This window comes from Vibrio ostreae, from assembly GCF_019226825.1.
Lineage (GTDB): Bacteria > Pseudomonadota > Gammaproteobacteria > Enterobacterales > Vibrionaceae > Vibrio > Vibrio ostreae.
Window position 1 is genome coordinate 1326181 of sequence record NZ_CP076643.1, and the last position, 57671, is coordinate 1383851.

Below are 57671 nucleotides of genomic sequence, written 5' to 3' on the forward strand. Positions count from 1 at the left end.
AATACTTCGCTGGTCACCGGGGTCAGTTCTGATGGTTTGACCATGACCCGATTACCCGCAGCCAATGCGGTCGCTAACGGGATTAAGGTCAGAAGTACAGGATAGTTCCATGGTGCTATAATACCGATCACGCCCAGCGGTTGATACTCGACATACGCTTGACCGGATTTGGATGTCCAGTGGACATGGCGACGCTCGGATTTCATAAATCGCGGTAGACGGCGTGACAGATAATCAATCGACTGCAGCACAACACTGAGCTCAAAAATGTCGGTTTCGTATCGGGAACGATGACCAAAGTCCTGATTAATGGCGTCTTTCAGTTCCGTTTTGAAAGCAAGAATCGCAGCGCGCAACACCGCGAGTTTTTCTCTTCTTTGTCCAACACCCGGTATTTCGCTGGCTAAAAAGGCATCTCTCTGCCTCGTTAACAAATCAGCCATGGTTCTCTTGTGTTCAGCAGTGGTAGAGCTTGTCATAAATTACCTCAATGGTTCACCATCACCCGGCGTGACGTCGAAATATTGCTCGATATGCGCTCGATAAAGATTGACACACCCGTGATGTCGCCTGTTCGAATGCCTGAGACTAAGCTTAAACTTCACTTTAATGTCAATGCCTAAAAACAAATCAAATTTCGCATTGACCTTAAACTAAGCTTTAATCTTACGATGCTGACTAAAGAATGCACATCAGGAGAAATCATCTATGCAAACCATTTTGGGAGCAAACGGGCAGATTGGTCGGGAACTGGCACTCAGCTTAAAACGCGACTACACCAGCCACATCCGCTTAGTCAGCCGACGTCCGCAGAAAGTGAACGAAAGCGATGAACTGGTTCAGGCCGATCTGCTCGATGCACAGCAAACCAGCGATGCGGTTAAAGGCTCAGAGATTGTCTATCTGACTGCCGGGTTACCTATGGATACTCAGTTATGGATAGAGCAATGGCCGGTTCTGATGAGTAATGTTATTGCAGCATGCCAAACTCACAACGCAAAACTGGTTTACTTTGATAATACTTATATGTATCCACAAACCCGTACTCCACAGGCCGAAGATGCACCGTTTGTACCGAATGGCGGTAAAGGCAAAGTACGCGCTCAGATCACGACGATGCTACTGGACGCTATGCAACGTGGGTCGATCAACGCTGTCATTTGCCGCGCCCCCGAGTTTTACGGACCGGGCAAAACGCAGAGTATCACGAACTCAACCGTGATTGATGCGCTGTCAGCGGGCAAGCCGGCCAAAGTATTTGTACGTGACGATGTCAAACGCAGCCTGATTTTCACGCCGGACGCCAGCCGGGCGATGGCGCTGATCGGGAATACGCCTGACGCTTACGGTCAGACCTGGCATTTACCTTGTGACGATAATCGGCTCACCTATCGTCAGTTCGTCGAACTGGCGGCCGGCATTTTCAACGTGCAACCGAAGTACCGGGTGCTGAAACGCTGGCAGTTATGGCTGGCGGGTAAATTCAACCCCACGGTCAGAGACGCGGCAGAACTGCTGCCTCGTTATCAGACGGATAACATTTTTGTGTCGGATAAGTTCAAACGCCGCTTCCCGGACTTTGCAGTCACGACGTTTACCCAGGGGTTAAACATCATCAGGGATGAACGACAATAATCTTAGCCACAAGCCAGCCGTCGGGCTGGCTTATTTGACTCATTCATCATTGCTCGGAAAGTAATACGGACAGTGGCTGCGGCACATAAAGAGCACTTTGAAAATCAGCAACATACTCATATTTGAGCATCGCCCCGAGGTCTAATGACCGGATAAAATCAGACAAATACCCGTCCCCCAGCGTCAGGCGAACGTTGGCTTCATCAGTGGATGTAGCGTAACTCATCAGGCGCGATTTAGCATACCCATAAGTGAGCTCATCGTTATGATTCAGATTGGTAAAACTATTGGTCACGATCTCGCCGTCAGTCGATAAATCGGTCAGCTTATCCGCACTGAAAATCAAATCCGGCTGGCCCGTTTTTTCATCGGCAACCGTGTAGGTGACGGTTGTCTCATCACTGTCAAAGTCTATCGCGGTTAACCATTTAGGTAAGTTGTAACCGACAACACCACGCACTCGGGCCAGCTCGGTATCGACCGGGAGTTTAAGCACATAGCCCCAATAATCGCCTGACATCGCCTGCCCGATAAGGCTTAACGGCCCCCAGTTACCGTTGCCGGGCTGATTGGTGACCACGGATAATGCAATTTCGTTATATTGATCGTTATCACAATAGTGATAGGCATAGGCGGTCAATACCACAAGTCCGCGCCCGGGCCAGATTTTCAGTGGCTGAACCTGAGCGGCGACCTTATCCGGGATAAGCGCGGCTAACTTGTCAGCATCCGCGGTAAATACCACGCTGATACGTTCATTCTTATAGTAGAAATTGGGTGAGTAGGAAGGAAAACCAATATCAACCTGAGTTTTATCTAAGGTTTTAAACCAGCTCAGATCCAGTTCTGGTTTTGATTCAGCAATCACACTTAACGGTGGGTTGGAGCGATAACGGTCATACAGCCCACCCGCTTCCACCGGCACGGAATAACCGGCGATATCAATATCTGTCATCACGGTGTGCTCGTCTGCGTGGGCGACTAATGACAAACTACTGCTGGTAAGTGCGATGGCGCTGGTCAGGTATTTTAATTTCATCTCGATTTCCTTAGTTGCATACTCATAATCGTTCGCCTCCAACGACGACAGAAATGAATACAGTCAGTGGTTATGCAAACTCTAAGGTTGAATCGAGGTTTAAGGTCAATAGCAATAACAGCATTAAAAGGAGAGCACCTCCTGATGATCTCCTTGGTTAGAGAAAGTAACGGAATGGTTTGGTCAATCAGGCAAATTTTTGGCCGGTTTCCTGTTCAAACTCCGTTACCATCATCTCCCACGAGCTGTGGATATTATCAGCGAGGTTAAACAGCCCGCTGCGGCCAATTACGTAGATGTCTGGTTTGGCATCGTGAATCACTTTCCAGTGCTTCTTATTGGTCGACCCATCCATTTCAATCCGATACTGGTAACCATGCTCTTCACGCAGTTGTCGCAGTTCGGTAATTTTATCCAGCATATTGACCAGGAAGCGCTGACCGGCAAAGCCAGGATCGACCGTCATTACCGTTACTTTGTCCAGCAGATCGATGTATGGCAGGATCTCGCTCACCGGCGTTTCCGGGTTCAATACGATACCCGCTTTCAGTCCCGCATCATGGATTTGGTCAATCAGCCTGAAAGCGATGCCATTGACACGTTCTGCCGGCATACAAATGACCTCACATCGAATATCAATCAGTTGCTGCACCCAGAATGACGGATCCGTCACCATCAAATGGGCTGACATTTCTTTGTTGGTCAGCTTGCGGGTTTGTTCAATAAACCACGGCGATAAGCTCAGATTAGGCACAAAATGGCCATCCATAATATCAATATGGAATGAATCGACATGGTCGTTTAAAAAAGTAATCTGCTCTTTGAACTGATCCAGGTCCATCGTCATTAACGATGGCGAAATATTAATATGTTCACTCATGGTTATATAATCCGTTCGTTAGAGAAAAGATAATCTATTTTTTCAGGGTGCAGAGACCCATCAGCCAAAACTTTAATTAAGGCTGTTAAATTAACTGGATTGGAAATTTAAAATATATTTAGCTGATTTTTATATCGTCTAGGTCGATATCTTCCTCTTCATCATCATTATTTATAACAACATCACGAGGAACATCTTTCTTGATTACCGCATAAACCGTGGCGGTAACAAGTATATTGACGACCAGAGCCATAATACCGGCCATTGGATTAGACATAGTCGGAATCATAAAAATGCCGCCGAAAGGTACTGTTGCGTCCGCACCGTAAACCATCGTCACTGCACCACCACAAGCGCCGCCGATGGCCGCCGCAGAGATACCGCGTACAATATCATTCATCACGATCGGTATAGACCCTTCAACAATGTTCACCACCCCCATAGGAACAGCCGATTTTAAAGTTTCGATTTCTTCATTGTTATAAATGTTCTTGCGCAGAAGTTTACTAATGAAGTATGCCAGTCCGAAGCCGATAGGTGTGGCCGTATTGACTAACTGCAGTGCAGTAATCGGCTCGTTGATGCCCTGCGCCTGAAGCGTCAGTACAAAGGCAAAACAGGTTTTATTGATCGGTCCGCCGAAATCCAGGATACACAGAGCACCAATCACTGCGCCCAATACCAGATTGGATGATGTCCCCATGCTTCTCAGGAAACCGGTCAGAGTATCGGTGAAGATGCCAATTGGAGTCCCGACGATATAGACCATAATTAAGCCACTGATCACCGAGGCAAAAAACGGCACAATCAGTGTCGGCATTAATCCTCTGGCCCAGCTCGGCACTTTGACATTTTTAATGATACCCAGCGCGATATAACCGGCAATATAACCACCCAGAATCCCGCCAATAAAACCAGCAGAAATGGTGTTTGCCGCTAGGCCGACCACAAAACCTGGTGCGATGCCGGGTTTACCCGCAATCGAGCCGGCAATACCACAGGCAATCACAACGGGTAACAGTCCGAGCGCTTTGGCCCCCATGGTCGCCATTGACGTCCACAAGTCAAACTCACCCAGTACCAAGGCGTCCTGAGGCTTGCCTCCCATCGCCATGCCGATGGCAATAATAAAGCCGGCACCACAGACAATCGGAATCAAAAACGAGATAGCGGTCAGCAGATGACCTTTAGGGTTAGCTGCTCTCCAGATGTCCTTTATACTCATAGATAAAACCCTCTGTTTGTTATTGTAATTCGTCTGGCTGAAATTACTCCGTCACTAACTGCTGGAGTTTTTCGATAAGCTTGTTAGGCGATTTAATAGCGACTTCTGTGGACACTTTAACGACTTTTTTTCCGGCAAATCGTTCTTCACCGGTGACATTAACATCGGCGGCTAACAGCACAATATCCGCTTGGGCAATATCTTCATCGGTCAATTTATTTTCGATACCGATCGTCCCCTGAGTTTCAATTTTTACGTTATTTCCCGCTTTTTTAGCGGCTAATTCAATTTTCTTTTGCGCAATATACGTGTGAGCAATACCGACAGTGCATGCGGTAATTCCTACAATATTCATCATTAACCTCGACAAGTTTATTTTTGGTTTAAACTACTAACGGATAGTTGAAAATAAATGAAAACCGTTATTCCGTTACCGTTTCCGGATTAAACAGCTCAACGATTTTTTGCGGATCTTGTTCTTGCAGCAACTGCTCGATGATCTCTTCATCTGCCAATGCGCTTGAAACTTGCGATAACAGACGAATATGCGTGGTATTCTGGTCAACCATGCGAACAGCAAACAAGATAATGCAGCGAATGTCACTGCCATCCATGGTTTCCCAAGGGATGTCGTTCTGGGTGCGGCCAATCGCCAACGTAGTCTGGCGTACCGCCTCAGATTTACCATGTGGAATCGCAATGTGGTTTTCAAAACCAGTTGAGCCTTGTTCCTCACGCAGCCATACATCGCGGACAAAATGCTCTTTATCAATCACAGCCCCATCGTCAACCAATAAATCGGTCAGTTCTTCAATCGCTTCTTTTTTAGTTGTAGCCACCATGTTTAATTTGATGTGCTTTACGCTGAGTACTTTTGAAATGTCCATAAATCACCTTCGATATCCTGGGATTAAGATTGAGTAACGTTGTATACATCGCTTGCGAGATGTAGCTTTTCTGTTATGAGTTTTTCTGTAATTCGCTGCAGATCTGCATCGTTGAGAAACGCGGTGACATACACCACCGGAGTGTCAATTTCTGCCACATGAACCGTTGAGATAATCAGATCAGGCGCGAGTTTCTGATTGACGCTTTGTAAGTGGCTCGATGGCACCGTCGCCACGATTTCCCAATCGGGAAATGCCCGTACAATGCGGCTTTTGAGCAGGTGTGACGTCCCTACCCCGGTTGAACACACCAGTAATACGCGCTTGTGCGTGATCTGGCGTTCAATGGCAGCCTGAAAATGGACCGCCAGATAACCGACTTCATCATCAGAAACGGCCGCTGATATATCAGTGGTAAACACATCATTCACCGCAATACGAGTCAAATGATAGACATCCGCCAGCTCATTTTTAATTTCATCTAGCAGTGGATTACGAATAATAATTTGATAATGAAGACGGTTTATCAGCGGACGTATATGCACTTCCATGCCATCCAATAACTGTTTATCTGCAGCCAGATCAATATTAATCAGCTGCGAGAATCGTGTGACCAGTTGTAGGGAAATATCCCGTGCCTGATAACTGCATAATTCAGTATGCAATACACTGTTGTTTTGATTTTCAGACACCAATATTCCTGATGAAATAATGTACTGGTAAATAAACCACACCTCATTTTCCGGTAAAGATAAATCGATGTGCTGCTCGATTTTATCCACCATTTTACCCGCCACCCTGAATGCTGAATCCTTAGGATGCTGGCGCGCTTCATAGCATGGATTTCCCAGCAAATTCCCCTTGATACGCCGGTGCATCATGATCAATATATGGGTGAAAATATTGATGTAGTAAGGTTCACCTAACGGATAGGCAAGATCTTCTTCCATGTCCTGTAGCAGAGCCTGAACAAACCCCACCTCGCCTTCGCCAAAATAGTGAACCAAGGCTTTATAGCTGCCCGGGTCAAGTCTTGAATGGTTCACCAAACCGGGATCCTGATGGTTGATTAGCCCGTTAATCAATGCCGCCATGGCCTGACGCACACTGTTCTCATCACCTTGAATTCGAGTGCCGCTTTGGCTGCGAATCAGTTCAAGCCCAAGTGGTGTGATCCAGTCTTCGATAACCTTTAAATCATTGACGATTGACGCATTGCTGATGTGGTGGCGCTCGGAAAGCTTGTTAATTGACGTTTCTTTAGGGGTTTCACTCAATAACCATGAGGCAATTTTTATCCGCCGCGCATGGCCCAGAACACCGTCGGAATCTTCATTGTCATCACTCAGTTGCAACTCCAGTTGCAACAGGTCGGCGGTACTCTCAGCCACCAGCAAAACACCAGCACCTACTTTTTTATCGATTTGCACGTTCAAATCAGCCAGGTAGGCCGTAATAATATTCAGGTCACGCTGGATAGTTTTTGTCGACACACCAAGTTGTTCTGCCAGATTGAATAAAGTGACGTATTCCCGATGTTGTAGCAGGAATCGTAATAATCGATGTTGTCGAGAGGTAATCATTTTCATTTTTTACCTTGAGTTACAGATCAAATTAGTAAGTGTGACTATTTTTAGTATTTATTTTTATCTGAGTGTTTATGCATCCTATGATGTTCAATCTAATGAGAATGTTCTAACACCACAATACTAAATAGTGTCCATAAGACGGGACAAAGGACAAACACGCAAGCATTGAATCAAGATAACGAATGAGGCGGAAGAAAAAGTATAAAGAGGAGGGAAACTGGCTTAAGAAGCACGTATTTTAAGACAATTCTATTTAACAAGATAAATAGATCACAAATTTAAAAGTTTATTAACTGAGCCATTTAAAACAGATCAGAGGGAAATAGCGGTTATCAACCTGAGCCAGCCCCAGATCGCGGGCAAACTGCTCCGCCCCATCACCGCGCCTTTAACCGCGTTAAACCAGATGCAATCTTCTAACCGGTTAACCGCCGCCTGAACGACATCAAGCGCATCCTTACATCAAAGAGTTTTTTGATACCGCAAAATTGATTTCGCACCTTGATACACTCTCAGCACTCAATGAAATAATCCCGACACTTTACTGCAATAGACTCTCATTAATTTATTCGTTTACTTTCCAGAAAAACCGAGAACCCTATGAATCACAAAGTCATTGTTACCGCCCTTGGTGCCTTGAGCCTGTTCATCCTGCCGGCACACGCCAGCAATGTAAGCGAAGGCAATGTAAGCGAAGGCGATGTCATCAGCGTCACTTTACACCAATTGAAACCCACGCAACCTTCCGTCGGGTACGATCAAATCATGTATAAACTTGGCCGCTACCAGTTTGACCGGGAGAAAATGTTTGATGAGATCTGTGAAGCCAATGGTCAGAAAGGGGTAAAAAGCATTCAAGACAATGCCCAACCGAATGTACCTGCCACGTTCAAGTGCGAGTCAGAAGTCGGAACCCGTAAAAAAGACATGAAGACCATAGTGATTGCCCCAAATGGCGAATACTTTTTAACGGACGGCCACCACACCTTCAACGTCTTTTACCAGATGCCTCAGGGCGGCCCTGATTTCAATATCCATGTCACGGTAGATAAAGATTACCGTGATTTAAAAAACATGGATGAGTTCTGGAAGGCGATGGTAAAGGATGGCAACACCTGGCTATTTGACCAAAACGATCAGGCCATCACTTATCAGCAGCTCCCTACATCCCTTGGACTGAGTAACTTTGCCAATGATCCGTATCGTTCACTGATGTACTTTACCCGGGATATCAGCTGGGATAAGCCACCGCAACCTGTGCCATTTTTGGAGTTTTACTGGTCTAAACAACTACGCAAAGAGGTCAATACCGCCGCCTTCGATTTAAACTCAACGGACGGTTACGCCAAAGCAGTCACCCGTGTGAGCGAACAGATACTGACGATGAAAAGCAGCAATGTGGGTGGATCTAACCGCAGCGTGAAAGAGATGGGACAGTTTGACCAGTTCAGCCAAAAAGGCTTCGATAAACTGTTCAAAAAAGGCGGCAAAATCGACTACATGCTGCGCTATAAAAACGCTTTAGGCTCAAATACCCACAGCAAAGAGTTAGCGGAAACCGCGGCCCATTAGGCTGTAAACGGGCCTGGCTTATAGGCTTGGTTCACTCCCCCCTCAATACCAACCTATGTCTTGGTATTGAGGGGGAACAGCAGAAAAGGCGCACGATGGCAGGTGTTGTGGGTGAACGCTGGGTTAAAGCAGCACATACCATTCAGCTGAGCTGAGATAAATGGTAAAACCGGAGCGGCGATGCGATACAAATTCAATCTCCCCGCTCGGCTGAACCCAGAATCACCGCATAATATAAACACTATCCTCGGCAAATCAGGCAAACGTTTGCTTTTTCTCTGGCGACAGAAAATAGTTCTGGTATGATGCGCTCAGTATTCGATATCTCATCCCGTTTTTACGCTACGGATATCTTCTCTCAACGACGTTTGAAACAAGATAGGAATGTCTAAATGAGCCTTGCTGACCAAGTTCTTGCCGTCAATGACGACCTCCCGATCCGCACCAACCAGCCGGTACACAGTGGTAAAGTCCGCTCTGTTTACTGGTTAACCGAACAAGACAGCCGTCGCCTGATCAAAGAGAAAGGCTACAACGTGGCTGAAGATGCGCCGCTGGCGATCATGGTCATCAGTGATCGTATCTCAGCGTTTGACTGTATCTGGCATGCCGAAGGTGGTGTGCAGGGCGTTCCGGGCAAAGGCGCGGCGCTGAACGCAATCTCTAATCACTGGTTTAAACTGTTTAAAGACAACGGCCTGGCTGACAGCCACATTCTTGATATTCCTCATCCGTTTGTCTGGATCGTACAAAAAGCCAAACCTATCAAGATTGAAGCGATTTGCCGTCAGTACATCACAGGTTCCATGTGGCGTGCTTATTCCAAGGGCGAACGTGAGTTCTGTGGTATTGAACTGCCGGAAGGTCTGGAAAAAGATAAAGCACTGCCAGAACTGCTGATGACTCCGTCGACCAAAGGCATTCTGAAAGGCATTCCGGGCGTGCCGGAAGCGGACGATGTCAACATCACCCGTAAGAACATTGAAGACAACTTTGCGGCATTCAACTTCAGCAAAGCGTCAGACATCGCGCTGTACGAAAAACTGCTGAAAGAAGGTTTCGGCGTGATCAGCAATGCGCTGCAGGCGATCGACCAGATTTTTGTCGATACCAAATTTGAATTTGGTTACGTCAACGATGCCAACGGCGTTGAAAAACTGATCTACATGGACGAAGTGGGCACGCCTGATTCATCACGTATCTGGGATGCGAAAGAGTATCAGGCCGGTAACATCGTCGAAAACTCGAAAGAAGGTTTCCGTCAGTTCCTGCTCAACTATTTCCCGGATCCGGATATCCTGCTGAACAAAGAGCGTATGCCGGAGCGAGAAGCACTGGCGCGTGATAACGCTCTGCCGCTGGAAGCACTGATGGATATCTCACGCACCTACCTTGGTATTGCCGAGAAGATTGTCGGTCATAAGATTGAGCTGAGCAGCAATCCGAAACAGGAAATCATCGACGTACTGAACAAAGAGTACGGCCTTATCGACTGAGTGCTGAGCAGCGTCAGGTGAAAGATAAAAAACGGGGCCGATCATCGGCCCCGTTTTGTTTTACCCGTTGGCACTGAAAGCCTTCATCGTCACTTAAAGCGTAATAATGAACTCTTCCGGTGCGGTGGCTTTGATTTCAGCCTCGCCGCGCGCCTGGATGGCATTAATCTGCTCCGGTTCGAGCGAATAAGGCATCACTAATTTCAGTTCCTGAATCCCTTCCAGCTTGGCCAGTTTGACCAGAGTGACCAGATTGGATTCATCACTGCGACGGCTCGATAAGCGCTGCAGTGCCATTTCCCATAATCGCTCTTCATGGCTTTTGCCATCTCTGACCGTATCGTGCCATACGGTTCCGAATACAGGGGCGAATGAAACCAGGGCATCGGAAAACGTCCATTTTTTCGTGCAGGATGTGCCCAGGAAACTGGTGTAATCAAACACGACAGAGATTCGATTTGTGTTCGCCATTCTGTCCTCCGGCAGCTTTGGTTTCTCTTAACATCATCATATGCCGGATTTCTTATATAGCAATGCGATATATAAAAACGTTCTTTTATGCATCGTCTTCAACACTTAGTGCTATATAAAAATCAAAATGGTAACAATATTTGATCAAAGACAATAAACTCTCACTCCGCTTGGTTAATATTTCAGGCCGCTAACAAAATGGGGCGCTCAGACGATATCCACAATGCGGCTTGCTTTCTTAAACTGTACCTTGTAACCGGGCCACCGTGGCAGTTCCCAGCGTTTGGGCAGGGTTTTACGTAACCCGTTTTTGTATACCACATGGATAAGCTTACGTTTAATGTAATACTCCACGGTGAGATTCAAATCACCCAACTGAAGTTCAAACGGGTACGATTGTGCGAACTCATCCAGCTCCCAGTACGGTATGCCTTCAAACGGCAAATCGTCGGCCTCAAATAGTGCCAAATCGTCCGCGCTTTCCACACCAAGCGTTTCCAGTTGCTGTGCAAACCACTGTTCGAAGGTAAGATCATGATGCTGACTGGTGTTGGGATCCAGGCCGAGTTCGACATAGAGTTTCCACCAGGAAATCTGCTGCTGGCGCAAAGTAGCGAAACCGGGCAGGCACTCACCGGCCACCACCGCATCAACCAGAGGTTTGAGGGCCAGCTCACCGCTCGCTTCGACCATGCGGCTGGCGACCACGCGTCCGGCATAAACCAGGTTGAGCACAGTCTTTAACTGATGCTGTTCCTGCACGGTATCGGCCTGCTGCCACTCCCCCAGCTTAAGCTCTTCAATCACGGTAAAGGAAAGCGGCATCATCACGGTGGCGAGAGTCAGCGTCTGTTTTACCCCACGCCCGGGCAGGCTGTGCTGATCGAGCACCAGAGCCGCCTGTGCGCTGGCAGGCAGGCGACTGTGACGGCCGCACATCACTTCCATCCGGCCATTTGCCAACGCTTCGGTGCGGCGTTCGCGGCGCACAAACAGCAGCTCCGGATGCAAAGCGGCAATCGCACGCGCCAGATCGGGCTGTTGATAGCGGGAAGCGACGTCTAAGTCCGGTAGCTGGTAGATATCGCGCATCTGCTGCGCCAGTCCGCGCGCTTCGCGCAGCGCTTCTGCATCCGGGTTGACGCCGGCAAATGACGCACCACGCACCAATTGGATCAGTAGATGAGCGTCGCAGCCCAGCGGTTCATCCCGCGCCAGTTGCTCTAGCTGCTCTTCACTGCCTGATAGCGTATACAAGCTGGCCGGTACCGCTAATGCCGCCGTCAGGTCAACCATGGCTTCTTTGAGTGCCTTGGGTGCAATACGCGCCACCAGGTCGGCATATAAGGCATCGACCGGCAACGGAGCCAGCTGACGGCCATGTTCGGTAATCTTGCCCTCATCATCAAGCGCTCCCATGCCGGTGAGCCTGTCGCGCGCCTGAAGCAAGGTTTTATCCGGCAGAGTTTCGAGAAACTCAATCTGGTCCAGCTGTACACCACAACTGGCAGCGGCCAGCATCGCTTCGGTCAGGTCTTCGCGCTGCAATTGTGGCGGCGTCACCGCATCCAGAGCCGCGTGCTGGCCGTATAAACGAATCGCCCGCCCCTGCATCACACGTCCGGCACGTCCGGCGCGCTGCTTGGCGCTGGCCTCGGAGATGGATTTGAGCACCAGCGCTGTGCGGCCATTACGTTGTTCATTGCGCCGCTCCAGTCCGCTGTCAATCACACAAGCAATATTGGGGATAGTGAGGGAGGTTTCTGCCACGTTGGTGGCCAGCACCACCTTCTGACGCGATTGCGGATTAAGCGCCAAGTGACGCTCACTATCGCTGACCGAGGCATGCAGAGGCACCACCAGCAGATCATTGTGGCTGCCAAGCAACTGCTGGCACTGCTGAATCTCTTTTCGCCCCGGCAGAAATACCAGAATATCCGCGTCCGTCTGCTGCAAGGCGGCCAGCACTTCCTGTTTAACCCGAATAGCGAGATCCCGGCTGTCCGGCAGTTGGCGGCTCTCTGTAGCGCGGTATTCAATATTGACGTCATACACTCGCCCGCTGGCCTGCAGCCGCTCGGCAGCCAGATAGGATGTAAGACGCTGTGCTTGCAGGGTCGCTGAAGTAATGACCAGGCGATGAGACGCGCTTTGCTTGAGCAGCGCAACCAGTAAGTCCGTATCCCAGCGCCGTTCGTGAAACTCATCCACCATAATGGTCTCAAAGCGGACCAGCCGATCTTGTGCAAACCAACGCAGCGCGACACCCGGCGTTACAAACACGACCGACGAGGCGTCACTAAAACGGTTTTCCAGTTTGATCGCGTAACCAATCGACGCTCCGACTTTCTCCTCGCGTTGCCCGGCGAGAAATTCAGCCAGCGATGTACAGGCGATGCGGCGCGGCTCGATGACCAGTACCCGGCCTTTTTCTGCCGCCCAAACAGGCAAACGGGTTGATTTACCTGAGCCAGTTTCCGCTTCAACCACCAAATCGTGATCGTTGAGCTGAGTCAGAAAAGTGGCTTTTAGCGTATCTATTGGTAATGAGTGCATAGTTAAACAAAAAACGTGAGTGAATAAGGATACTTATCAGATTGAATATGGCCTGCACCACATCAAAGCAGTGTTAACTGGCTATTTCTGACCTGTAATGAAAATATTGCTTATTTTTAGCAGAATAATCGCCTGATGGAGGCCGGTTGTCTATTTACAAGGTGCTGGCTAAGCCGTTATCATTTTTAAGTTTCCCGTTCATCCCTACAAAGGTCGAAAATGAATAACGACAAACGTCCGCTATATATCCCTTATGCCGGCCCAGCTCTTATGGGTACCCCTCTTTTAAACAAAGGCAGTGCATTTTCCGCTGAAGAGCGCGCCTCATTTAACCTTGAAGGGCTTCTGCCTGAAGCCACGGAAACAATACAGGAACAAGTCGTTCGTGCCTACCAGCAATATCGCAGCTTTGAAAGCGATATGGACAAGCACATCTACCTGCGCAACATCCAGGATACAAACGAAACCTTATTCTACCGTCTGGTACAAAACCACATCACAGAGATGATGCCGATCATCTACACACCGACCGTTGGTGCTGCATGTGAAAACTTCTCTAACATTTACCGCCGTGGCCGTGGCCTGTTCATCTCTTACGCCAACCGTGACCGTATCGATGATCTGCTGAACAACGCAGCCAACCACAACGTCAAAGTGATCGTTGTGACCGACGGCGAACGTATTCTTGGTCTGGGTGACCAGGGGATCGGCGGTATGGGTATTCCAATCGGTAAACTGTCGCTGTACACCGCGTGTGGCGGCATCAGCCCGGCTTACACTCTGCCTATCGTGCTCGATGTCGGTACTAACAACCCGCAACGTCTGGCTGACCCTATGTACATGGGCTGGCGTCATCCGCGTATTACCGGCGCTGAATACGATGCGTTCGTGGAAGATTTCATCCAGGCAGTGCAACACCGCTGGCCGGAAGCACTGATCCAGTTCGAAGATTTCGCACAGAAAAACGCGATGCCGCTGCTGGAGCGCTACAAGAACCGCATCTGTTGTTTCAACGATGACATTCAGGGCACTGCGGCCGTCACGGTAGGTTCTCTGCTGGCTGCATGTCGCGCGGCAGGCAGCAAACTGTCTGAGCAGCGTATCACCTTCCTGGGCGCTGGCTCGGCTGGTTGTGGTATTGCTGAAGCGATTATCGCGCAAATGGTCTCAGAAGGTATTTCAGACGAGCAGGCACGCTCTCAGGTTTACATGGTTGATCGTTGGGGTCTGCTGGAAGAGGGCATGATTAACCTGCTCGACTTCCAACAACGTCTGGTACAGAAGAAAGCCAACATCGCCGAGTGGACCACTGAAGGCAGCGGTTACTCACTGCTGGACGTCGTCCGTCAAGCAAAACCAACGGTTCTGATTGGTGTATCCGGTGCGCCTGGCCTGTTCAGTGAAGATGTGATTAAAGAGATGCATCAGCACTGCCCGCGCCCGATTATCTTCCCGCTGTCTAACCCGACCAGCCGTGTTGAAGCGACACCAAGCGACATCATTCGCTGGACCAATGGTGAAGCGCTGGTTGCGACCGGCAGCCCGTTCGATCCTGTGATCAACGAAGGTAAGACTTACCCTATCGCTCAATGTAACAACAGCTACATCTTCCCGGGTATCGGCCTGGGCGTACTGGCGGTTGGCGCAAAGCGTGTTACCGACGAAATGCTGATGGAATCAAGCCGTGCTCTGGCACTGTGTTCTCCGCTGGCGATTAATGGTCACGGCCCGCTGTTGCCGCCTCTGGAATCTATCCATTCGGTATCGAAGAAGATTGCTTTTGCGGTTGCGAAGAAAGCCATTGAGCAAGGTGTTGCGCTGGAAATCACAGATGAAGCACTGGAAGTAGCCATTGACCAGCACTTCTGGCAACCTGTTTACCGTCGCTATAAGCGTACATCGTTCTAATCAGAACGCTGACAGCACCCTAATCTCTCATGCTGACTGAGCATGGTTAAGTCGCGGCACTGTGAATTGCATCCTTTTGCATACCATAGTGCCGCGATTTTGTTCCGTCACAGGGATCATTAAAGACAGATACGGATATGATGAGTTTTTTCGCCCCGGCCGGGCATTACATCGCGCCCTACCTCAGTGAAATTTCTACCGCACTGATCGCCTGCTTGCTGGTGATGTGTGGCGGTGAAATCAACGCCCTGCTGCGCCGTCTGCTGCGCAACCAGCACTTTATCGTGCGTACCGTAATTTTTATTATGATTAACGCGTTTGGTTATGGATTAATCATAATTAAAGCAAGCCCTTACCTGACTCGGACACTTTCTGATTTAGAGCAAGGCATGATGTTTGCCATTATTTTCATCAGCTTTGTTGTAATTGGCCTATGGGCACAAAGAAACCGTCAAATTTAAACCCCAGAGTCATCCTGACTCGCTGCACAACCCTGCTGCGTCGCATGCGGTGGCGTGTGTGGCTGCGCCGCGCCCTGCTCAGCCTGCTGGCCGGTGTTGTATTAATCTTCTCAATTGACCGTTGGGTGAGTTGGCAAGCCAGCGATAAAATCATTAATGATATTACCCAGGTTCCTAAGTTTCAGGTAGCGGTGGTGCTCGGCACCAGCAAGTACCTGGGACGCACGCTTAACGATTACTACACGCACCGCATTAGCGCTGCGATTGAGCTTTACCAGCAGGGCAAAGTGAACGGCTTTCTGCTCAGCGGTGACAATGCTCATCGCTCGTATAATGAGCCGTGGACTATGAAGCGCGATCTGCTCAAAGCCGGCGTACCGGATCAGCAGATTTATCTCGATTACGCCGGGTTCCGTACTCTCGACTCGATCGTACGCGCCAAACGGATTTTCGATACTGATGATTTTCTGATCATCACCCAGCGTTTCCACTGCGAACGGGCACTGTTTATTGCCGAGCACCATGACATTCATGCCAAGTGTCTTGCCGTCGCCGGCCCGTCGAATCACTCTGGCTTCCAGGTGCGTCTGCGCGAAGTGTTTGCCCGCACCAAGGCGTTTTTTGATCTGTATATCTTCGATACCCAGCCAAAATTCCTCGGCCCGAAAGAGCCGATCGAGATACAGGATCCCGCGCAGCCGCCGCAAACCACAGTTTCAGCTGCAGAAACCAGCGCGGACTCCGCCGCGGACGGTGCGGCTCAGTCCGCGACAGATACCGTTCCCTCATCAGCCACAGACAGCGCGCGATAGCAGACACACTGCCGCCTACCCGCTGTTTTCTGATAAACTATCCTAAGAGCTGGGCGCCGCAGGCCGATGCTGACCTTAGCGAGCGCTCAGCCAATAATAAATACATCAACCAAGAGTAATGTCATGTCACTAATCGCAACCGGCGTACTGGATAAAATGCGCGCCGATTTAGATGGAGTTGTCTCGTACCGACTGCCAGTCGGTGATGCCGAAGTCGATCTTAACCCTTTGATCGGCCACACCATCACTTTGCAACACACCGGCAATATCTACTGCTGTTCATGCGGGAAAAAAAACCAAAAAGAGTTACTCGCAGGGTCACTGCTTTGTGTGCATGAAAAAGCTGGCCAGCTGCGACATGTGTATCATGAAGCCTGAAACCTGCCACTTTGACCAGGGCACCTGCCGCGAACCGGACTGGGCACTGAGCCATTGTATGGTTGACCATTACGTCTACCTCTCGAACACCTCAAGCCTGAAGGTCGGCATCACCCGCCATACCCAGATCCCGACGCGCTGGATTGACCAAGGGGCCACACAGGGCCTGCCGCTGTATAAAGTTAAAACCCGTCAGATTTCCGGCTTGTTGGAAGTAGAACTGGCGCAGCACATCGCCGACAAAACCAACTGGCGTACCCTGCTGAAAGGCGATGGTGAACCACTGCCGCTGGAAGAGCGCGCAGCCGAGCTGAAACCTTTGCTGGCAGATAAAATCGCCGAGCTGAAACAGCGCTTTGGTGATGATGCGATTGTCGAAGTGAGTGATGCGCCAACTGAACTGGCTTATCCGGTTGAAGCGCACCCGACCAAGATCACCTCGCACAATTTTGACAAAGAGCCGCTGGTCAGCGGCGTGCTGCAAGGCATCAAAGGACAATACCTGATCCTCGATACCGGCGTGATTAACATTCGCAAATTCACCTCATACGAAGTCGAAGTGAGCAGCGACGTCTGACTGAGCTATTGAGCCAATGACAAGGTGAGCTGTCGAGTAATCAGCAAGGGCCCGCGAACGGGCCCTTGTTATTCGTCCCGATCCCCACAGTTCATGAACGTAGCGCGCATCGCCCCTGCTTTGCCGTCAGCACGAACAAATCCATGTGGCCGCGGTTGTCATTACAGGCTCGAATCGGCTGAGCATTGTGCCACAACTGGTTATCCGCCAGCATCGCAATTTCACCATTGCTCAACACTTTACGGAAGAAAGGCTCTTCATCACAATTCTGGTACAGCAGAATATCTCCGCCCTCGATGTTATGACGATCGATAGCCACAATAGCGATATGATCGAACCCGTCCTGATGGACACCTTCAGGCGCTACTTGCGTTTCCTGGTACACGGTCGCGATGCGAATCTGATGAATCTCAATCTCCTGACCATCCGGTAAACCATTGGCCGCCACAAACAGTGCACACATTTCCCGCATGCCCTCACTGTCTAATGTAGCCGCAAGAACTGGTTCAAACTGACGGGCGATATTGCCTTGAAAGTGATTAAATTTGTCGGTCTGCATGAACTCATTTTTACCAGTATCAACCACCTGACCAGCGATAAAATTGATCACTGAGTAACGGCGCAGACGGTACTGTCCGTCCGCATGAGCGGTATGAGGCAAATCGACAAAAGAGGGAGCCAGCTGGCTCACTGAGTTAAGACTTAATTTGGTTATATGTAGCGTATTCTGGTGAGAATGTAACATCATCGACTCCATGAGGAATATACATTGATCAGCGAGTGAATTAACAAATATTTCACAACCAAGAATACGCAATCATGTCGTAAGATCAACTTTAAACAATAAATAAAACCAATATATTAAATAAATTAACATTATTACCTAATATACAAGGAAATATTAGCATTTAGGACCAATTTAGCGGTATCGATAGCTAAGAAAGCAAAGCTTTTCACCAATAAAATAATAAATCAATATTAATCAGTAATATAAATAAGATCAGACTTTATTAACCAATATTATTCCGTTTACGACTTTCGATTAGCACTGCAGAATTAAATTCTGCACAAATCGCAATATAACCACACATCATCAGATCAATCAGAATAAAACACTGTTTGGGGCTCGGCGCAGCCGCTTCGGGATACGCGCTCCGGGGTAAGCACAGCGACTCGGAGGATAAACGCAACCGCCGGGATGACCAGGGATAAAAAAGCCCGGCACAACCGGCCGGGCTTGAGGTCACCCGCTTCTCAACCGGGCGATCGACAAAATTTACTCGGTCTGCGTTTGCGCTTGCTCGCCGCCGACCCGCTTCTCAAACCCGCTCATCACCACAAAGGCCAGCACGATACTCAGCAGGCAAAGCAAAAATGGCGCTTTGAAACCAAAATACTGCGACACCAGCCCCATACAGCTCGTCCCCAGCATGGTACCGACTAACATCGCGTTGGTGTAAAACGCCGATGCTTTACCGATATTTTTGCCGGCATAGTCCTGCATCAACGTCACGCCGAGACCGGCAAAAATACCGAAAAACAGGCCGTTTAGCAGTTGCAGTGCCAAAATAGTCCAGACCGAGGAGCTAAAATAAACCGAGACATAATAGACCATGGCGCACACAAAGGCGGCCTTCATAATCCATAATTTACCTACTTTCACGGCCCATCCGGCCACCAGCAGCATGACCGGGATTTCCACTGCCGCGGCCGCTCCCATCAACCAGCCCGGATAAGCCGTCGACAAGCCAAGATCTTTGGTAAGATACAACGGCATAGTGTTGATATAAGCGCTGTTGGCCATGTTGGCCAGTAACATCACCGCGCCCAACATCCAGACCTCATAACCCAGCCGGCTGTCAGCGACAGCACCCGTTTTGCTCTGTTGCTGATGATCCTCTTGCTCTGGCTTGGGCTGCTGCAAAACCAAAGTCACCCATATCATCACCAGTACCGCGATCAGCGCAGAAGTGCGAAAGTTGGCGGCAAAACCAAGCTGGTCGACTGAGAGAAATGCCAATGGCGGGCCAAACACCCACAACATGGAAACCGATGAACGCATTTGTGAGTTGAGCTTAGTGCTGTTTTTACCACTCGCGTCAGCGTAATGACGAATGATGGTCAGGATCAACGGAATCGATGACGAGGCGAACGGCATCAGCAAACACCCGACCAGTAACGCCTGCCAGAATTCGCTGGCCACAGAAAACCCTAACGCCGCAGCCACAATCCCCGTCAGAGAGATCAGCAGCAACCGTTTACCCGGAACCCCTTTGTCAATCAGCCCGGTCATTTTCTGACTGACCAGTACCGTCATTAAAGCCGTCAGCGTAGTATAAATACCAATATACGCAGGCTCGGTGTGCAGCCCACTGACCAGAAACAGACTCATGACCGGTAACACCAGCGCGAACGCCAGCGCTGTAATGCCATTGGTTAAAAACAGCACCACGGTTTGGTTTTTTAACAACTGAGTATCCTTTGCGCTTAGCTGCGCGGTTAATGACGCCAACCGAGATGGTTCGCGCTTTATTAGTCAGGCAGTAAATTGGGGGGCAGACGGTAAATTATGTGTCGAACGGTAAACCATGCTCGGTTGAGCATTTACCTCTCTGATGACAAAGCCTGCAATGCCGCTAAAGCCTGCCCGGCCTGATGCGCCGGAACAAAAATATGGTCATGATAATAGGCCGCAATGATATTGGCACTGATCCCGCGCTGCGCCAGACAAGATGCCACCGCCGCGGTTAACCCGACCGCTTCCAGGCTGGAATGAACCGAGAGTGAAATCTGACGAAAGCAGCTTTCCACCGGCCAACCCTGTTGCTCAGCCTGCGCTTTACTGACCAGCAGCGTCAGACCTTCCCTTTCACGAATCATCGCCACAGGCTCCAAGCCGACATAATCTGCCATTTGACCCGCCACTGTACAGAAGACCATCTCACCGTTTAATAGTTCAGGTTGCATACTACGCAGCAGTTCATCGAGTGCGGTGATACCGGTCATATTAGGTTCCTGTCTGGTCAGTACGGCTCTGTCGCTATTCAGAATGCCATCGCTTTAACGGCTTGCTCGACGGTAGGGAAATAAATTTTGGTCACACATACCTGAGCAGCAGCAAACTCATGAGCCTGAATTAACTGACACACTTGTTCCGCACCATAGCGCTTACCGGTCGGGCGCAATTCAATGTCTTGTGCGCTGTTCGCGCAACTCACAATGGCCGCACAACTCACAATGGCAAAGCTCTGACCACAACAATCAATCACATGATCGCCCTCACCGACGATCATGTCTGCACATTCTTCAATAAATTGCTGCTCGGAGGCGAGATAAAGCAGTTCATCATCACCGTCTAGTTTGAGCAGCGCAGGCCATTTTATCATGGGTACACTCCGCTTAGCATCAGCGCCAAACATACGCCTGATTACAACAGCTGTGCAAGTAATAACTCAACCTCCGTGCGTTACTGACAACAGCAACGATGAAAACCAAGGACTTACCACGCGCCGCAGTTCACCATCGATAACGTTGACTGGCAACAAATCCAGCGTAGGTTAACAATTACTCACTAAAATGCAGAACCGGACCACTTGGGCAAAAAAACGACAACCCTATTGAATTTAAACATATTTTGCTAAGCATCAAGTTCTATCTAATAACGATTAATTACAGTTACGATGCCCCTTTATGCTTTTATTACCGTCCCAGATTTCCTACAATCGTTGCAATTTACTGAGCACTTCTAAAGTGGAGCAATCATGAGCGACGTGAAACATTGCAAACTTCTTATTCTGGGTTCGGGCCCTGCAGGCTACACGGCAGCCGTGTACGCAGCGCGCGCTAACCTTAACCCTGTTCTGGTAACAGGTATGCAGCAAGGTGGTCAGTTGACCACAACGACTGAAGTCGAAAACTGGCCGGGCGATGCAGAAGGCCTGACCGGCCCTGCTCTGATGGACCGTATGAAAGAACACGCCGAACGTTTTGAAACTGAAATCGTGTTTGACCACATCAACCAGGTTGATTTTTCACAGCGCCCTTTCCGCCTTAAAGGCGACAGCAGCGAATACACTTGTGATGCACTGATCATCTCGACCGGCGCATCAGCCAAGTACCTGGGTCTGGAATCAGAGCAAGCTTTCCAGGGCCGCGGCGTCTCTGCGTGTGCAACCTGTGACGGTTTCTTTTACCGTAACCAGAAAGTTGCCGTAGTCGGCGGCGGTAACACAGCAGTAGAAGAAGCGCTTTACCTGTCGAACATCGCCAGCGAAGTGCACCTGATTCACCGCCGTGACACGTTCCGCGCGGAAAAAATCCTGATTAACCGTCTGATGGATAAAGTGGAAAGCGGCAACATCGTGCTGCACACCAACCGTACTCTGGAAGAAGTGCTGGGCGACGACATGGGTGTCACCGGTGTGCGCCTGAAAGACACTCAGTCAGAACAGACGGAAGAATTTGATGTTATGGGTACCTTCATCGCCATCGGCCACCAGCCAAATACGGCGATTTTCGAAGGTCAGCTGGAAATGAAAGACGGCTACATCGTGGTTAAATCGGGTCTGGAAGGCAACGCAACCCAAACCAGCATCGAAGGTGTGTTTGCCGCGGGCGACGTGATGGATCACAACTACCGTCAGGCGATTACTTCAGCCGGAACCGGTTGTATGGCTGCACTGGATGCAGAGCGTTTCCTGGACGGTTTGAACGACAAATAATTACAAGATTATTTTTCAGTTTTGACAAGTTAGCAGCAAACCCGGTGGTATATCCACCGGGTTTTCTTTTGTATACTAGCCCACTTTCAAAATCATAAGAATTCAAGATAAGCCTTCAAGTATATGGATAAGAAAAAGCAACGGAGCTTGAATATCTGGCTCAAACAGCAGAGCAAACTGGCCAAGCGCTGGTTAATGCTGGCTATTGGGCTAGGCGTATTATCCAGTGTGTTTTTGCTCGCGCAAGCCGCTCTGCTCGCCTCGGTATTACATCAGCTCATCATTCAACATGTCGACAAGTATGAGTTAGTCCCCTACTTTGCGGGACTGATCGTCATCATTGCAATACGCGCCGCGTGCTCCTGGGGCCGCGAACTGGCTGGCTTTCGTGCCGGCAAAGAGATCCGGATCTACATCCGGCAACTGATTTTCGACAAACTGCGCACCCTTGGGCCTGCCTATATTAAAGGCAAACCGGCGGGTGCCTGGGCGACGCTGACCCTGGAACAGGTCGAAAATATGCATGACTTCTTTGCCCGCTACCTGCCGCAAATGTCCTTGTCTGTGCTGATCCCGTTTGTGATTCTTGTCGTGGTATTCCCGGTCAACTGGGCTGCGGGTTTGATCTTCCTGATCACCGCGCCATTGGTGCCGCTGTTTATGGCACTGGTCGGTATTAAAGCGGCCGACGCAGGGCGCAAAAACTTCAAAGCGCTGCAGCGCCTGTCCGGCCATTTTTACGACCGCCTGCAATCAATGACCACCATTCGTCTGTTTGACCGCACTGCTGCGGAAACCGAGCAGATGCGGGGCGCTTCGGAAGTATTCCGTAAGCGTACGATGGATGTGTTGCGGATAGCGTTTCTCTCCTCCGCTGTACTGGAGTTTTTCACTTCGGTTTCTATCGCCATTACCGCGGTTTACTTTGGTTTCAGCTTCATCGGTGAACTGGACTTTGGCTACTACGGCGCTGGTGTGACCCTGTTTGCCGGTATTTTCATTCTGGTGCTGGCACCGGAATTTTATCAACCGCTGCGCGATCTGGGTACGTTCTACCATGCCAGACAGCAAGCCGTTGGCGCCGCTGAAAGCATCGTCGAGTTTCTTGATATCGACGTCAGCAAAGTCCAATCCGGCTCTGCGCAAATGCAGGATGCGGATGATGTCGAAATCATTGCCACTGATCTGCAGGTGTTCAGCCCCGAAGGTCAGCGCCTGGTTGGTCCGGTCTCATTCCGCCTCAATCGCGGCGAGACAACCGCCCTGGTCGGCCCGAGTGGTGCCGGTAAAACCAGCCTGATTAACGCGCTTCTCGGTTTTATGCCTTATGACGGCAGCCTGACCATCAACGGCACCGAGCTTAGTCAGCTTGATCACGCCAGCTGGCGTAAACACATCAGCTGGGTCGGTCAGAACCCGCTACTGGTACACGGCACCATTCGTGAAAACATTACCCTCGGCAAATCCAACATCAGTGACAACCAGGTGCAAGAGGTACTTGAGCACTCCTTTGCCGCTGAGTTTGTCAACAAACAGGGCCTGGATTACCCGATCAGCGACCGCTCCGGAGGCCTGTCAGTCGGTCAGGCTCAACGTCTTGCTCTGGCGCGTGCGATGCTGCAACAAGGCCGCTTCTGGCTGCTGGATGAACCTACCGCCAGTCTGGATGCCCGCAGTGAGCAACTGGTAATGCAAGGTCTGACTCAACAAATCACCCACAAAACCGCGCTGCTGGTGACACACCAGTTACTGCCACTGCAATCTGTCAGTCAGATTCTGGTGATGCAGGATGGCGCCCTGGTCCAGGCCGGCGATTTTACTGCGCTGAGCCAGCAACCAGGACTGTTTGCCGATATGCTGGCGTCTAACCAGGCGCTGCACGAAGCCGATAAGGGGAACTTAGATGCGTGATTTATTACCCTACCTGAAACTGTATAAAAAGCACTGGTTTGGTCTGACGCTGGGCATGCTGCTTGGCCTCGCCACTCTGGGCGCGTCTATCGGCCTGCTTACCCTGTCCGGCTGGTTCTTGTCCGCCGCTGCGGTGGCCGGCCTGACCGTTGCGCGCGAAACCTTTAACTACATGCTGCCCGGCGCATTTGTGCGTGGTTTTGCAATGGGCCGTACTGCCGGCCGCTGGGGTGAGCGCGTGGTCAGCCACAACGCCACGTTTAAGCTGCTGACCGATCTGCGCATCTTTTTCTTCCAGAAACTGGCGCCAATGATCCCGGGCCGCGTGTCTAACCTGCGCGATGCGGATCTGCTCAACCGTCTGGTGGCAGATATCGATGCGATGGACCATGTTTACCTGCGCCTTATCAGCCCGGTCACCATTGGTGTACTCGGTGTAGCCGGCCTGACCGCGTTAATCTGCTGGTTTGATCAAACCCTTGGCCTGACGCTGGGCGCCATCCTGCTGCTTCTGCTGCTGACCTGGCCGGTGCTGTTTTACAAACTGGGTAAACGCAATGGTGCCGAGCTGACCCAAAATAAAGCCGACATGCGTGTCGCGACCCTGGACTGGCTGCAAGGTTACAGCGAACTGACCATCTTTGGCGCTGAAGCACGCTATCGCGCAGCGATTTACACCGCACAGGAAAAACTGCTGGCTAACCAGAAACTCAACGCCAGCTTTAACGGCCTGGCCTCTGCCCTGCTGATGCTGGCTAACGGCTGGACTCTGGTCCTGATGCTATGGCTCGCCGCAGACGGCGTTAACGGTCAGGCACCGGATCCTATGATTGCGCTAGTGGTATTCGCGACGATGGCCAGTGTTGAGCTGCTGATGCCGATTGCCGGAGCGTTCCAATATCTGGGCCAAACCCTGACTTCAGCGCGTCGTCTTAATGAGGTGATTTTAGCCGAACCGGATGTGGTATTCCCAACGGACACTACCCGCCACTCGGGCCAGTTTGATATCGCGTTTGATAACATCGGCTTTGCGTACAACGACAGCGAGCAGCCAGTCCTGCGTGATGTCAGCCTGACCATTCCGGCCGGCCACAAAACCGCCATCGTCGGTCAGACGGGCTCGGGTAAATCGACCCTGATCCAGCTGCTGTGCCGCTACTGGGATGTACAGCAAGGTGAAGTCCGCATTGCCGGAACCCGACTGCAAGACTGGAATGAAAGCGACCTGCGCGCGGCGATCAGCGTGGTCAGCCAGCGCGTTGATATCCTGAACGGCACGCTACGTGACAATTTGATCATGGCCAAACCGGATGCCGATGATGCCCTGCTGCGTGAAACTCTGCAACGAGTCGGCCTTGGTAAACTGCTTGATGCTCCGGGATTGGATGCCTGGCTGGGTGACGCGGGTCGTCAGCTGTCCGGGGGTGAAAAACGCCGTATCGGTATCGCCCGTGCACTGCTGCACAACGGCCCGATTCTGCTGCTTGATGAGCCAACCGAAGGTCTCGACAAGCAGACCGAAAAGCAAATCATGGCGCTGTTTGAGTCGCACTTTACCAACAAAACGGTCATCTTCATCACCCACCGTCTGGTGGAACTGGAAAAGATGGATACCATTTGCCTGATTGAACAGGGCGAGATTGTCGAGCATGGCAACCATCATCAGTTGCTGGCCGAGCAAGGCCGTTACTTCCAGCTCAATCAGACGCTGTAACCTAAACCGTATCAGTGCTGCTTAACCTCAGCCCCGCTTATCCGCGGGGCTTTTTCTTGCCTGAACAACGCCAGTCTTAAAACGATCCAGCGGCAGTAAAATAATCCAACGGCAATAAAAAACCCGAGCATGGCCCGGGCTTTGCTATTCAATATGTTTTATCACTGCTGCTGTCATCAGGTTACGATTAACCAGACTCAGACCAGAGCGGCTGACTTAACGGCCTTTACGTGGTTCACTGGCTGCTTTACCGCGAGAGCCACCCTCTTTACGACGAGAGTTGGCACGACCGCCGGCTGGTGTGCTGACGCGCTCTTCATGGCGACGAACTGCACGACGAATCTTCTGGCTGCGTGAACGCTCACGTTTACGAGAAGTGTTGTCTTTCGACAGATCCAGCATAGTGCTGTTTTCCGGCTTCAGTTCGACCAACTCACGCAGATAGTTAACGTCTTTCAGTGACAGTTCCATCCAGCCGCCACGAGGCAGTTTTTTATCCAAGAAGATGTCACCGTAGCGCACACGCTTCAGTCGGCTTACTGTCGTTTCCTGTGATTCCCACAGACGACGAACTTCACGGTTACGGCCTTCGTTGATCACCACGTAGAACGTATGGTTCATGCCTTCACCGCCAGCGTAGACTACGTCTTCAAAACGAGCCATACCATCGTCCAGCTCAACGCCGCGTACCAGGTTGCGTACTTTGTCTTCAGTCACATCACCGAACACACGCACCAGATACTCACGTTCAACCTGACGACTTGGGTGCATCAGACGGTTTGCCAGCTCACCATCAGTGGTAAACAGCAGCAGACCCGAGGTGTTGGCATCCAGACGGCCCACCGAAATCCAGCGCGAGCCACGAATTTTTGGTAGACGATCAAACACCGTACGACGACCTTCCGGGTCGTGACGGGTACAAAGTTCACCTTCCGGCTTGTAGTAAGCCAGAACGCGACATACAACTTCTTCCTGCGCTTTAGCTGACACAACGTGTCCGTCTATACGCACGATGGCGTTTTCATCATCCAGGCGTTCGCCCAGGACAGCTACCTTGCCATTAACACTTACGCGCCCAGCTCGGATCAGAGCTTCCAGCTCACGACGAGAACCATGACCAGCACGTGCTAAAACCTTTTGTAACTTTTCGCTCATTTATCTACCTATGATGTCGTCTTCTCAGACGTCGAATAACAAGATGCGACCTCAAAATCGCGGTCGCGTATTATCGCAAAAAATCCGCGAAAAAGCATCTTTTTATTAGCGCCTGTTCGATTACTCAAATGGTGTCGGATCGCCCGCACCTAAACGCACCACTTGCATTTCATCTTCGCTGAAATCAATCACTGTGGTTGGTTGTTCGCCCAGATAGCCGCCGGCCAGAATGACATCAACCGCATGCTCAAGGCGATCGCGAATCTCTTCCGGATCCGATTCCGTGGTTTGGTTACCCGGCAGAATCAGCGAAGTGGACATCAGCGGCTCACCCAGCGCCTCCAGCAGATCCAGCGCGATCTTATTGTCTGGCACGCGGATACCTATCGTCTTACGCTTTGCATTCATCAGGCGACGCGGCACTTCTTTGGTGCCCTTAAAAATAAAGGTGTAAGGACCCGGCGTGTTGTTCTTCAGCAAGCGGAAAGCCGTGTTATCAACGCGTGCATATAAAGATAGCTCAGATAAATCGCGGCACAGCAGAGTAAAATTATGTTTGTCGTCCAGACGGCGGATCTGACAGATACGCTCCAGGGCATGTTTATTTTCTAACTGGCAACCCAGCGCATAACCGGAATCGGTCGGGTATACGATGACACCGCCATTGCGAATAATTGCTACCGCCTGATTGATCAAACGGGTCTGTGGATTCTCAGGATGCACATAAAAAAACTGGCTCATTGTGATACCTCATCATTGAGTCTCTCGACTGGATGTTTGGAAAGATTGGTCCAATCTTTCCAAACAGGTTCTACTCCGGAAGGCAACCAAAGATTGCGCCCTAATTCCATCCACGGGGACGGGTAATGAAAGTCGCTCCCTTGAGAAGCTAATAGATTGTATTGTATCGCATAATCGGCAAGATTGCGTTTTTCTTGCGGCGCTTGTTGTGGCTGGGCCACTTCCATCGCATCGCCACCCGCTTCACTGAACGCCTCGATAAGGCGTTTCAGCCATTTCGTGGTCAGATCGTAACGGGCCGGATGGGCCAGCACCGCCTGGCCGCCGGCAGCATGGATAGCATCAATCGCGTCCTTCATTGTACACCAGTTCGGTGGCACATAACCGGGATTGTTGCGGGTCAGATATTTTTTAAATACCTGCTGCATATTCTTCACATAGCCGGCATCCACCAGCCATTTGGCAAAATGGGCACGCGTGATCGGCGCATCGCCGGCAATGGCTTGCACTTCTTCTAAAACACCTTCACGGGTCGCCTTTTCCAGACGCTCGGCAATCATTTCCGCCCGCGCCACACGGTGCGCTTTTTGCGCTTCAATTAAACGCAGCAGCTCCGGCGTTTGGATATCGATATTCAGGCCGACAATATGAATGTCTTTGTTTTGCCACACGGTCGAGAATTCAATCCCGTTGATCAGGGTAATCGCATGTTGCCGGGACTGAATATACTCACGTGCCGGTTGCAGTGAATCGACCGTATCGTGGTCAGTGATCGCCAGCACATCGATGTTAAATTCAACCGCTCTTTCAATCAGTTGCTCGAAACTCAGACGACCATCAGATGCCGTGGTGTGACTGTGTAGGTCAATTTTCATAATTTTTTTAATTTGCCGGTTATTTGGGCTTGACTTTCGACCTCCGCACTAGTTTACTAGTACACAAATACGAGAGCACAGTTTAAGGTTCCCATGTTACTAGAAATTACAGCAAACCATAATCCCCAATTCAGCCCTGCTGTTGCAGCGCTAAACTGGTGGCACACTTGGACAAGTTCTTAGTGGGCTCGCGTATACCTGTCTGACAGGAAACGTCTTTCAAGAAGCCCGCTGACTTAGCGGGCTTTTTATTTTATTTTTCATTATATTATTCGTCGGGTTTCGCTCCATACATCAGTCTGCATTACAGCGAACAAACCCAACCGGCAAACGCAAAATTCAGATAAGGAGGTCTTGTGAACAAGGCCATTGAAATCAAAAATCGCGCAACCATTGAAGTACTGAATACGACGTTGCCGTACACCCAGGATCCAACCGCACTGTTTCACGCTTTGTGTGACGGTAAAACAGACTGCCTGTTGCTGGAATCTGCCGAAATCGACTCAAAACAAAACCTGAAAAGCCTGCTGTTGGTTGATGCCGCTGCACGCATCATCTGTTACGGCCACGAAGTAACCTTTCAGGCATTAAGTGATAACGGCCGTGCTCTGATCGACGTTCTGGCGCAAAACGTTGTGGCAGACATCCCGAGCCAGCGCAGCGAGTCAACCCTGACGCTGACGTTTACCACACCATGCGATACATTAGATGAAGATTCGCGCCTGCGTGAAGCGTCATCATTTGATGCGCTGCGCCTGGTGCAGCACAGCTTTGATCTGAGCGATAAAGATAAATACGCGCTCTTCCTTGGTGGTCTGTTTGCTTACGATATGGTGGCAAACTTTGAACCACTCGGTGAAGCCGCGGCAATCAACGACTGTCCGGATTACGTGTTCTATGTGTCTGAGAACCTGATGATCATCGACCACCAGACCGCGACCTGCCAGTTACAGGCAACGGCGTTTACCTCTGACAGTGCCGTCAAAGCAACGCTGCGTGCCCGTCAGGAAGAGATCAAAGCGCAAACGTCGCAGAACCTGACTCTGCCGCAGGCCACTAAGCTGCCAAACGTTGAACTGACCACTAATATTGAAGACGCACGGTTCTGCGATATCGTGCGCGATCTGAAAGATCACGTGATTAAAGGCGATATTTTCCAGGTCGTCCCATCACGCCGTTTCTTCCTGCCTTGCCCTTCCCCTCTGGCCGCTTACCAGCGCCTGAAAGAGAGCAATCCGAGCCCGTACATGTTCTACATGCAGGATGAACGCTTCACCCTGTTCGGTGCTTCACCGGAGAGCGCGCTGAAATACGCAACAGACACCAACCAGATTGAAATCTACCCGATCGCCGGTACCCGCCCGCGCGGTAAAAATGCGGATGGTTCGATTAACTTCGACCTCGACAGCCGTCTGGAACTGGAACTGCGCTGCGACAAGAAAGAGAACGCCGAACATATGATGCTGGTTGACCTGGCCCGTAATGATGTGGCGCGTATTGCCGAAGCCGGCAGCCGTCACGTGGCGGACCTGCTCAAAGTTGATCGCTACAGCCACGTGATGCACCTCGTTTCCCGCGTAGTTGGCCAACTGCGCAGTGACTTGGATGCCCTGCACGCTTACCAGGCCTGCATGAACATGGGCACCCTGACCGGCGCGCCGAAAATCCGCGCCATGCAGTTGATTCGTGATGTTGAGAAAGAACGCCGTGGCAGCTACGGCGGCGCAGTGGGTTACTTGACTGGTGAAGGTGATTTAGACACCTGTATCGTCATTCGCTCTGCGTTTGTTGAAAACGGTATTGCTCAGGTTCAGGCTGGTGCGGGCGTGGTGTATGACTCTGACCCACAATCGGAAGCCGATGAAACCCGAGGCAAAGCTCAGGCGGTGATTTCCGCGATTCAATTTGCACACCAGGCGTAAGGAGACTCAACATGACGCAAACAACTCAAACCGCCAATATCGTTTTTATCGATAACTTTGACTCTTTTACCTACAACCTGGTTGATCAATTCCGTTCTCTTGGCCATCAAGTGACCATCTACCGTAATCACATCCCGGCCGATGTGATTGAGCAGGCGGTGGCCAAACTCGACAACCCAGTCGTGGTTCTGTCACCGGGTCCGGGTGCGCCATCGGACGCGGGTTCCATGCCGGAAATCCTGCAACGCCTGAAAGGCAAAGTACCGATGATCGGTATTTGTCTCGGACACCAGGCTATGGTGGAAGCCTACGGCGGCGTTGTGGCTGGTGCCGGTGAAATCGTACACGGTAAAGTTTCTATGATGGAGCATAACCAGCACCCGATTTATCAGGGGCTGCCTTCTCCGCTGGCCATTGCCCGTTATCACTCTCTGGTTGCGACCGAAGTGCCGGACAGCCTGACCGTCACCGCTGAAGTGGATGGCCTGGCGATGTCGATCGTCAACGATGCCGACAAACTGTGCGGTTTCCAGTTCCACCCGGAATCCATCATGACCACTCAGGGTGCGACTCTGCTCGCGAACGCGATTAACTGGGCGATGGATAAAGCATAACGACGTCCCTTTCATTTGACGTCAGACCCAATTCGCAGACGACAGATCCGGCGCGAACACGACAGACAAAAGATTAACCGCTCGCTGAATAACTGATATACATCAACGAGCTGGCAGGATACGGAGAGAAAGCAATGCAAGCGATCATTAATAAGCTGTATGAACAGCAGGCGCTGACTCAGGATGAGAGCCAGGCACTATTTGACTACATTATCCGTGGTGAGTGTGAGCAACCTCTGATGGCTGCCGCGCTGACCGCACTGAAAATCAAAGGTGAAACACCAGACGAAATCGTCGGTGCAGTACGCGCCCTGGTAGCGAATGCCAGCCCCTTCCCACGCCCGGATTATGACTTTGCCGACATCGTCGGTACCGGTGGCGACGGCGCTAACACCATCAACATTTCAACCACCTCAGCGTTCGTTGCGGCAGCTTGTGGGGTCAAAGTGGCCAAACACGGCAACCGCGGAGTATCGAGCAAATCCGGTTCATCGGATCTGCTCAGCGCATTTGGTATCAACATGGAAATGAGCGCACAGAATACCCGTCAGGCTCTGGACGATCTCGGCGTCGCCTTCCTGTTTGCGCCGCAATATCACGGTGGTTTCCGCCATGCGGCACCAGTGCGTCAGAGCATGAAAACCCGCACCATTTTCAATATTCTCGGCCCGCTGATTAACCCGGCTCGCCCGAATATCCAACTAATGGGCGTATACAGCCCAGAATTGGTTCGTCCTATCGCCGAAACCATGGTACAAATGGGTTTGAAACGAGCCGCTGTGGTTCATGGTTCAGGATTGGACGAAGTGGCAATTCATGGAGAGACACTGGTTGCCGAAATCAAAGATGGTAAAATTGTCGAGTACACCCTTACGCCGCAAGACTTTGGCCTGGACAGCTACCCGCTGCAAGCCATTGAAGGTGGCGATCCACAGGAAAACCGCCTCATCATCGAAAACATTCTGACTGGCAAGGGGACATCTGCTCAGGTCGCCGCAGTGGCGGTGAACGTTGCCCTGTTGCTGCGCATGTTTGGCTTTGAAGATTTGAAAGCCAACGCACAACAAGCCATTGATGTCATGAACTCAGGCAAAGCGTTTGATCTGGTACAACAACTAGCAGAGCGAGGTTAATCCCCTGATGTCTGAACAAAACGTGTCTGAACAGAACAAAGCACACACCCCATCATCCGGACAATTGTCTGAGCACATTTCGGTGCACAATGCCCAGATGGCCGAAGTACTGGCAAAAATCGTCACTGACAAAGTGACCTGGGTTGCTGAGCGCAAAGCCTCACAACCACTGGAAACCTTCAAATCTCTGCTGACTGCTTCCGATCGTAGCTTCTACGATGCGCTCAGCGGCGACAACACCGTATTCATTCTGGAATGCAAAAAAGCATCGCCATCGAAGGGATTGATTCGTCAGCATTTCGATCTGGACTACATCGCGTCGGTCTACAACCAGTACGCGAATGCCATCTCTGTACTGACTGATGAGAAGTACTTTCAGGGCAGTTTTGACTTCCTGCCACGCGTGCGTGCCCAGGTTTCCCAGCCAGTGCTGTGCAAAGATTTCATGATCGACACTTACCAGGTTTATCTTGCTCGTCACTACGGCGCCGATGCTATTCTGCTGATGTTATCTGTACTGGATGACGACACTTACCGTGAGCTGGCTAACGTGGCTCACGAGCTGGGCATGGGCGTGCTGACAGAAGTCAGTAACGATGAAGAGCTGGAGCGCGCCGTGGCACTACAGGCACGAGTTATCGGTATCAACAACCGAAACCTGCGCGATTTGACGACGGATCTTAACCGTACCAAACAAATGGCACCGAAACTGCCAAAAGGTACCACAGTGATTTCCGAGTCCGGTATCTACACTCACCAGCAAGTACGTGACCTGTCCCGCTTCGCCAATGGCTTTTTGATCGGCAGCTCACTGATGAGTCAGGACAATGTTGAACTGGCCGTACGTAAAGTGGTGCTGGGTGAAAACAAAGTATGTGGGCTGACTCATGCCGACGACGCGGTGAAAGCGTATCAGGCTGGCGCGGCATTTGGTGGTCTGATTTTTGTGGAAAAATCGAAACGCTACGTTGATATCGAGACCGCACGTATGACCATGAGCGGTGCGCCGCTGCAATACGTGGGTGTGTTCCAGAATCACAGTATCGATGCTGTCGTTGATATCGCAACTGACCTGGGTCTGTTTGCCGTCCAACTGCACGGTGATGAAGACCAGGCTTATGTCGATGAACTCAACGCCCGCCTGCCGGAGCAGACTGAAGTATGGAAGGCGTACGGCATCGAAGACACGTTACCAGCCATGCTGAATAACGTCGATCGTCACTTGCTTGATGCCAAAGTGGGCAACCAGAGTGGCGGCACCGGCCGTGTGTTTGACTGGAACCTGATCGACAACCCACAACGCATTATGCTGGCCGGCGGCCTTAATCCGGACAATGTCAAACAAGCGGCCCAGCTGGGCTGCCTCGGTCTGGACCTCAACTCAGGAGTTGAGAGCGAGCCGGGTAAAAAAGACATGGCCAAACTGCGCCAGGCATTCAACGAAATCCGTAATTACTAATTGACCATAACCATAAATCGCAAGAAACGGTTATTGAAGGAATAAGATCATGGCAAAATTAAACGCCTACTTTGGCGAATACGGTGGTCAGTTTGTACCACAAATCCTGGTTCCGGCACTCGACCAGCTGGAACAGGCTTTTATCGACGCACAGGAAGATCCTGAATTTCGTTCTGAATTTATGTCCCTGCTGCAAGAGTATGCGGGTCGTCCGACCGCGCTGACTCTGACGCAAAACATCACCAAGGGTACCAAAACCAAGCTGTACCTGAAGCGCGAAGATCTGCTGCACGGCGGCGCGCACAAAACCAACCAGGTACTGGGTCAGGCTCTGCTGGCTAAACGCATGGGAAAAACGGAAATCATTGCAGAGACAGGGGCAGGTCAGCACGGCGTTGCCACCGCTCTGGCTTGTGCGCTGATGGGGCTGAAATGCCGCGTTTACATGGGGGCGAAAGACGTCGAGCGCCAAAGCCCGAACGTATTCCGTATGCGCCTGATGGGAGCGGAAGTGATCCCGGTTCACTCCGGTTCCGCAACGCTGAAAGATGCATGTAACGAAGCGCTGCGTGACTGGTCTGGCAGCTACGAAACTGCGCACTACCTGCTGGGTACTGCCGCAGGCCCTCACCCGTTTCCGACTATCGTACGTGAATTTCAGCGCATTATCGGTGAAGAAACCAAGAACCAAATCCTGGCGCGTGAAGGGCGTCTGCCGGATGCAGTGATTGCCTGTGTCGGCGGCGGTTCAAACGCTATCGGTATGTTCGCCGATTTCATCGAAGAAGAGTCAGTGCGCCTGATTGGTGTTGAACCAGCGGGTAAAGGTATTGATACCGACATGCACGGCGCGCCGCTGAAACACGGTAAAACCGGCATTTACTTCGGCATGAAAGCACCGATGATGCAGGACGAAGACGGTCAGATTGAAGAGTCTTACTCTGTGTCTGCTGGTCTGGACTTCCCGTCAGTCGGCCCGCAGCATGCGCACCTGAACGCGATTGGCCGCGCCGAATACGAAAGCATTACCGATGATGAAGCGCTGGAAGCGTTCCAGAAACTGGCCCGCAATGAAGGCATCATCCCTGCGCTGGAATCTTCGCATGCACTGGCTCAGGCAGTGAAAATGGCGTACGCCGAACCTGATAAAGAACAATTGCTGGTGGTTAACCTTTCCGGCCGTGGTGACAAAGATATCTTCACCGTGTTGAAGATTTTAGAAGAAAAAGGAGAGATCTAATGGACCGCTATCAATCGCTATTCCAGCGTCTGGCTGACAACAAACAGGGGGCTTTCGTTCCGTTTGTCACCATCGGCGATCCGAATCCGGAGCAATCACTGCGTATCATGCAAACGCTGGTCGAATCAGGTGCTGATGCTCTGGAACTGGGTATCCCGTTTTCTGACCCTTTGGCGGACGGTCCGACCATTCAGGGCGCAAATATTCGTGCTCTGGACGCCCAAACGACTCCGAGTGTCTGCTTTGAGCTGATTGGTAAAATCCGTGCTCAGTATCCGGAACTGCCAATTGGCCTGCTGATGTATGCGAACCTGGTTTACGCACGTGGTGTTGACAACTTCTACCAACGTTGCCAGCAAACGGGCATCGATTCGGTGTTGGTGGCGGACGTCCCGACCAACGAAAGTGAAGAATTTGTCGCAGCGGCAAATAAATACGGTATCAAGCCAATTTTCATCGCACCGCCGACAGCGAGTGATGAAACATTGCAATCGGTAGCCAAACTCGGTGGTGGTTACACTTACCTGCTGTCTCGTGCCGGTGTCACCGGTACCGAAACTAAAGCTAAGATGCCGGTCCTGACTCAGCTGGACAAACTCAACCAGTATAATGCGCCACCCTCTCTGCTTGGCTTTGGCATTTCCGAACCGGAGCAGGTTAAACAGGCTATCGCTTCCGGCGCAGCCGGCGCTATCTCGGGTTCAGCCGTGGTAAAAATTATCGAGACCAACCAGGGTGACGATGAGAAAATGTTAACAGAGTTAGCACAATTCACCCGTAATATGAAAGCAGCAACTTATCGGTAAATGCTGTTAAGATAAGTGTTTGGTTTCTTACTCATGTCAGAAACCAAACACTTTACTAACAAGTCCCCGTTTTATTCCTTCCTTATACTGTGCTAATTCATTGACATTTCACTTACTTAAAACTTCAAAGCAAACGTTTTCGTGTGCTTAAAAATCCTACTCACGTCAATAAAATAGTTGTTTGATGCCAAATTCCCCCTGATTACATATTGCCAATTGTGACAGGAACGTGTAAAAAGCGGGAACAATACAATTATCCACTGAATATATTATGCACAGAGGGTAATACTGGACATTTCAATATTGTTAGCACAGAGGTTATGGAAGTGTTAAAAGAAAAGAACTTATTAAGCAACATCGGCGTTCAGGTCGTGATTGCGATGATCCTGGGTACTGCAATCGGTGCCACCATGGGTCAAGACGCCGCAATGTTTGCACCTCTGGGTGCCATTTTCATTAATTTAATCAAAATGCTGGTGATCCCACTGGTCGCCGTTGCCCTGATTTCAGGTGCAGCCGGTCTGGGTGACAGCCAGTCCGCAGGTAAAGTCGGCTTCGTAACTCTGGGTTACTTTGCTGTGACTTCAGCGCTGGCGGTAGCTCTGGCTCTGGTAATGGGTGCCGTATTCCAGCCAGGTCTAGGCATTGATGTCTCCGGCGTGGAAGGCATGTTCTCTTCTGAATATGCATCAAAAGGTGAACTACCAACTTTCTGGGCCACCATCATTGGTATGATCCCAACCAACGTTTTCCAGTCACTGAATGATGCGAACATCCTGCAGATTCTGGTCTTCTGCCTGTTCCTGGGCGTAGCGATTTCTAAGCAGCCAAAGAACAAACGTGAGCCAGTGATCAATGGCGTAAATACTCTTGTTGATGCCATGGTATGGATGATCAACAAGGTCATGATTATCGCCCCTATCGGTGTATTTGGCCTGATGGCTGAAGCCGTGGGTACATTCGGTTTCGGCGCACTGATGGTGGTGTTCAAGCTGTTTGTTGTGTACGTAGCCGCTATCCTGATCTTCGGTTTCGTGGTTTACCCGCTGATGATCCAACTGTTCACTAAGACTTCAGCGAAGAACTTCATCAAAGCGATGAAGAAACCGCAAGCCGTGGCACTGTCTACTGCATCATCAATGGCCACTCTGCCAGTAACGATGGACACCGTTGAAAACGAACTGGGTGTGCGTAACTCTACCGCGTCATTCGTACTGCCTCTGGGCGCAACCATCAATATGTCCGGTAACGCGATTTACTACGGCCTGGTTGCTGTCTTCTTCGCACAACTGTTCCATATTGACCTGAGCATGGGCGCTTACGTTGCGATCATCGTCACTGCAACTCTGGGCGCTGTTGGTCAGGCAGGTGTACCGGGTCCGTCATTCCTGGTTGTTGCTGTACTGCTAGCGGCAGGTATTCCAATCGAAGGTCTGCCACTGCTGTTCGCTCTGGACCGTATCTTCGATATGATCCGTACTGCGCTGAACATCACTGGTGACGCCGCGTGTGCGGTTATCGTTGATGCTCTGATCAAAGAAGAAGCAGAAGCTGAAAAAGAGTACCAGAATCAGGAAGCATAATTCTGATTGAGCGGGCACTGCACCGAGAAAATTGCCAAAGCCACTCTTCGGAGTGGCTTTTTCATATCTGCTATTTTCTCCTGACCGTTGCACCTTTTACGTCATCGACACGTAGAAAACTTTGAAACCAGACTTCGCCTGAGTGGCTTTACTAAGGAGGTCTACCATGACCATGCAACGCCACTGCTATTATGCTCTGATTCACCAAGGTATCGAAACCCTGCTGCACGAGCGATTCGGAGCCAGCGACAATAGTGCCTACCATCAAACCTTACGTGACATGACCGGTAAGTCGAGCTGTTTTAACTTGTCCGATGACGAGTTGGAGCAACTGGTCGAAAACCTGAGCAATGAAGGCTACTTGCACAACGCTCAAGCACTCTCCTGCCAGTTGTAACCAAGCGCAAACGCCGACAAATTTGTTTCAAATTATCATTTAATGTTTAGCTGGCGGTCTTAATTCGTTAGACTGTCAGCAAGCTACTATTCGGACGTATCGACACCATGAAACAATTGCTCGACTTTATCCCACTGATCATCTTTTTTGCCCTGTTCAAGTTCTATGACATCTATGTCGCCACCGGCGCACTTATTGCCGCAACGGCAGTGCAGATAGTGGTGACTTACTTCCTGTTTAAGAAAGTGGAAAAAATGCAGATCATCACCTTTTTGTTGGTGGCGGTTTTTGGTGGCATGACCATCTTCCTGCACGATGATAACTTCATCAAATGGAAAGTAACTATTGTCTACATGATTTTCGCGCTGGGACTGACGATCAGCCATTTAATGGGCAAATCAGCGATTAAAGGCATGCTGGGCAAAGAAATCACTCTGCCGGAAGCGGTATGGAGCAAGGTAAACTGGGCCTGGGTGGGTTTCTTCTCTGTGTGTGCGGTCCTCAATATTTACATCGCGTACCAGCTGCCGCTCGACACCTGGGTCAACTTTAAAGTGTTCGGCCTGCTGGCGGCGACTTTCGCTTACACTCTGCTGACCGGTGTCTATATTTATAAGCACCTGCCTAAAGAGCAGAACAACTCTGGCGAGTAAAACAGCAAACAGTGCCCGAAAGGTGAATCACTGATACTTTTGTTGTTATAATTCCTATTATTGTTGTTACAGCGACCTATACGGTCGCTGTTTTGTTTATTGCGGATATCAAGAATGAATCAGGAAGTACACTCACCGAAGGGCCAGATGCTGCTCAGAACCCTGGCAATGCCAGCCGATACCAACGCAAACGGCGATATTTTTGGTGGCTGGATTATGTCTCAGCTCGATTTGGCCGGCGGCATTCTGGCCAAAGAAATCTCCTGCGGACGTATCGTTACTGTGTCGGTGTCGAGCATTACCTTTAAGAAACCGGTCCGGGTGGGCGACGTCGTCTGTTGCTACGGCGAATGCACCAAAATAGGCCGTACATCGATGTCAATTAATCTGGAAGTATGGGTAAAACCTGTCAAAGAAAACGGAGTATTGGACCGTTTTCAAGTCTGCGAAGCGACGTTTAACTACGTGGCCATTGATGCCGATGGCCGTCCACGTCCGATTAAGCCAGGCAAATAATCAAAAAATCTGTTTTTTGCCCTTTAAAACTCAATCTGTTTCAGTACATTAGTATCTCTGACCTAATTTAGGTATACACTTACCGATAAGCAACTTATAAGGAAATTAATATGTGGTACGTCATCTTCTCACAAGATGTTGAAAACTCGCTGGAGAAACGTATGAGTGTTCGCCCGGCTCACCTTGAGCGACTGACAACTCTCCAGGATGAAGGCCGCTTGTTAACAGCAGGTCCGATGCCAGCGATCGATTCAGATAACCCCGGTGAGGCAGGATTCACGGGGTCAACTGTGATCGCAGAGTTCAATTCACTGGATGACGCCAAAGCCTGGGCAGATGCAGATCCTTATGTAACTGCCGGTGTTTATGCTAACGTTATCGTGAAACCATTCAAAAAAGTATTCTGATATGAAAAAATCATCCTTTGGTCTGGCGCTGATCTGCCTGGCGTTACTGGCCGGTTGCAGCTCGACGGCTGAACGTGAAAAAAATCTGGAACTGCTGGCCGCGAATCGCGCCAGTATTCTGAGTGCAGAGTTGCCACTTGAACTCGGTCCGCTGAATATTATGCGTGCCAGCTCCACAGGCAGTATGATTGAGATGATGATGGTCTATAACATCGACCATCCGAAAGCCAAACCGGCCAGCCAGGTGCTGCAAAACAGCATTCACAGCTTCTGCAATGACAAAGACATCCGTGCCAATCTGGATGTTGGTCTAAGCTACCGGATTAAGATGCGCAATACGCGCGGTCAGCTGATGATTGACCAAATGGTGACTGAAAAAGATTGTCCATAGAATACAGGAGGCCTGAGCCTCCTGTTTTTTTATCTGTCGGTTAACGTATTTGCAGGTTAACCATCAAAGCTTAAAGCGGCTGATGGTCGAGACGATCTGCTGGTTGACCTGAGTGATGTCACTCATACCCGCTAGAGTGCGTGACCCAATCTCATCCAGCTCGGTGACAATCTGGTTGAGCTCGTTCATACTCTCGCTGACACCATGCGTGACGCTGCTCTGTTCCTCCGCTGCGGTCGCAATCTGAGTGCTGAGGTCGTTGATGTCGTCAATGTAGCTTGCCATTGTTTCCAGGCTGTCAGCAACGTTCTGTGAACTGCTGGCCGTGTCGTGACAACGCTGCTTGGTTTTACTCATTGCATCAACCACAACCTGGTTGCCCTGCAATAAACGGCCAATCGCATTCTCGATTTCCTGGGTACTGTCTTTGGTGCGGTTAGCCAGATTGCGCACTTCATCCGCAACTACGGCAAAACCACGCCCCTGCTCACCAGCTCGCGCCGCTTCTATGGCCGCATTCAGCGCCAGCAGATTGGTTTGTTCTGCAATTTCGCCAATCACAGTCAGAACCGAATGAATACTCTGAGTTTCTTCACTCATGCTGCGCACACTGTCGACCGTCATGTCCACGTCTTTAATCAGTGCATCCACAGTCGCCAGTGAACGAGCCATAATCTGACGTGACTCAACACTGGTATGGTTAGCCTGCTGGGTAATATTGGACGTGTTGGCAGCGTCCGACGCGGTTGAACCGGCGGTCGCATTCATTTCTTCCAGCGCGGTGACGATCTGCTCAGTCTCGACAACATGATGGCGCAGCTTGTCGGCGTTACGCTGTGACAATGTCTCGACCGAACCGACGTTCGACTGCAGCGTTTGTGAAGCCTGCTTGATCTCCAGCATCATACTTTGTAACTGGCTGATGAAGTTGTTCACACCCTGAGCTATCTGACCAAGCTCATCTTGTGATTTCACCTCAAGACGTTGGGTCAAATCGCCATTGCCGCTCGACAGGCTGTGGATGGTCTGTTTGAGCGATAAAATCGGACGGTACAGCATCTGAATCACCAGATAAGCAATCAACACGCTGACCAGGGTAGCGACCAGGCCTATCACAATCGCAGAGTGCTTAGAGTCGGTAAGATTGGCAAAAGCGATACCCTTACTTTGTCCAATCACAAAGTACCAGTTTTTATTAGCCACTTTAATCTGGCTTGAGTAAAAGATTTTGTCTTCACCGTTCAGTTGGTAGTCCTGCACGCTGTGCTCAGAACCAATAATGCTCTTAGCTGCACCTTTAAACCAGTCGCTTTCCAGAGTCTTGTCACCGGGTTTTAGCGCGCTATTTTGTGAAGACGCAAGCACCGTACCATCATGGTTGATGATCATGGCAGCACTGCCGGCCAGATCGGTCGATTGTTCCACCAGCTTGTTGAGAAAACCCAGTTTCATGTCGACACCCAACATGCCATCCTGAGTTCGCTGCACAATACTGACCCAGTAAGTGTTCGGATCAGCGGAATCCGGATACGGATCCGTCAGTGAAGGGGTCGTCGACTGACGTCCTTCCTTGTAGTAACTCATGGTGCGAATATCACCATTGAATTTATGTCCGGGCCATGCATCGGTAATCTGGTTCCAGTAGGCATCACCGTTGGATTCAAAGCCGATAAAAGAGCTGCCGGTCGCCAGCGTGGTGGCAAACAGCTCGGTCAGATCGATGTAATCCTGCGCCGAATTACCCGGATAAGGCTGATCTTTATACAGCTCGCCTATTCCTTTCACCGCCGTGATTTTTTCCTGAATGAAGGTCTGCACCAGGTTGGCTTTATCCTGGGTGTAGATCTCGCCGCTGCGGGTGATCATTGCACTAATCACTTCCGATTCCTTCAGGTAGGAGATGGTACTGGATATCGCGACTGATGCCGCGACCAAGGCCATGACCGAAACAAGAAGGATTTGTTTAAGTCCGAATGATTTTGTCATATTACTGCTTTCCCTAAGAGTGCTGAACAGTGGAAATACTCCTTATCCACCATGTGTCATATTATCGTTGCTTTATTGACCTTGGCAGAATAGCATTCGTTACCGCCATATTGAACAAGAAAAGGTGGCTTCAATGAGGCCTCTCGCTTTTTTTTTATAACACGGTGACTCCCTCACACGACAGATTAGGTGTATACAGACCAAAGTCCGCTCACTGAACACCCTCACCGTAAAATGAACCCTCGCTTTGATATTCAACTTGTTTATCAAAATAATTCATGGTGAACTACTCCTACTTTAAGTTTATTTAGATTAAATAGACGTCTAGATGTTTACACGCCTATAGAAACGGCGTAAATTCAAAAATATAATTCCAAGTTGGACTAGGCAACTCATGATAGAACTCAAGCACCTGCGTACACTAGTATCACTGCGGGACACTGGTTCGCTGACTTCCACGGCTACAGCGCTGCATTTAACCCAGTCTGCCCTATCGCATCAGATTAAAGATCTCGAAGCCCGCATCGGCGGACAGCTGTTTCTGCGTAAGACCCGTCCGGTACGCTTTACCTCCGAAGGAGAAATCTTACTTAAACTGGCCGATGAGGTACTCCCTAAACTCGCCAAAGCAGAAAATGAGCTGGCCAGTCTGAAAGAAGATGTGAACGGACGCCTGCACATGGCGATCGAATGCCACTCTTGTTTTCAGTGGCTGATGCCTGCTTTGCGTGAATATCAGATTGCCTGGCCAAGTGTGGCACTGGATTTCTCATCCGGTTTCGGCTTTGAACCTCTGCCAGCCCTGCTGGCCGGTGAGTTGGACCTGGTGATTACTTCCGATATTCTGCCGCGTTCCGAAGTGCATTATGAGCCGCTGTTCGATTTCGAAATGCGTTTGGTGACGGCAACCAATCATCCGCTGGCGGAAAAAGAGTTCATTACACCACAAGATTTAGCCGGACAAACCATGCTCAGCTATCCGGTGCAAAAACAGCGCCTCGACGTGGTGAAACATTTTCTGCAGCCAGCAGGTATTGAGCCGGCCAAATGGAAACAAGCCGATAATACGCTGATGCTGGTTCAGATGGTCTCGGCCGGACTTGGCGTGGCGGCATTACCAAACTGGGCCATCAGTGAGTTTTCGCGCCAAGGTCTGGTTACCAGTAAACCACTTGGTAAAGGACTATGGCGCCGCTTGTTTGCCGCAACCCGTAACAGTGAGAAAGATAAACGTTATCTGCAGGCCTTTTTTGCGACTGCCCGTCAGCAATGCAAAAGCCACCTTGATGGCATCAAGATGGCCTGACTGGATACATTTGCCAATGGGCCTGCTCTTAAGCAGGCCCATTGATTGACTCGCTGCCCTAGCTAGTGCCGGCACATTTAAACTGATTGGTCAGCGGATCGTACTGAAATCCGAGAGCGCTCAGTTTGTCGACCACATGATCCACATCCATTTCATAAGTGGTCACCAACTCATCAAGGCTGTCACATTCAAGACGTAACTTTTCATTGACGATTCCCAACAGAATGGCACTGTCTAACTTACCGGCATTACTCAAATCCATCATGGTGCTCCTCAGGTTACAGGACGATAGGACGTGCAGACCTGCAAGTCGGCTTCAACCAGGTTAATTGGTCATGTCATACAACGCCCTTTCTCCGTATAAGCTTAGAACGAAATCCCGACCTGCGGGGTGAATTTACACCCCTGACGGAGAGCAGAGTGGCGCAGCAAAAACAAAAAGCGCCCGAAGGCGCTTTCTCAATATCTCTCATTTTTCATCCAGGCCCCTATTACATCAGGTAAAGGCCGTGGAAACCGGTCGATGCCGCAAGAATCATAACCTGAGCCACAGCAAGCTGCACTTTATCAACCGTCTTTGACATCATGATGTGCCAACTCCAGACTATGATACCGGCAACCAAGAGTGCAAAACTGACAAGCAATGGCTGCGTCATGGCATACAAGCTGTCACTATCGAGACTGTGCGCATAAGGCACGATGCATAATGTGGTTAACATGGCAGAAAGAATACCAGCCACGGGCAGAATACGATGGAAAGCCTGTAAACGAGTTCGGGCAATGGTCATCAGCAGGTGACCGAACATCGCCCCCAATAGCGCAACCATGGTCAGCAGAGAGAGCGCAGCCGACCAACTGTGCGCGTCTCCCAGCAAAATTGCCACGTAAGCAATCGCCAGTCCATCAGCCAGATACAGCACCCACATCGGCCCGCTGTCACGGGTTTTCTTGGTCTGAACCTGAGAATAAAAATAGAAAAGCGCAGCAACAATCAAAAAGGCTTCGATTTTAATTGAAGTGACAGCCAACCAAAGTACAGCAATGGCCGGTAGTACTTTATGAATGCGTCCGCGCTGTCCGGGGCAGATATCCCCTTTAACTAAAACCAGCGTCAGCAAAATTTGTGCACCCAGTAACATAGGCGCAAACACAGTGAGTAGTGAATACAACATAAACCCAACCATCAATGGCGTAAAATCTGGCGCTGATGATATCAAAACCAGCCCTGTCGTGCCTACTGTTGACTGCTTTTGGTTGGTAATTCATCGGCCCTATTGACGGCCCGGCCATTAGCCGCACAGTTTAAGCCGAACCATTGCAATATAAATATTTACCCTCTTGGCGCTATACCGCTATAGAGACGCAGCGCCAAACATAATTTTAAATCATTAATTGCCGTCGTCACATGGAGATTCGTGTTGAGTTGAGCTTTAATAGAAGCACAGATTTCAGGTACACTATCATGTTGTAGCACAAATAAATTGTGTTATAAGCTAGGCAGTAGTCCGGTATTGAGCCTTTAACTTGTTGTCTTGCAGGAATAAACCATTTGTCTACAGCCACTTTAAGCAGTTATCGTCTGTCCAGAATAAAAAAAGCCCGGTTCTACACTGGCTTACTCTTTATTGTCCTGACACTGTCTTCCTTTGTTGCCGCCTACCAATGGGTTACCTATCAATTAGCCGAACAAGCCAGAGCTGAAATCCGTAATGTGATTGAACAAATAGACCAGTTGTTTATCCAGTTGGATAAGATAAGCCGAGATATCAGCGCATACCCGGATCAGGATTGTGCCTCGCTGCAGCCAGTTTTGTTACGCGAAATGCTCAAAATCCCCGGCGGACTCTCGGCGACAAAAAGTCAGCCTCAAGGCTACTGTCATTCAATACAAGGTAGCCTGGCTGCACTACCTTTGACCATGCAGGGACCTTCGATTGAACTCACAAACGGTATGCTCGAAGCTGAATCTGTACTGTATCGGACTGATGGAATGTTGTACGAGGTTTCCGAGCGCTACTTTCTGTCCCTGCTCGATATTAATCCGGCCTTTATTAAACCTTCGCTACTGATCAATCACAGGAGTGTAATGAGTCTGGATCAAAAAAGCGCTCTGGTCAGAGGAGGAATACTCAAGTCGAATCTCTACGACTATAGTTTGCAGTTCAACTACGACAGCAACATGTATCACTGGCGGATAATCAAGCAGGTAACTTACTACCTGCTGATCCCTCTGATGCTGTATGTGTTTGCCAGTTTCAGGATCTATCGTTTTTTGTGTCAGCCGGCATGGCTGGCCGGAGAGTTGGCTTCGGGCATCGCCCACCAACAATTTAAACCTTACATCCAGCCTATTTTTGATAGTGGCGGGCGCATGGTGGGCGGTGAAATTCTGGTGCGCTGGCACCACCCGACGCGTGGAATTGTTGGTCCGTACGAGTTCATTTCTATTATCGAACGTGGCGGGCTGTCACAAAAGCTGACCGAGGCGCTGCTCGAACAGACTGCGACGCATCTTGCCCCGGTAGCCAAACAGCTTCCGGACAATTTCCATATCGCATTCAACATCAGCGCCGAGCAGTTAATCAACGATAAAATCGTCCAAAGCTGCCAGCGTTTTCGCCAGCTGATGAATGCCCCGCATATCAACCTGGTGCTGGAACTGACTGAACGTGAGCAGGCCTTTCAGGTAGCCGAAGTCATGGACACCTACCAGGTCCTGAAAAATGAACATGTCCGCATCTCAATTGATGATTTCGGTACCGGCCATTCGAGTCTGCTCTATCTGCAGATGTTTCAGGCCGATTACCTGAAAATAGACAAGAGTTTTATCGACTTGATTGGTGAGAATGAGCTGTCCAATCACATTGTCAATAACGTACTGGATCTCGCCCGGCGCCTGAATATCCCGACGGTTGCCGAAGGAGTGGAACGTAACGACCAGCTGGACTACCTCACTGTGCATGGTGTCGATTATTTCCAGGGTTACCTGTTCAGTAAGCCGGTAAGCATGGAAACCTTTATTGAACATTACTGCGCTGAACAGGCGAGTGAGACAAAACCACTACATGACGATATTTAAATCGACCGGGAGCAGGAAGAGGTATTTTCGGGTGCATCCGGTATGGATGCCTGGTTGTGCCTCACCTTGAGCAGCATGAAAAATCCGCATGCAGCTCTTTTGGCCCGGGTCGGCTGTTCCCAGGCTGAACTGACGACACTAACCTCAATAATCTATTGTCCTCTCCCCGCCCCATCTAATCCTCAGACAATGCGAACTGCACCGCCTGTTCAGCGTGAATTCGGGTCGTATCGTACAACGGAACCGCTGTATGCGCTTGCTGTACCAACAGCGCGATTTCCGTACACCCCAAAATCACCGCTTGCGCGCCCCGGCGCTGCAAATCCTCGATAACCGTCAGATACTGCTGACGCGAATCGGAATTTATTTTACCCAGACACAACTCCTGATATATCACCTGATGGACGATGTCACGTTGTTCTGCATCAGGAATTAATACATCAATAGCAAAATTGTCGCGCAACCGGCCGCGATAGAAATCCTGTTCCATAGTAAAACGGGTACCGAGCAGCCCTACCCGGCTGACACCATCTTTGATCAGCTGCTGCGCCGTAGCATCCGCAATATGCAGGATCGGGATATCGATATGGGCTTCAATTTCAGCGGCGACTTTATGCATCGTATTGGTGCAGATCAGTAAGAAATCGGCTCCGCCCGCCTGAACCGACATCGCCGCCTCGGTCAACAGTTGTGCCGTCTCCGACCACTTCCCCTGATGCTGAAGTTTTTCAATCGGATCAAAATTAACACTATGCAGGCAAATTTTGGCAGAGTTCAGTCCGCCCAGCCGCTCTTTCACTCCCTGATTGATTGCGCTGTAGTAACTGACCGTGGATTCCCAACTCATGCCACCTAACATACCGATGGTTTTCATCTCCCTTTCCTCTCCTGACGTAGTCGCTTGCAAATAGAAACAGCGAAATTAAAGTACAAACAACAAAATTAGAGTAAAACAACGAATTTAAAGTAAAAACAACGAAATTTGCGGGAACCAGACTAACAGGCACAGGCCAAAAATTGAAACCAGCAAGAACGGAATCACCCCTCTGGCGATAGAAGCAAGTGAGCAGTTGGTGATATTGGCAGCCACAAACAGGTTGATACCAACCGGCGGCGTAATCAGCCCAATCGACAACGCTGTCATCAGCAGGACACCGAACCAGGTCAAATCAATATTCAGCTCACGTACCACAGGCAAAAAGATCGGCAGGGTGATATACATGATAGTCACCGCGTCCATAAACATGCCCACTGTCAGCAAAATAGCCAGAATCACAAATAAAATCATCTGGGGATTTTCGCTGATGGTCAGCATCACTTCGGAGTAATCAATCACCAGCCCGTCTATCTCAATCACCCAGCCAAACAGGCCGGCAAAGGCGACCACGATCATCACTACCGCAGAAGAACACGCGGAATGGGCAAATGCGGCATAAATCTGTTTGAGATTAATGGTGCGATAAATCAGGCTGCCGACAATAATGGCATACACAGAAGCAATGATGGCGGCTTCGGTCGGGGTAAATATACCGCCGTAAATGCCGCCGAGAATCAGCACCGGCGTAAATAAGCCCCAAAAAGCGTGGGTAAACGCCTGGTAAAGACGCTGCAGATAAGTACCTTCCTGATTGTTGGCAACACGCAGTGAAATGGCCTGATCCGCCTCTGAATCTGCCTGATAATGGCGCGACAACGGCAACATGAGCAGCATCAAGCAGCCCAGCAGAATACCCGGCACTATCGTGGCCAGAAACAAATCACTGATCGACGTCTCGGCAATCACACCGTAAATGACCAGCCCGATCGAAGGCGGAATGATCAGCGATAACGCGGCTCCGGTCGATACCAGCCCAGCGGCAAACGGTTTACTGTAGCCGTCTTCGACCATGCCTTTAATAATAAGCGGACCTATAGCAGCAACAGAAGCCGGACCGGAACCGCTCACCGACCCCCAGAACAGACACACAACCGTACCAACCAGCCCCATATTGCCGGGCAGTTTTTCAACCAGTACCCGGAAAAACAGAATCATCCTTTCGGCAATACCGCTGATGCCCATGATGTTGCCGGCCAGAATGAAAAAGGGAATCGCCAGCAAGGTATACTTTGAGCTGCTGGCAATGACTAAATCGGCCACCATATCGAGGCCGAAGTCCATCTGCCACATGGCAAACAACGCAGACAGCCCTAAACAAAACGCCACTGGCACACCAAAGATGATCAGAGCGAAGAACAAAATGATCATCTGGCTCCCAACAGATATATCCACAACTACCACCTTATTTTTTAATTCGTATGCCGCTTTAACTGGGTAAACAACCACTCAATCTGACGAATGATCATCAGAACAAACGCCAGAGGCAGGATGGTTGTGTAGTACCAGGCTTTAATCTGAAGTGCACTGGTGAGAGTTTGCGATTGGTATTGGTTCATCAACAGATCGACCATGTAATACAGCATCACCACCAGGGTAAAGACAATCGCGCCGCTAATAGCGACCTGAAGCAGCTTGCGAACACTTGGAGTAACCTTATCGATCAGAAAATCAACCGAAAGCAGTTGGCTGCGCTTAATGGCAATAGCGGTACCAAACAGAGTCAGGGCCACCATACCGTTGATGACAATCTCTTGAGTTGAAGCTAAGGAATAGTTGGTAAAGGTACGCACGATGACATTAGCAAAACCCAGCACCAGCATAACCACGAAAATCATTACGCAGATGGTTTCTTCTAATTGCCGCCATGCTTTGTTGAACAGTGTGGCTGTAGTCATTTTATATTTTTAATCGAGTATGAATGAGTGTGAAAGACTTGCATGGAGTGGGATGACAGGGCCTGTTGAACAGCTGAGACAAGGCTCAGGCAGGCAGATCGCGGGTTCAACAGCCCCTGCAGGCTAATTAGCCCTCAAATAAGCCGACAATATCTGTACCGACTTTTTCTTTCCACTTATTGTAAGAAGGTTTGGTTTTTTGACGGAACGCGTCGATCTGCTCCGGCGTCAGCTCCATCACCTGCATATTGTTGTCACGCAGCACCTGAACACCATCGGCGGTTTTCTGGCGAGAAATCTCTCTTTGATATTGCATCGCTTCTTGCGCCGCCTTGGATACTTTCTGCTGCGTCTCTGCATCCAGGCTGTCCCAGACTTTGCGGCTTACCGCCAGGAAAATCGGGTCATAAGAGTAGTGCCACAAGGTGATGTTGTTCTGAATTTCATACAAACGCTGCGGAACAATAATCGCGCCTACCGGGTTTTCCTGACCATCCACAACCCCCTGCTGCAGAGCCGGGAAAGTTTCAGCCCACTGGATTTGTTGCGGGTTAGCGCCCAAATCCGTAAACACATCAATATACATAGGGCCGGCAACACGCACTGACATACCTTGCAGATCGTCCGGCGATTTCACCGCTTTCACGCTGTTGGTCAGCTCACGAAAACCATTCTCACCCCAGGCCAGAATAATAATATTTTTATCCAGCGCGATTTGTTCGATCTTTTTACCGCCCGGGCCATTAATCGCGTCATCGACAGCTTTATAGTCATCAAATAAGTAAGGCAGCGAGAATACTGCCATTTCCGGAATTAACGGCGTCACGTTAATAGCAGAAGTCAGGACAAAATCGATTTTGTTTGCACCCAGCATTTCTGCCTGCTTGATTTGATCACCACCGGTCAGGACCGAGTTCGGAAAAATGCGCACCTTCATATCACCGTCAGTTGCTTCAGAAAGCAACTCGTTAAACTTTTCCGCTCCTTCCTGCCAGGTCGTGGTATTCGAAACGTTGTGTGATAAACGGTAGGTCTTAGCCTGGACAGAAAAACCAATCGTTGAGCAGGCAAATAAAATGCAGAAGCATTTTATGGCAAGGCGTGAATACATAATAACATCCCTATTATTGAGCTTTTTAATATTAAATTAATGGTAATAATGAGGTATTTTCGATAGATAAGGATATAAGTGTCAATCAGGGAACCTGAATTCTGTGAAGTAATATAACTTGTAAATCAAACTGTTAAATCAATCAAAGCTTATATTATGTTGCCTTTATTCTGAAATTAAAAACAACATTGTATACAAATTTAGATTGGTGATATTTAAATTTGCAAATGAAGCAATAAGCCCGTATTTATATCGAAATTCTCTATGCAACTCCCAGCCGGGTTCAAATGGGAAAACCGGACCCTATCTGTACGCACAGCAGACACCGTTAGCGCACGATATCTTCATTGCATCACACCTTTATTGCGTAACACTCGGTTAAATCAAACAATGACTACCCTGCATTATCTATTTGGTTTAATGTATAACGCCTTTTCACACAGTTCGCTCTGCTCTGATAGCTGAGTAAAAAAGACCCCAACCCAGTATGAATATCGTCAGCGTTGATAGCAGTAACCAGTATATTTATCTTAATTTAGCCCAGGCTTACGAAGCAGAATTTTCGCAGATCATGCAAAAGAAACCGGATGAGCACGGACGTTTCGGCCTCGACACCGAAATAGGCGGTGTGGTCAGCGGTTATCTGCTTTTTATCAACGGAATCCCGGCCGGTCATTGTGCGATTGCCGAAGAAACAGACGGCCATTTTGAAGTGTGTGACTTTTATGTGGTGCCCTACTTCCGTGGCCGGCAGACCGGCCAGCGTTTTATCACCAAGTTGTTCGAAGACTTGGGGGGGCGCTGGGAAATAAAACAGGTCGCAGGAGCCGAGCACGCCATTCATTTCTGGCGTAAAGTGATCAACCACTATACGCGTGGCCACTTTACAGAAGATGTATTCGATGACCCGAAATGGGGTATGGTTACCCGCCAGCGTTTTGATCATCAGCCGTCATTCACTGCTCACCGTGAACGATCACGCGCAGCACTGGCGTGATGCAACATCGCATTGCTTCGACATAGTTCTGACACAGTCATAGCGCAATTTGGTAATACCCGTATTACTCTTTAAGCAATTTATTGTTATTTTATCTTCCATATTGATAATTTAAGGAATAAGCCATGAAAACTGCACTGACTGCCATCACTCTGGCTCTGCTGCTAAGCGGCTGCGCAGAAACCTGGAAAGGCGTGAAACAAGACTCTTCTACTATCTGGAATGAGACCAAAGAAGCGACTCAGGCCGGGGTACAAAACACGAAAGAAGCCATTCACGAAGCCACCGAATAACCTCGCCAGCCGGTAATCCAATACCGGCTTTTTATTGTCGGTAATTGCTGATCTGACATTCACTCAATAGTGTCTCACATCGCTCACCACTCATGGCGTCATGTTGTGCACTCGGCCTACCCAGCCACATCACCAACTCGCACCAAAATGACTCTTTTTCACCTTGGTGGTGCAAATTCAACGCATTATGCTTCTCTGCTCAAAATATCAACCCAAGCCACAACCTCGCAATGTGTGCAAATGGTACAGTTATCCGTGCTACTAGTGTCCCTTGCGCACAGTGCAAACCGAAGTGGGGACTGCTTACGGGTTTTGGCACAAATGTTGTTTTGAATCGGGAGTTAAACATCAATTCAAGGAATGAATGTTATGAATACGACAAGTGATTATCCGTTAAGTGCTGTACCCGCCGACCAGCGTAAGGGAATGTGGTCAATGATGTCAGTATTGCTCGGCTTTACCTTTTTTACTTCCACTATGTGGGCCGGCGGTACACTGGGCAGCGCGTTTAGTTTTTATGAGATGTTGGCCATCATCCTGATTGGCAACGCTTTACTGGGCATCTACGCGGCGGCCCTGGCTTATATTGCCTGCAAGACTGGTCTCAATACCGTGTTACTCGGACGCTACAGCTTCGGCTTGAATGGCAGTAAGCTGTCCGATTTTGTGCTCGGCTTCACCCAGATAGGCTGGTATGCATGGGGCACAGCAACGATCGCTTTAATTCTGGTCAAGTTGCTCGAGCTGCCAGAATCCTGGACCGTACCGTTGATGGTTGTGTTTGGTTTTGGCTTTTGTATCAGTGCTTCCATCGGCTACAAAGCGCTCGAGCTGCTATCAAAAATTTCTGTACCGGCGATGCTGTTTTTCATTGGCCTGAGTTTTTACAAAGGTTTGATCGATGTCGGCGGCATCGGTGAACTCATCATCAGGCAACCAAGCGACAGCATGCCGGTGGCCGCAGCCATTACTCTGGTGTTTGGTACTTTTGTCAGCGGCGGCACTCAAGCCACCAACTGGAGCCGTTTTGCCAAAAACGGCAAGGTCGCCGTGCTCACGACCCTGGCCGCTTTCTTTGTCGGTAACGGCCTGATGGTGTTTGTCGGCGCATTCGGCGCATCGATTTATCAGCAGTCGGACATTGTCGATGTTCTGGTGTCACAAGGCTTCATGCTGGCTGCAGTATTGATGCTGTTTACCAATATCTGGACCACTCAGGACAACACTATTTATAACTTTGCGGCGGCAGGCTGTAACATTCTGCGCACCGACAAACGTCGCCTCATCACCTGGATTGGCGCCGCTATCGGTACCGCTATGGCGATCATGGGGATGTATAATATGCTGATCCCTTTCCTGATCCTGCTCGGTACCTTTATCCCGCCGATTGGCGCCATCATCATGACCGATTTCTGGGTCAAATACCGTACGCAAATGCCGGATTTAGCCACCGCTAACCTGCCACAATACAATTGGTCAGGTCTTTTGGCTTACGCTATCGGCTCCGGCTGCGCTTATTTCTCGCCTTGGGTCGCACCGCTGGTCGGCATTCTGGTCTCCGCCGCAAGCTATACCCTTTTGTTGTCGCTGTCGGGAGCTAAACAACGCGCGATGCAGAGTGCACAGTAAGATGGTCACCATTGAGTCATTAGCGTGTATTCCCGGTCTGGAGCCTTTGCAGCTCCGGGCCGGGCAACAAGGCCGGCACAATATCATCCGCTGGCCCTACGTCGCAGAAAATGCGGATATCAAAGACTGGATCGAAGGCGGCGAGCTTATCTTCGTGACCGGTTTAAACTGGAACTGGCAAGCCAATGATTTTATCCAGCTGATTACGACTGCAAAAGCGAGAAATGCCAGCGGTCTGGTACTGCTGACTCACTCTCCTTATTTGGATGAGATACCACACAACGTTTTGGCATTCTCCGACCAGTGCGGCTTTCCCGTGATTGAGCAGCCATGGGCACTGCCCATGGTCAAAGTCACCGAACTGCTGTCGAATGCGATCATCATGACCGATCTGCAACACAAGTCGACCCGCTGGCTGATTCAACACCTGCTGGAATCGGCCGTGCCATCAGACATGACGTTGCTCAAAGCCAGCGAGCACGGCATAGAGGTTCACAGAATCTGGTCTGTAGCGGTCATTAACCCGGCTTCGAATCAGACCAGCGATCTGATACGCAGCCAGCATTTAATCAGCCAGTTCCTGGCTGATTTTAGCGGCGCTCTCCCCGTACTCGAATATCACCAGGGCTGGCTGGCGTGCCTGCCACTTACCTCCAACAGCCCCGACACTCTTACGGTGTGGCAGCAACTGGCACAGTATCTTGCCCGTCAGGGGATTGATTGCCATCTTGGCCTGAGCGAAGCCAGAACGCTGCGCAGCCTGCGTCAGGCGGTGTTACAAGCGCGGCAAAGTGCCGATTTCAGTGCCGCCCATCAGGGGTATCCGGTAGTCCACTATAACAGCCTTGGCATCGCGCAAATTTTCAGTCGCCTTGAGGACCCGCAATTTCTGGCTGACTTTTGCAAGCAACACTTGGGCGGACTGTATGGCGATCAAGACAAACAGAATCAGTTACTCAAACACACGCTAAGCTGCTATCTCGACCACCTGGGATCGCTGCGCCAAACCGCCGCTCACCTCAATATTCATCGTAATACGCTCAGCAACCGGCTAAGTAAGATAGAGCAACTAACCGATCTGAGCCTCAACAATGCCCAGCAAAGGTTGAGTATCCAATCCGCACTGATCGCAGAACGTCTGCTGTTTTCATCGGCAACCAATACGCAGCCATCGGCTGACAAATTGCACTTTTGAAGGAAGGAACCATGATTATTATTAACGCCAGCCTGAGAGGCAAACAAGGACTGTACAGCTTAGAATGTGAACAGGGCCAGTTTACCGCTATCACACCGCAATCAGGCATGATCAGTGACGCCCGGGCTGAGATTGATGCGTCAGGTAACCTACTGTGCGCCCCTTTCGTTGAACCTCATATTCACCTGGACGCAGTACTGACCGCCGGGCAACCCAACTGGAACATGAGCGGAACGCTGTTTGAAGGCATTGAGCGCTGGGCGGAACGTAAGCCGATGCTGAGCCGGGAAGATGTGCAGTCGCGGGTACTGAAAACCATTGAACTGCTGCTGGAAAATGGCATTCAGCATATTCGTACGCACGTCGATGTGACGGACCCTGATTTAGTGGCTCTGAAGGCCATTAACGAATTACGCCCGCAGCTGGCGCCTTTTATTGATTTGCAAATCGTGGCCTTTCCGCAGGAGGGAATCCTGTCCTACCCTAACGGCACCGAGTTGATGGAAAAAGCCCTTGAACACGGTGCGGATGTTATCGGTGGTATTCCCCATTTTGAATTCACGCGCGAATATGGCGTGCAGTCGGTGGAATGGTTAATGGATCTGGCGCAAAAACACGACAAACTGGTTGATGTGCATTGTGATGAAATCGATGATGAAGCATCACGTTTCCTCGAAGTGTTGGCAACCGTGGCACTGGAAAAAAATATGGGCGAACGGGTCACCGCCAGTCACACCACGGCCATGCACTCTTACAACAACGCATACTGCTCTAAGCTATTCCGCCTGCTCAAGAAATCAAAGATTAACTTTATTTCCTGTCCGACAGAAAGCATCCACTTACAAGGTCGCTTTGATACCTATCCGAAACGACGCGGCATCACACGGGTAAAAGAAATTCGCGCGGCCGGTATGAACATCTGTTTTGGCGAAGATTCCATTCAGGATCCCTGGTATCCGGTCGGAAACGGTAAGCTGCTACGTGTACTCGATTCCGGGCTGCATTCCTGCCATATGATGGGCTATGAAGACCTGGCAACCGCGCTGGATTTAATCACCGATAACGGCGCCAAAGCGCTACATATCTCAGATCGCTACGGTATTGAGGTGGGTAAACCGGCCAACTTTATTGTCCTGCAAGGCAGCAATGATGTAGAAGTGATTCAGAAACAGGGGGAGGTGCAGTATTCGGTGCGTTACGGTGAGATCCTGATTGCCCGCCAACCGGCCCTCCTGACTCATCGCGTGGCACTGACCTGATGAAAAGCCTTGCGGGGCACTCTCCGCAAGGCTTGATTCAGAACGCTGCTAATTATTTGCCGTGGCGGCCATGAATACCACTCGGATTGACGTCGCGATTGGCCGGAATATCGGCCCAACCGCCCAGACCATCTCCATACAGGCCGTAGGTATAATCCACTTCTGAACTGTCACCGTCGATCAGTATTTTTACCGTTGGTGCCAAGGTACCGCCGCGGCGGAAGTTTTCTTTAAAGCCCACCGTATCAATAAACGACTGCACCAACCCATCAGGCATCACATAGTGAGAATAAGACTGAAAATGTCCAGCTGGCTGGTTGTAGTCCGGATCGTAAGGGGTGCCCGGATAGAAGTTCAGGTTGGTCGGATTACCCAACACCAGGCCAGAGCCCTGGTTCATGGGTTGATAATCACTGCGGATACCGTTGCCGACAAAGCCATATACTCCTTCCGGTCCCGTAATGCCATTGGCAAAAGTGGTACTGTGGCTGATAGTAAACAGATAATATTTACCATCTTTTTGCACGATTTGTGGACGCTCAGTCTGGTCGGTCACACAGTTGGCGGACAGGATCGGCGGCAGGAATTCCCATTCCGTCAGATCATCGTTCGTCGCGCGTGCCAGTCCTATGTTACCAATCTGATAAGTGGCACCGGAGGCATTCACCTCGCGCGGCGTTTCGGCGTACGGGTCACCAATCTGATACCCCAGGTCTTCCTCAGTACACTTCGCTTCACCACGTTTCATCGCTGAGTTACCTTCAAACACCATAAATGTCTCACCTGGATGTGCCGGATCAGTGAAGGTAAACGGATCACGGAAGTTAAAGTAGGGGTTCTGTTCAGCGGTCTGGTAATATGTACCGTCTGCTTCCAGCAGCGTAGTCACCTTTTTGAAACCGGTGAACTTCACTCCGTTTTTGTTCGCATGGATTTTACCGACACTCAGGGCAATACGCGGATCGTAGGGTTTGATATCGTTCCCATTTTCATCTCGATAAAAGGCCACGTCGGTGAAAAACAGTTTTACCTCGCCGCCGCGGAAAATACGCGCCGAGCCGGACCATTGTGTTTGATGACTGAAAGACTGATCCTCAAAAATTTGCCCGGTCACCCCTTCATCAAAGATCTGTCCACCATAGGTCCAGCCGCCGTTTGCCGGACGATCTTCATCCGGAATGCCCGCCGGACGGTAAAAATAGCCAATGCGGGCGTAGACGTGACGATCATCAAAACCCAAGCTACGATCAGCCACCAGTGAAAAGATCACCTCCTGGCCATTGATACTATATTGGTTACCATCCTCATCCGTTAACGGCCATGAATCCCACACCCAAACCTGCTCATTGGACATATCCGGAAAATCGAGCGGAATAGGTGGCATGGTGTACTCTTCTGGCATGGAGTTTTCACGTGATAATGCCAAAGGATCAGACATCCGCTTAATCTGGCGAGCATCAGCACGAGTCCACTTAGCGGTAAAATCGCTATCTGGTGCATAAGCTTGCTGAGTGTGTGCTGTGGGCTCAGGACCAGGTTGAAGCTGCGCTGCTAAAGCGGATTGGCCGGCTCCAGCAAGCAGTAACCCCAGCATAATATGTGACACCGGCATGACCGGTTTTCGACTGTTTGTACTCATTATTTACCTCTGCTTGTTTAACATTGTTATCTGTTTTCTTTCCAGAGATAGTGACCACAACTTGGTTTATCTTTTCATCTAAATATCTTTCGAGAACGTTCCCAACTTTTGGCAACAAGTTACCTATCTCGGGTAGCCCCTTCGTATAGGTTCGAAACAAATAGAAATCGTAGATACACAACTGGCGGTCCCGCTATCTTAGGAAAATATCCGTTAGACCGGAAACTTTGCGTCACCTCCTTTCGAAGGCTTTGCCTTTACAATCGTCGACAGCTCAAAGAAGAGAGCGTATTGACTGGACTCAGACAGCGCGTGCTGACTAAGTAACGGGAGCATATCCGGAGAATGTTACAAAACAAGCCGCCATAACTAAAACTTACCCAAGCCTGACCGTGAGCCAACATAACAAGCAAGAAGGTAACTTTTTGATTTGGTGGTAAAACCTGATTAAGTAAGTTGTGGTACCGGTCTCAAGGCCACCAGTTGCATCCGATTCATAGCGCCGTATCACAACCAGGGTATTTGGCGAACAAATGACCTTAACATGACACAAAGTAAATAATTACCCACTTTGAAGTTGCACAAGTACGCAAACGACTTCGGACTCCAAACGATTAGCGAACCATACGATGGATGAACTTCTACGAGACACTGGCCCCCGCAGCCCATGGTCCAGCCAAT

52 protein-coding genes, 1 pseudogene, 1 riboswitch and 1 other annotated feature (1 of these 55 running past the window's edge) are annotated in these 57671 nt (G+C 50.0%); of the genes and pseudogenes, 29 read left to right on the forward strand and 24 right to left on the reverse strand.

All coding sequences use genetic code 11. The annotated features are described in order from the left end of the window. On the reverse strand, positions 1–443 hold the beginning of the coding sequence (locus KNV97_RS12125; protein ID WP_218563226.1) for a coniferyl aldehyde dehydrogenase. It extends 952 nt beyond the left edge of the window; the window shows 443 of its 1395 coding nt (coding positions 1–443); the start codon lies at positions 441–443; the stop codon falls past the left edge of the window. A gap of 265 nt (positions 444–708) precedes the next feature. On the opposite strand from KNV97_RS12125, the gene KNV97_RS12130 reads away from it, so the two are divergent. Further along, positions 709–1635: an SDR family oxidoreductase gene (locus KNV97_RS12130; protein ID WP_218563227.1), complete on the forward strand. Its 927-nt coding sequence runs from the start codon at positions 709–711 to the stop codon at positions 1633–1635. Positions 1636–1681: 46 nt separating this feature from the next. On the opposite strand, the gene KNV97_RS12135 is transcribed toward KNV97_RS12130, so the two are convergent. From KNV97_RS12135 to KNV97_RS12160, 6 genes are all read right to left on the reverse strand, one after another. Beyond that, positions 1682–2674 carry an acetoacetate decarboxylase family protein gene (locus tag KNV97_RS12135; protein WP_218563228.1) on the reverse strand — a complete coding sequence of 331 codons (993 nt, stop codon included), beginning with the start codon at positions 2672–2674 and terminating at the stop codon, positions 1682–1684. Positions 2675–2861: 187 nt separating this feature from the next. Further along, positions 2862–3554: a D-allulose 6-phosphate 3-epimerase gene (alsE, locus tag KNV97_RS12140; RefSeq protein WP_256612958.1), complete on the reverse strand. Its 693-nt coding sequence runs from the start codon at positions 3552–3554 to the stop codon at positions 2862–2864. Positions 3555–3672: 118 nt separating this feature from the next. Continuing rightward, positions 3673–4779 (reverse strand): PTS fructose transporter subunit IIC, encoded by a 1107-nt coding sequence (locus KNV97_RS12145; RefSeq protein WP_218563229.1) that lies wholly within the window; start codon positions 4777–4779, stop codon positions 3673–3675. Between the two features lie 43 nt (positions 4780–4822). Continuing rightward, the gene (locus KNV97_RS12150) at positions 4823–5137 is read right to left on the reverse strand and encodes a PTS fructose transporter subunit IIB (RefSeq protein WP_240798148.1); all 315 of its coding nucleotides are present in this window, start codon (positions 5135–5137) and stop codon (positions 4823–4825) included. Between the two features lie 64 nt (positions 5138–5201). Continuing rightward, positions 5202–5666: a PTS sugar transporter subunit IIA gene (locus tag KNV97_RS12155; RefSeq protein WP_136484076.1), complete on the reverse strand. Its 465-nt coding sequence runs from the start codon at positions 5664–5666 to the stop codon at positions 5202–5204. Between the two features lie 23 nt (positions 5667–5689). Beyond that, positions 5690–7255: a BglG family transcription antiterminator gene (locus KNV97_RS12160; RefSeq protein ID WP_136484077.1), complete on the reverse strand. Its 1566-nt coding sequence runs from the start codon at positions 7253–7255 to the stop codon at positions 5690–5692. A 600-nt stretch (positions 7256–7855) separates the two neighbouring features. Here KNV97_RS12160 and KNV97_RS12170 point away from each other — a divergent pair. Together KNV97_RS12170 and KNV97_RS12175 are read left to right on the forward strand one after the other, a co-directional pair. Beyond that, a complete protein-coding gene (locus tag KNV97_RS12170; protein ID WP_136484084.1) occupies positions 7856–8827 on the forward strand; it encodes a ParB/Srx family N-terminal domain-containing protein in 972 nt (323 codons plus the stop codon). Between the two features lie 392 nt (positions 8828–9219). After that, positions 9220–10323: a phosphoribosylaminoimidazolesuccinocarboxamide synthase gene (locus tag KNV97_RS12175; RefSeq protein ID WP_136484085.1), complete on the forward strand. Its 1104-nt coding sequence runs from the start codon at positions 9220–9222 to the stop codon at positions 10321–10323. A 93-nt stretch (positions 10324–10416) separates the two neighbouring features. On the opposite strand, the gene KNV97_RS12180 is transcribed toward KNV97_RS12175, so the two are convergent. Then, positions 10417–10794, reverse strand: coding sequence for a transporter (locus KNV97_RS12180; protein WP_136484086.1), 378 nt, complete (start codon positions 10792–10794; stop codon positions 10417–10419). Between the two features lie 207 nt (positions 10795–11001). Further along, positions 11002–13350, reverse strand: a complete 2349-nt coding sequence (locus KNV97_RS12185) for a helicase-related protein (RefSeq protein WP_136484087.1) — start codon at positions 13348–13350, stop codon at positions 11002–11004. A gap of 219 nt (positions 13351–13569) precedes the next feature. Between KNV97_RS12185 and KNV97_RS12190 the strand changes: the two genes are divergently transcribed. From KNV97_RS12190 to KNV97_RS12205, 4 genes and pseudogenes are all read left to right on the forward strand, one after another. Continuing rightward, positions 13570–15258 (forward strand): NAD-dependent malic enzyme, encoded by a 1689-nt coding sequence (locus KNV97_RS12190; protein WP_136484088.1) that lies wholly within the window; start codon positions 13570–13572, stop codon positions 15256–15258. A 137-nt stretch (positions 15259–15395) separates the two neighbouring features. Then, positions 15396–15719, forward strand: coding sequence for a DUF3392 domain-containing protein (locus tag KNV97_RS12195; protein ID WP_168796980.1), 324 nt, complete (start codon positions 15396–15398; stop codon positions 15717–15719). Next, the gene (locus KNV97_RS12200; protein WP_168796981.1) at positions 15692–16531 is read left to right on the forward strand and encodes a SanA/YdcF family protein; all 840 of its coding nucleotides are present in this window, start codon (positions 15692–15694) and stop codon (positions 16529–16531) included. The genes KNV97_RS12195 and KNV97_RS12200 overlap by 28 nt, the downstream gene beginning before the upstream one ends. A gap of 123 nt (positions 16532–16654) precedes the next feature. Continuing rightward, positions 16655–17486 (forward strand): annotated as a pseudogene (locus tag KNV97_RS12205) (DUF2797 domain-containing protein). 91 nt (positions 17487–17577) lie between these two features. Here KNV97_RS12205 and KNV97_RS12210 read toward each other — a convergent pair. From KNV97_RS12210 to KNV97_RS12225, 4 genes are all read right to left on the reverse strand, one after another. Continuing rightward, positions 17578–18231 carry a 2OG-Fe dioxygenase family protein gene (locus KNV97_RS12210; protein ID WP_136484392.1) on the reverse strand — a complete coding sequence of 218 codons (654 nt, stop codon included), beginning with the start codon at positions 18229–18231 and terminating at the stop codon, positions 17578–17580. A gap of 531 nt (positions 18232–18762) precedes the next feature. After that, positions 18763–19956, reverse strand: coding sequence for a sugar efflux transporter (locus tag KNV97_RS12215; protein WP_136484091.1), 1194 nt, complete (start codon positions 19954–19956; stop codon positions 18763–18765). A gap of 134 nt (positions 19957–20090) precedes the next feature. After that, a complete protein-coding gene (locus KNV97_RS12220; RefSeq protein ID WP_136484092.1) occupies positions 20091–20492 on the reverse strand; it encodes an ACT domain-containing protein in 402 nt (133 codons plus the stop codon). Positions 20493–20530: 38 nt separating this feature from the next. After that, complete coding sequence (locus KNV97_RS12225) at positions 20531–20872, reverse strand: DUF4144 family protein (RefSeq protein WP_136484093.1); 342 nt, start codon at positions 20870–20872, stop codon at positions 20531–20533. 375 nt (positions 20873–21247) lie between these two features. Between KNV97_RS12225 and trxB the strand changes: the two genes are divergently transcribed. The 3 genes from trxB (at position 21248) to cydC (ending at position 25832) form a co-directional block, all read left to right on the forward strand. Next, the gene (gene trxB, locus KNV97_RS12230; RefSeq protein WP_136484094.1) at positions 21248–22207 is read left to right on the forward strand and encodes a thioredoxin-disulfide reductase; all 960 of its coding nucleotides are present in this window, start codon (positions 21248–21250) and stop codon (positions 22205–22207) included. Between the two features lie 123 nt (positions 22208–22330). Further along, entirely contained in the window at positions 22331–24118 is a 1788-nt protein-coding gene (cydD, locus tag KNV97_RS12235) for a heme ABC transporter permease/ATP-binding protein CydD (protein WP_136484095.1), read from the forward strand. Next, the gene (gene cydC / locus KNV97_RS12240; protein ID WP_136484096.1) at positions 24111–25832 is read left to right on the forward strand and encodes a heme ABC transporter ATP-binding protein/permease CydC; all 1722 of its coding nucleotides are present in this window, start codon (positions 24111–24113) and stop codon (positions 25830–25832) included. Before cydD ends, cydC begins: the two co-directional genes overlap by 8 nt. A gap of 216 nt (positions 25833–26048) precedes the next feature. On the opposite strand, the gene rluB is transcribed toward cydC, so the two are convergent. From rluB to rnm, 3 genes are all read right to left on the reverse strand, one after another. Next, the gene (gene rluB, locus KNV97_RS12245) at positions 26049–26987 is read right to left on the reverse strand and encodes a 23S rRNA pseudouridine(2605) synthase RluB (protein WP_136484097.1); all 939 of its coding nucleotides are present in this window, start codon (positions 26985–26987) and stop codon (positions 26049–26051) included. Positions 26988–27107: 120 nt separating this feature from the next. Then, a complete protein-coding gene (locus tag KNV97_RS12250) occupies positions 27108–27728 on the reverse strand; it encodes an L-threonylcarbamoyladenylate synthase (protein WP_136484098.1) in 621 nt (206 codons plus the stop codon). Continuing rightward, a complete protein-coding gene (gene rnm / locus KNV97_RS12255; protein ID WP_136484099.1) occupies positions 27725–28603 on the reverse strand; it encodes an RNase RNM in 879 nt (292 codons plus the stop codon). The genes KNV97_RS12250 and rnm overlap by 4 nt, the downstream gene beginning before the upstream one ends. Before the next feature lie 150 nt (positions 28604–28753). Beyond that, positions 28754–28856, forward strand: a sequence feature (Trp leader region). Between the two features lie 103 nt (positions 28857–28959). Here rnm and KNV97_RS12260 point away from each other — a divergent pair. The 12 genes from KNV97_RS12260 to KNV97_RS12315 all read left to right on the forward strand — a co-directional run bounded on the left by KNV97_RS12260 (position 28960) and on the right by KNV97_RS12315 (position 39724). Next, positions 28960–30525, forward strand: coding sequence for an anthranilate synthase component 1 (locus tag KNV97_RS12260; protein ID WP_218563230.1), 1566 nt, complete (start codon positions 28960–28962; stop codon positions 30523–30525). Positions 30526–30536: 11 nt separating this feature from the next. Next, the gene (locus KNV97_RS12265) at positions 30537–31139 is read left to right on the forward strand and encodes an aminodeoxychorismate/anthranilate synthase component II (protein ID WP_136484102.1); all 603 of its coding nucleotides are present in this window, start codon (positions 30537–30539) and stop codon (positions 31137–31139) included. A gap of 134 nt (positions 31140–31273) precedes the next feature. Further along, positions 31274–32272 carry an anthranilate phosphoribosyltransferase gene (trpD, locus tag KNV97_RS12270; RefSeq protein WP_218563231.1) on the forward strand — a complete coding sequence of 333 codons (999 nt, stop codon included), beginning with the start codon at positions 31274–31276 and terminating at the stop codon, positions 32270–32272. A gap of 7 nt (positions 32273–32279) precedes the next feature. Further along, positions 32280–33731, forward strand: coding sequence for a bifunctional indole-3-glycerol-phosphate synthase TrpC/phosphoribosylanthranilate isomerase TrpF (gene trpCF / locus KNV97_RS12275; RefSeq protein WP_136484104.1), 1452 nt, complete (start codon positions 32280–32282; stop codon positions 33729–33731). 49 nt (positions 33732–33780) lie between these two features. Next, complete coding sequence (trpB, locus tag KNV97_RS12280) at positions 33781–34971, forward strand: tryptophan synthase subunit beta (RefSeq protein WP_218563232.1); 1191 nt, start codon at positions 33781–33783, stop codon at positions 34969–34971. After that, on the forward strand, positions 34971–35777 hold the full coding sequence (gene trpA, locus KNV97_RS12285) for a tryptophan synthase subunit alpha (protein WP_218563233.1): 807 nt from the start codon (positions 34971–34973) through the stop codon (positions 35775–35777). The genes trpB and trpA overlap by 1 nt, the downstream gene beginning before the upstream one ends. Before the next feature lie 320 nt (positions 35778–36097). Continuing rightward, positions 36098–37360 (forward strand): dicarboxylate/amino acid:cation symporter, encoded by a 1263-nt coding sequence (locus KNV97_RS12290; RefSeq protein WP_136484107.1) that lies wholly within the window; start codon positions 36098–36100, stop codon positions 37358–37360. A 166-nt stretch (positions 37361–37526) separates the two neighbouring features. Continuing rightward, entirely contained in the window at positions 37527–37757 is a 231-nt protein-coding gene (locus tag KNV97_RS12295; RefSeq protein WP_136484108.1) for a phage protein GemA/Gp16 family protein, read from the forward strand. A 107-nt stretch (positions 37758–37864) separates the two neighbouring features. Next, positions 37865–38410 carry a septation protein A gene (locus KNV97_RS12300; protein WP_136484109.1) on the forward strand — a complete coding sequence of 182 codons (546 nt, stop codon included), beginning with the start codon at positions 37865–37867 and terminating at the stop codon, positions 38408–38410. A gap of 114 nt (positions 38411–38524) precedes the next feature. Then, positions 38525–38926 (forward strand): acyl-CoA thioester hydrolase YciA, encoded by a 402-nt coding sequence (gene yciA / locus KNV97_RS12305; RefSeq protein ID WP_136484110.1) that lies wholly within the window; start codon positions 38525–38527, stop codon positions 38924–38926. A 110-nt stretch (positions 38927–39036) separates the two neighbouring features. Continuing rightward, complete coding sequence (locus tag KNV97_RS12310; protein ID WP_136484111.1) at positions 39037–39333, forward strand: YciI family protein; 297 nt, start codon at positions 39037–39039, stop codon at positions 39331–39333. A gap of 1 nt (position 39334) precedes the next feature. Beyond that, entirely contained in the window at positions 39335–39724 is a 390-nt protein-coding gene (locus KNV97_RS12315) for a GspS/AspS pilotin family protein (RefSeq protein ID WP_218563234.1), read from the forward strand. Between the two features lie 63 nt (positions 39725–39787). On the opposite strand, the gene KNV97_RS12320 is transcribed toward KNV97_RS12315, so the two are convergent. Beyond that, complete coding sequence (locus KNV97_RS12320) at positions 39788–41710, reverse strand: methyl-accepting chemotaxis protein (protein ID WP_218563235.1); 1923 nt, start codon at positions 41708–41710, stop codon at positions 39788–39790. Positions 41711–42104: 394 nt separating this feature from the next. Here KNV97_RS12320 and metR point away from each other — a divergent pair, with 394 nt between their 5' ends. After that, positions 42105–43016 (forward strand): HTH-type transcriptional regulator MetR, encoded by a 912-nt coding sequence (gene metR / locus KNV97_RS12325; protein WP_136484114.1) that lies wholly within the window; start codon positions 42105–42107, stop codon positions 43014–43016. A gap of 58 nt (positions 43017–43074) precedes the next feature. Here metR and KNV97_RS12330 read toward each other — a convergent pair whose 3' ends face one another. Both KNV97_RS12330 and KNV97_RS12335 read right to left on the reverse strand, forming a co-directional pair. Continuing rightward, on the reverse strand, positions 43075–43278 hold the full coding sequence (locus KNV97_RS12330) for a DUF4250 domain-containing protein (protein ID WP_218563428.1): 204 nt from the start codon (positions 43276–43278) through the stop codon (positions 43075–43077). A gap of 229 nt (positions 43279–43507) precedes the next feature. Then, on the reverse strand, positions 43508–44188 hold the full coding sequence (locus tag KNV97_RS12335; RefSeq protein ID WP_136484116.1) for a hypothetical protein: 681 nt from the start codon (positions 44186–44188) through the stop codon (positions 43508–43510). A 377-nt stretch (positions 44189–44565) separates the two neighbouring features. On the opposite strand from KNV97_RS12335, the gene KNV97_RS12340 reads away from it, so the two are divergent. After that, positions 44566–46095, forward strand: a complete 1530-nt coding sequence (locus KNV97_RS12340; RefSeq protein WP_218563236.1) for an EAL domain-containing protein — start codon at positions 44566–44568, stop codon at positions 46093–46095. A gap of 175 nt (positions 46096–46270) precedes the next feature. Here the strand turns inward: KNV97_RS12340 and KNV97_RS12345 are convergent, their stop codons facing one another. From KNV97_RS12345 to KNV97_RS12360, 4 genes are all read right to left on the reverse strand, one after another. Further along, entirely contained in the window at positions 46271–46969 is a 699-nt protein-coding gene (locus KNV97_RS12345) for an aspartate/glutamate racemase family protein (RefSeq protein ID WP_218563237.1), read from the reverse strand. A gap of 87 nt (positions 46970–47056) precedes the next feature. After that, positions 47057–48364 carry a TRAP transporter large permease gene (locus KNV97_RS12350; protein WP_206208390.1) on the reverse strand — a complete coding sequence of 436 codons (1308 nt, stop codon included), beginning with the start codon at positions 48362–48364 and terminating at the stop codon, positions 47057–47059. A gap of 17 nt (positions 48365–48381) precedes the next feature. After that, entirely contained in the window at positions 48382–48867 is a 486-nt protein-coding gene (locus KNV97_RS12355) for a TRAP transporter small permease (RefSeq protein WP_218563238.1), read from the reverse strand. 127 nt (positions 48868–48994) lie between these two features. Next, a complete protein-coding gene (locus tag KNV97_RS12360) occupies positions 48995–49978 on the reverse strand; it encodes a DctP family TRAP transporter solute-binding subunit (RefSeq protein ID WP_218563239.1) in 984 nt (327 codons plus the stop codon). A 487-nt stretch (positions 49979–50465) separates the two neighbouring features. Between KNV97_RS12360 and KNV97_RS12365 the strand changes: the two genes are divergently transcribed. The 5 genes from KNV97_RS12365 (at position 50466) to codA (ending at position 55351) form a co-directional block, all read left to right on the forward strand. Continuing rightward, entirely contained in the window at positions 50466–50975 is a 510-nt protein-coding gene (locus KNV97_RS12365) for a GNAT family N-acetyltransferase (RefSeq protein ID WP_218563240.1), read from the forward strand. A gap of 125 nt (positions 50976–51100) precedes the next feature. After that, positions 51101–51268, forward strand: coding sequence for an entericidin EcnAB (locus KNV97_RS12370; RefSeq protein ID WP_206208391.1), 168 nt, complete (start codon positions 51101–51103; stop codon positions 51266–51268). A 369-nt stretch (positions 51269–51637) separates the two neighbouring features. Beyond that, positions 51638–52897, forward strand: coding sequence for a cytosine permease (gene codB / locus KNV97_RS12375; RefSeq protein ID WP_218563241.1), 1260 nt, complete (start codon positions 51638–51640; stop codon positions 52895–52897). A gap of 1 nt (position 52898) precedes the next feature. Beyond that, positions 52899–54092, forward strand: a complete 1194-nt coding sequence (locus KNV97_RS12380; protein WP_218563242.1) for a PucR family transcriptional regulator — start codon at positions 52899–52901, stop codon at positions 54090–54092. A gap of 11 nt (positions 54093–54103) precedes the next feature. Further along, the gene (gene codA, locus KNV97_RS12385) at positions 54104–55351 is read left to right on the forward strand and encodes a cytosine deaminase (protein WP_218563243.1); all 1248 of its coding nucleotides are present in this window, start codon (positions 54104–54106) and stop codon (positions 55349–55351) included. Positions 55352–55403: 52 nt separating this feature from the next. Here codA and KNV97_RS12390 read toward each other — a convergent pair whose 3' ends face one another. Next, positions 55404–56990, reverse strand: a complete 1587-nt coding sequence (locus tag KNV97_RS12390) for a glycoside hydrolase family 68 protein (RefSeq protein WP_136484125.1) — start codon at positions 56988–56990, stop codon at positions 55404–55406. A 180-nt stretch (positions 56991–57170) separates the two neighbouring features. Further along, a riboswitch (cyclic di-GMP riboswitch) is annotated at positions 57171–57256 on the reverse strand. Positions 57257–57671: the final 415 nt, after the last annotated feature.

Bases quoted from the DNA above. Each gene is read 5' to 3' on its own strand.
- KNV97_RS12390 (WP_136484125.1), bottom strand. From the start codon at position 56,990: ATGAGTACAAACAGTCGAAAACCGGTCATGCCGGTGTCACATATTATG.
- KNV97_RS12370 (WP_206208391.1), top strand. From the start codon at position 51,101: ATGAAAACTGCACTGACTGCCATCACTCTGGCTCTGCTGCTAAGCGGC.
- KNV97_RS12130 (WP_218563227.1), top strand. From the start codon at position 709: ATGCAAACCATTTTGGGAGCAAACGGGCAGATTGGTCGGGAACTGGCA.
- trpD (WP_218563231.1), top strand. From the start codon at position 31,274: ATGCAAGCGATCATTAATAAGCTGTATGAACAGCAGGCGCTGACTCAG.
- KNV97_RS12320 (WP_218563235.1), bottom strand. From the start codon at position 41,710: ATGACAAAATCATTCGGACTTAAACAAATCCTTCTTGTTTCGGTCATG.
- KNV97_RS12135 (WP_218563228.1), bottom strand. From the start codon at position 2,674: ATGAAATTAAAATACCTGACCAGCGCCATCGCACTTACCAGCAGTAGT.
- KNV97_RS12360 (WP_218563239.1), bottom strand. From the start codon at position 49,978: ATGTATTCACGCCTTGCCATAAAATGCTTCTGCATTTTATTTGCCTGC.
- KNV97_RS12225 (WP_136484093.1), bottom strand. From the start codon at position 20,872: ATGATAAAATGGCCTGCGCTGCTCAAACTAGACGGTGATGATGAACTG.
- cydC (WP_136484096.1), top strand. From the start codon at position 24,111: ATGCGTGATTTATTACCCTACCTGAAACTGTATAAAAAGCACTGGTTT.
- KNV97_RS12300 (WP_136484109.1), top strand. From the start codon at position 37,865: ATGAAACAATTGCTCGACTTTATCCCACTGATCATCTTTTTTGCCCTG.
- KNV97_RS12180 (WP_136484086.1), bottom strand. From the start codon at position 10,794: ATGGCGAACACAAATCGAATCTCTGTCGTGTTTGATTACACCAGTTTC.
- KNV97_RS12200 (WP_168796981.1), top strand. From the start codon at position 15,692: ATGGGCACAAAGAAACCGTCAAATTTAAACCCCAGAGTCATCCTGACT.
- KNV97_RS12265 (WP_136484102.1), top strand. From the start codon at position 30,537: ATGACGCAAACAACTCAAACCGCCAATATCGTTTTTATCGATAACTTT.
- KNV97_RS12220 (WP_136484092.1), bottom strand. From the start codon at position 20,492: ATGACCGGTATCACCGCACTCGATGAACTGCTGCGTAGTATGCAACCT.
- KNV97_RS12310 (WP_136484111.1), top strand. From the start codon at position 39,037: ATGTGGTACGTCATCTTCTCACAAGATGTTGAAAACTCGCTGGAGAAA.
- KNV97_RS12150 (WP_240798148.1), bottom strand. From the start codon at position 5,137: ATGATGAATATTGTAGGAATTACCGCATGCACTGTCGGTATTGCTCAC.
- trpB (WP_218563232.1), top strand. From the start codon at position 33,781: ATGGCAAAATTAAACGCCTACTTTGGCGAATACGGTGGTCAGTTTGTA.
- KNV97_RS12155 (WP_136484076.1), bottom strand. From the start codon at position 5,666: ATGGACATTTCAAAAGTACTCAGCGTAAAGCACATCAAATTAAACATG.
- trxB (WP_136484094.1), top strand. From the start codon at position 21,248: ATGAGCGACGTGAAACATTGCAAACTTCTTATTCTGGGTTCGGGCCCT.
- yciA (WP_136484110.1), top strand. From the start codon at position 38,525: ATGAATCAGGAAGTACACTCACCGAAGGGCCAGATGCTGCTCAGAACC.
- trpA (WP_218563233.1), top strand. From the start codon at position 34,971: ATGGACCGCTATCAATCGCTATTCCAGCGTCTGGCTGACAACAAACAG.
- KNV97_RS12355 (WP_218563238.1), bottom strand. From the start codon at position 48,867: ATGACTACAGCCACACTGTTCAACAAAGCATGGCGGCAATTAGAAGAA.
- rnm (WP_136484099.1), bottom strand. From the start codon at position 28,603: ATGAAAATTGACCTACACAGTCACACCACGGCATCTGATGGTCGTCTG.
- KNV97_RS12365 (WP_218563240.1), top strand. From the start codon at position 50,466: ATGAATATCGTCAGCGTTGATAGCAGTAACCAGTATATTTATCTTAAT.
- KNV97_RS12335 (WP_136484116.1), bottom strand. From the start codon at position 44,188: ATGTTGTATTCACTACTCACTGTGTTTGCGCCTATGTTACTGGGTGCA.
- rluB (WP_136484097.1), bottom strand. From the start codon at position 26,987: ATGAGCGAAAAGTTACAAAAGGTTTTAGCACGTGCTGGTCATGGTTCT.
- KNV97_RS12380 (WP_218563242.1), top strand. From the start codon at position 52,899: ATGGTCACCATTGAGTCATTAGCGTGTATTCCCGGTCTGGAGCCTTTG.
- KNV97_RS12330 (WP_218563428.1), bottom strand. From the start codon at position 43,278: ATGGATTTGAGTAATGCCGGTAAGTTAGACAGTGCCATTCTGTTGGGA.
- KNV97_RS12190 (WP_136484088.1), top strand. From the start codon at position 13,570: ATGAATAACGACAAACGTCCGCTATATATCCCTTATGCCGGCCCAGCT.
- trpCF (WP_136484104.1), top strand. From the start codon at position 32,280: ATGTCTGAACAAAACGTGTCTGAACAGAACAAAGCACACACCCCATCA.
- cydD (WP_136484095.1), top strand. From the start codon at position 22,331: ATGGATAAGAAAAAGCAACGGAGCTTGAATATCTGGCTCAAACAGCAG.
- KNV97_RS12315 (WP_218563234.1), top strand. From the start codon at position 39,335: ATGAAAAAATCATCCTTTGGTCTGGCGCTGATCTGCCTGGCGTTACTG.
- KNV97_RS12145 (WP_218563229.1), bottom strand. From the start codon at position 4,779: ATGAGTATAAAGGACATCTGGAGAGCAGCTAACCCTAAAGGTCATCTG.
- KNV97_RS12170 (WP_136484084.1), top strand. From the start codon at position 7,856: ATGAATCACAAAGTCATTGTTACCGCCCTTGGTGCCTTGAGCCTGTTC.
- KNV97_RS12345 (WP_218563237.1), bottom strand. From the start codon at position 46,969: ATGAAAACCATCGGTATGTTAGGTGGCATGAGTTGGGAATCCACGGTC.
- KNV97_RS12210 (WP_136484392.1), bottom strand. From the start codon at position 18,231: ATGTTACATTCTCACCAGAATACGCTACATATAACCAAATTAAGTCTT.
- alsE (WP_256612958.1), bottom strand. From the start codon at position 3,554: ATGAGTGAACATATTAATATTTCGCCATCGTTAATGACGATGGACCTG.
- KNV97_RS12160 (WP_136484077.1), bottom strand. From the start codon at position 7,255: ATGAAAATGATTACCTCTCGACAACATCGATTATTACGATTCCTGCTA.
- metR (WP_136484114.1), top strand. From the start codon at position 42,105: ATGATAGAACTCAAGCACCTGCGTACACTAGTATCACTGCGGGACACT.
- KNV97_RS12295 (WP_136484108.1), top strand. From the start codon at position 37,527: ATGACCATGCAACGCCACTGCTATTATGCTCTGATTCACCAAGGTATC.
- KNV97_RS12250 (WP_136484098.1), bottom strand. From the start codon at position 27,728: ATGAGCCAGTTTTTTTATGTGCATCCTGAGAATCCACAGACCCGTTTG.
- KNV97_RS12175 (WP_136484085.1), top strand. From the start codon at position 9,220: ATGAGCCTTGCTGACCAAGTTCTTGCCGTCAATGACGACCTCCCGATC.
- KNV97_RS12290 (WP_136484107.1), top strand. From the start codon at position 36,098: ATGGAAGTGTTAAAAGAAAAGAACTTATTAAGCAACATCGGCGTTCAG.
- codB (WP_218563241.1), top strand. From the start codon at position 51,638: ATGAATACGACAAGTGATTATCCGTTAAGTGCTGTACCCGCCGACCAG.
- KNV97_RS12185 (WP_136484087.1), bottom strand. From the start codon at position 13,350: ATGCACTCATTACCAATAGATACGCTAAAAGCCACTTTTCTGACTCAG.
- KNV97_RS12195 (WP_168796980.1), top strand. From the start codon at position 15,396: ATGATGAGTTTTTTCGCCCCGGCCGGGCATTACATCGCGCCCTACCTC.
- codA (WP_218563243.1), top strand. From the start codon at position 54,104: ATGATTATTATTAACGCCAGCCTGAGAGGCAAACAAGGACTGTACAGC.